Origin of the sequence: Streptomyces sp. LaBMicrA B280, assembly GCF_049222185.1 — a bacterium.
Classification (GTDB): Bacteria; Actinomycetota; Actinomycetes; order Streptomycetales; family Streptomycetaceae; genus Streptomyces; species Streptomyces murinus.
Genome location: NZ_JBMJCT010000058.1, coordinates 169,981 through 227,651, shown reverse-complemented (window position 1 = coordinate 227,651; position 57,671 = coordinate 169,981). Strand labels below are relative to the sequence as shown.

41 protein-coding genes and 4 pseudogenes (1 of these 45 running past the window's edge) are annotated in these 57,671 nt (G+C 71.9%); 19 read left to right on the top strand and 26 right to left on the bottom strand.

Annotated elements, in window-relative coordinates; all coding sequences use genetic code 11:
• The first annotated feature begins 286 nt into the window (after nucleotides 1-286).
• Both ACLF5H_RS32525 and ACLF5H_RS32520 read left to right on the top strand, forming a co-directional pair.
• Nucleotides 287-1,180 carry a hypothetical protein gene (locus ACLF5H_RS32525; protein ID WP_421679600.1) on the top strand — a complete coding sequence of 298 codons (894 nt, stop codon included), beginning with the start codon at nucleotides 287-289 and terminating at the stop codon, nucleotides 1,178-1,180.
• 201 nt (nucleotides 1,181-1,381) lie between these two features.
• Nucleotides 1,382-4,756, top strand: coding sequence for a pyruvate carboxylase (locus ACLF5H_RS32520; RefSeq protein ID WP_421679599.1), 3,375 nt, complete (start codon nucleotides 1,382-1,384; stop codon nucleotides 4,754-4,756).
• A 57-nt stretch (nucleotides 4,757-4,813) separates the two neighbouring features.
• On the opposite strand, the gene ACLF5H_RS32515 is transcribed toward ACLF5H_RS32520, so the two are convergent.
• The 4 genes from ACLF5H_RS32515 to ACLF5H_RS32500 all read right to left on the bottom strand — a co-directional run bounded on the left by ACLF5H_RS32515 (nucleotide 4,814) and on the right by ACLF5H_RS32500 (nucleotide 10,118).
• A complete protein-coding gene (locus ACLF5H_RS32515) occupies nucleotides 4,814-5,305 on the bottom strand; it encodes a hypothetical protein (protein ID WP_421679598.1) in 492 nt (163 codons plus the stop codon).
• 192 nt (nucleotides 5,306-5,497) lie between these two features.
• Nucleotides 5,498-6,712, bottom strand: coding sequence for a chitinase (locus ACLF5H_RS32510; protein ID WP_421679597.1), 1,215 nt, complete (start codon nucleotides 6,710-6,712; stop codon nucleotides 5,498-5,500).
• Nucleotides 6,713-6,840: 128 nt separating this feature from the next.
• Nucleotides 6,841-9,012 carry a TIM-barrel domain-containing protein gene (locus ACLF5H_RS32505; RefSeq protein WP_421679679.1) on the bottom strand — a complete coding sequence of 724 codons (2,172 nt, stop codon included), beginning with the start codon at nucleotides 9,010-9,012 and terminating at the stop codon, nucleotides 6,841-6,843.
• Between the two features lie 689 nt (nucleotides 9,013-9,701).
• Nucleotides 9,702-10,118 carry a PaaI family thioesterase gene (locus tag ACLF5H_RS32500; RefSeq protein WP_421679596.1) on the bottom strand — a complete coding sequence of 139 codons (417 nt, stop codon included), beginning with the start codon at nucleotides 10,116-10,118 and terminating at the stop codon, nucleotides 9,702-9,704.
• A 211-nt stretch (nucleotides 10,119-10,329) separates the two neighbouring features.
• Here ACLF5H_RS32500 and ACLF5H_RS32495 point away from each other — a divergent pair, with 211 nt between their 5' ends.
• Nucleotides 10,330-11,427 (top strand): GNAT family N-acetyltransferase, encoded by a 1,098-nt coding sequence (locus ACLF5H_RS32495; RefSeq protein WP_421679595.1) that lies wholly within the window; start codon nucleotides 10,330-10,332, stop codon nucleotides 11,425-11,427.
• Between the two features lie 66 nt (nucleotides 11,428-11,493).
• Here the strand turns inward: ACLF5H_RS32495 and ACLF5H_RS32490 are convergent.
• A pseudogene (locus ACLF5H_RS32490) lies at nucleotides 11,494-12,517 on the bottom strand (Ppx/GppA family phosphatase).
• A 219-nt stretch (nucleotides 12,518-12,736) separates the two neighbouring features.
• Here ACLF5H_RS32490 and ACLF5H_RS32485 point away from each other — a divergent pair.
• The 4 genes from ACLF5H_RS32485 to ACLF5H_RS32470 all read left to right on the top strand — a co-directional run bounded on the left by ACLF5H_RS32485 (nucleotide 12,737) and on the right by ACLF5H_RS32470 (nucleotide 19,368).
• The gene (locus ACLF5H_RS32485) at nucleotides 12,737-13,909 is read left to right on the top strand and encodes an FAD-dependent oxidoreductase (RefSeq protein WP_421679594.1); all 1,173 of its coding nucleotides are present in this window, start codon (nucleotides 12,737-12,739) and stop codon (nucleotides 13,907-13,909) included.
• A 161-nt stretch (nucleotides 13,910-14,070) separates the two neighbouring features.
• The gene (locus ACLF5H_RS32480) at nucleotides 14,071-15,849 is read left to right on the top strand and encodes an RICIN domain-containing protein (protein WP_421679593.1); all 1,779 of its coding nucleotides are present in this window, start codon (nucleotides 14,071-14,073) and stop codon (nucleotides 15,847-15,849) included.
• Nucleotides 15,850-16,110: 261 nt separating this feature from the next.
• Nucleotides 16,111-18,651 carry a discoidin domain-containing protein gene (locus tag ACLF5H_RS32475; RefSeq protein ID WP_421679592.1) on the top strand — a complete coding sequence of 847 codons (2,541 nt, stop codon included), beginning with the start codon at nucleotides 16,111-16,113 and terminating at the stop codon, nucleotides 18,649-18,651.
• 474 nt (nucleotides 18,652-19,125) lie between these two features.
• Nucleotides 19,126-19,368, top strand: coding sequence for a chaplin (locus ACLF5H_RS32470; RefSeq protein ID WP_421679591.1), 243 nt, complete (start codon nucleotides 19,126-19,128; stop codon nucleotides 19,366-19,368).
• Nucleotides 19,369-19,419: 51 nt separating this feature from the next.
• Here the strand turns inward: ACLF5H_RS32470 and ACLF5H_RS32465 are convergent.
• The 12 genes and pseudogenes from ACLF5H_RS32465 to ACLF5H_RS32410 form a co-directional block, all read right to left on the bottom strand.
• Nucleotides 19,420-20,361: pseudogene (locus ACLF5H_RS32465) on the bottom strand (PP2C family protein-serine/threonine phosphatase); the annotation flags it as partial.
• Nucleotides 20,247-21,212 carry a hypothetical protein gene (locus ACLF5H_RS32460; RefSeq protein WP_421679590.1) on the bottom strand — a complete coding sequence of 322 codons (966 nt, stop codon included), beginning with the start codon at nucleotides 21,210-21,212 and terminating at the stop codon, nucleotides 20,247-20,249. The gene ACLF5H_RS32460 and the pseudogene ACLF5H_RS32465, both read right to left, overlap by 115 nt.
• On the bottom strand, nucleotides 21,209-22,246 hold the full coding sequence (locus tag ACLF5H_RS32455) for a SpoIIE family protein phosphatase (protein WP_421679589.1): 1,038 nt from the start codon (nucleotides 22,244-22,246) through the stop codon (nucleotides 21,209-21,211). The genes ACLF5H_RS32460 and ACLF5H_RS32455 overlap by 4 nt, the downstream gene beginning before the upstream one ends.
• On the bottom strand, nucleotides 22,243-22,689 hold the full coding sequence (locus ACLF5H_RS32450) for an anti-sigma regulatory factor (protein WP_421679678.1): 447 nt from the start codon (nucleotides 22,687-22,689) through the stop codon (nucleotides 22,243-22,245). Before ACLF5H_RS32450 ends, ACLF5H_RS32455 begins: the two co-directional genes overlap by 4 nt.
• Nucleotides 22,689-23,069: an STAS domain-containing protein gene (locus ACLF5H_RS32445; protein WP_421679588.1), complete on the bottom strand. Its 381-nt coding sequence runs from the start codon at nucleotides 23,067-23,069 to the stop codon at nucleotides 22,689-22,691. The genes ACLF5H_RS32450 and ACLF5H_RS32445 overlap by 1 nt, the downstream gene beginning before the upstream one ends.
• Nucleotides 23,066-23,956, bottom strand: coding sequence for an STAS domain-containing protein (locus tag ACLF5H_RS32440; protein ID WP_421679677.1), 891 nt, complete (start codon nucleotides 23,954-23,956; stop codon nucleotides 23,066-23,068). The genes ACLF5H_RS32445 and ACLF5H_RS32440 overlap by 4 nt, the downstream gene beginning before the upstream one ends.
• Before the next feature lie 458 nt (nucleotides 23,957-24,414).
• Nucleotides 24,415-25,605, bottom strand: coding sequence for an acyltransferase family protein (locus ACLF5H_RS32435; protein ID WP_421679587.1), 1,191 nt, complete (start codon nucleotides 25,603-25,605; stop codon nucleotides 24,415-24,417).
• Between the two features lie 306 nt (nucleotides 25,606-25,911).
• A complete protein-coding gene (locus tag ACLF5H_RS32430; protein WP_421679586.1) occupies nucleotides 25,912-28,254 on the bottom strand; it encodes an MFS transporter in 2,343 nt (780 codons plus the stop codon).
• The gene (locus ACLF5H_RS32425; protein ID WP_421679585.1) at nucleotides 28,251-28,745 is read right to left on the bottom strand and encodes a MarR family winged helix-turn-helix transcriptional regulator; all 495 of its coding nucleotides are present in this window, start codon (nucleotides 28,743-28,745) and stop codon (nucleotides 28,251-28,253) included. Before ACLF5H_RS32425 ends, ACLF5H_RS32430 begins: the two co-directional genes overlap by 4 nt.
• 142 nt (nucleotides 28,746-28,887) lie before the next feature.
• On the bottom strand, nucleotides 28,888-29,307 hold the full coding sequence (locus tag ACLF5H_RS32420; protein ID WP_421679584.1) for a hypothetical protein: 420 nt from the start codon (nucleotides 29,305-29,307) through the stop codon (nucleotides 28,888-28,890).
• Nucleotides 29,308-29,467: 160 nt separating this feature from the next.
• A complete protein-coding gene (locus ACLF5H_RS32415) occupies nucleotides 29,468-29,689 on the bottom strand; it encodes a ferredoxin (RefSeq protein ID WP_421679583.1) in 222 nt (73 codons plus the stop codon).
• A 7-nt stretch (nucleotides 29,690-29,696) separates the two neighbouring features.
• On the bottom strand, nucleotides 29,697-30,887 hold the full coding sequence (locus ACLF5H_RS32410) for a cytochrome P450 (protein WP_421679582.1): 1,191 nt from the start codon (nucleotides 30,885-30,887) through the stop codon (nucleotides 29,697-29,699).
• A 135-nt stretch (nucleotides 30,888-31,022) separates the two neighbouring features.
• On the opposite strand from ACLF5H_RS32410, the gene ACLF5H_RS32405 reads away from it, so the two are divergent.
• Nucleotides 31,023-31,697, top strand: coding sequence for a TetR/AcrR family transcriptional regulator (locus tag ACLF5H_RS32405; protein ID WP_421679581.1), 675 nt, complete (start codon nucleotides 31,023-31,025; stop codon nucleotides 31,695-31,697).
• A gap of 77 nt (nucleotides 31,698-31,774) precedes the next feature.
• On the opposite strand, the gene ACLF5H_RS32400 is transcribed toward ACLF5H_RS32405, so the two are convergent.
• Nucleotides 31,775-32,512, bottom strand: a complete 738-nt coding sequence (locus ACLF5H_RS32400) for a dienelactone hydrolase family protein (protein WP_421679580.1) — start codon at nucleotides 32,510-32,512, stop codon at nucleotides 31,775-31,777.
• A 78-nt stretch (nucleotides 32,513-32,590) separates the two neighbouring features.
• Entirely contained in the window at nucleotides 32,591-33,259 is a 669-nt protein-coding gene (locus tag ACLF5H_RS32395) for a TetR/AcrR family transcriptional regulator (protein WP_421679579.1), read from the bottom strand.
• 69 nt (nucleotides 33,260-33,328) lie between these two features.
• On the opposite strand from ACLF5H_RS32395, the gene ACLF5H_RS32390 reads away from it, so the two are divergent.
• Entirely contained in the window at nucleotides 33,329-34,210 is an 882-nt protein-coding gene (locus ACLF5H_RS32390) for an SDR family NAD(P)-dependent oxidoreductase (protein ID WP_421679578.1), read from the top strand.
• A gap of 27 nt (nucleotides 34,211-34,237) precedes the next feature.
• Here the strand turns inward: ACLF5H_RS32390 and ACLF5H_RS32385 are convergent, their stop codons facing one another.
• Nucleotides 34,238-35,506 (bottom strand): DUF2993 domain-containing protein, encoded by a 1,269-nt coding sequence (locus ACLF5H_RS32385; RefSeq protein WP_421679577.1) that lies wholly within the window; start codon nucleotides 35,504-35,506, stop codon nucleotides 34,238-34,240.
• A 168-nt stretch (nucleotides 35,507-35,674) separates the two neighbouring features.
• On the opposite strand from ACLF5H_RS32385, the gene ACLF5H_RS32380 reads away from it, so the two are divergent.
• Nucleotides 35,675-36,460: an SDR family NAD(P)-dependent oxidoreductase gene (locus ACLF5H_RS32380; RefSeq protein ID WP_421679576.1), complete on the top strand. Its 786-nt coding sequence runs from the start codon at nucleotides 35,675-35,677 to the stop codon at nucleotides 36,458-36,460.
• A 334-nt stretch (nucleotides 36,461-36,794) separates the two neighbouring features.
• Here the strand turns inward: ACLF5H_RS32380 and ACLF5H_RS32375 are convergent, their stop codons facing one another.
• Nucleotides 36,795-38,312, bottom strand: a complete 1,518-nt coding sequence (locus tag ACLF5H_RS32375; RefSeq protein WP_421679575.1) for an MFS transporter — start codon at nucleotides 38,310-38,312, stop codon at nucleotides 36,795-36,797.
• A 172-nt stretch (nucleotides 38,313-38,484) separates the two neighbouring features.
• Between ACLF5H_RS32375 and ACLF5H_RS32370 the strand changes: the two genes are divergently transcribed.
• Nucleotides 38,485-38,757, top strand: a complete 273-nt coding sequence (locus tag ACLF5H_RS32370; protein ID WP_421679574.1) for a hypothetical protein — start codon at nucleotides 38,485-38,487, stop codon at nucleotides 38,755-38,757.
• Between the two features lie 129 nt (nucleotides 38,758-38,886).
• Nucleotides 38,887-40,392 carry a glycine betaine/L-proline transporter ProP gene (proP, locus tag ACLF5H_RS32365; RefSeq protein ID WP_421679573.1) on the top strand — a complete coding sequence of 502 codons (1,506 nt, stop codon included), beginning with the start codon at nucleotides 38,887-38,889 and terminating at the stop codon, nucleotides 40,390-40,392.
• A 39-nt stretch (nucleotides 40,393-40,431) separates the two neighbouring features.
• On the opposite strand, the gene ACLF5H_RS32360 is transcribed toward proP, so the two are convergent.
• Nucleotides 40,432-41,778, bottom strand: a complete 1,347-nt coding sequence (locus ACLF5H_RS32360) for a PP2C family protein-serine/threonine phosphatase (RefSeq protein ID WP_421679572.1) — start codon at nucleotides 41,776-41,778, stop codon at nucleotides 40,432-40,434.
• A 431-nt stretch (nucleotides 41,779-42,209) separates the two neighbouring features.
• On the opposite strand from ACLF5H_RS32360, the gene ACLF5H_RS32355 reads away from it, so the two are divergent.
• From ACLF5H_RS32355 to ACLF5H_RS32325, 7 genes and pseudogenes are all read left to right on the top strand, one after another.
• Complete coding sequence (locus ACLF5H_RS32355; protein WP_421679676.1) at nucleotides 42,210-43,238, top strand: LacI family DNA-binding transcriptional regulator; 1,029 nt, start codon at nucleotides 42,210-42,212, stop codon at nucleotides 43,236-43,238.
• Between the two features lie 995 nt (nucleotides 43,239-44,233).
• The gene (locus ACLF5H_RS32350; protein WP_421679571.1) at nucleotides 44,234-46,213 is read left to right on the top strand and encodes a cellulase family glycosylhydrolase; all 1,980 of its coding nucleotides are present in this window, start codon (nucleotides 44,234-44,236) and stop codon (nucleotides 46,211-46,213) included.
• 167 nt (nucleotides 46,214-46,380) lie between these two features.
• Nucleotides 46,381-48,444 carry a glycoside hydrolase family 6 protein gene (locus ACLF5H_RS32345; RefSeq protein WP_421679675.1) on the top strand — a complete coding sequence of 688 codons (2,064 nt, stop codon included), beginning with the start codon at nucleotides 46,381-46,383 and terminating at the stop codon, nucleotides 48,442-48,444.
• Between the two features lie 214 nt (nucleotides 48,445-48,658).
• Nucleotides 48,659-51,466: a glycoside hydrolase family 48 protein gene (locus ACLF5H_RS32340; RefSeq protein WP_421679570.1), complete on the top strand. Its 2,808-nt coding sequence runs from the start codon at nucleotides 48,659-48,661 to the stop codon at nucleotides 51,464-51,466.
• Nucleotides 51,467-51,495: 29 nt separating this feature from the next.
• Nucleotides 51,496-52,257, top strand: a pseudogene (locus ACLF5H_RS32335) (GH12 family glycosyl hydrolase domain-containing protein); the annotation flags it as partial.
• 30 nt (nucleotides 52,258-52,287) lie between these two features.
• A pseudogene (locus tag ACLF5H_RS32330) lies at nucleotides 52,288-53,073 on the top strand (cellulose binding domain-containing protein); the annotation flags it as partial.
• A 13-nt stretch (nucleotides 53,074-53,086) separates the two neighbouring features.
• Nucleotides 53,087-54,922, top strand: a complete 1,836-nt coding sequence (locus tag ACLF5H_RS32325) for an endo-1,4-beta-xylanase (RefSeq protein WP_421679569.1) — start codon at nucleotides 53,087-53,089, stop codon at nucleotides 54,920-54,922.
• 104 nt (nucleotides 54,923-55,026) lie between these two features.
• On the opposite strand, the gene ACLF5H_RS32320 is transcribed toward ACLF5H_RS32325, so the two are convergent.
• From ACLF5H_RS32320 to ACLF5H_RS32305, 4 genes are all read right to left on the bottom strand, one after another.
• Entirely contained in the window at nucleotides 55,027-55,605 is a 579-nt protein-coding gene (locus ACLF5H_RS32320) for a rhodanese-like domain-containing protein (protein WP_421679568.1), read from the bottom strand.
• Nucleotides 55,606-55,724: 119 nt separating this feature from the next.
• Nucleotides 55,725-56,474, bottom strand: coding sequence for a sulfite exporter TauE/SafE family protein (locus ACLF5H_RS32315; protein WP_421679567.1), 750 nt, complete (start codon nucleotides 56,472-56,474; stop codon nucleotides 55,725-55,727).
• The gene (locus tag ACLF5H_RS32310) at nucleotides 56,471-56,638 is read right to left on the bottom strand and encodes a hypothetical protein (RefSeq protein WP_421679566.1); all 168 of its coding nucleotides are present in this window, start codon (nucleotides 56,636-56,638) and stop codon (nucleotides 56,471-56,473) included. Before ACLF5H_RS32310 ends, ACLF5H_RS32315 begins: the two co-directional genes overlap by 4 nt.
• A gap of 79 nt (nucleotides 56,639-56,717) precedes the next feature.
• A protein-coding gene (locus ACLF5H_RS32305; protein ID WP_421679565.1) for an MBL fold metallo-hydrolase crosses the window boundary here: on the bottom strand, nucleotides 56,718-57,671 show its 3' portion. 405 nt of this gene lie beyond the right edge of the window; only the last 954 of its 1,359 coding nucleotides appear in the window; the start codon falls outside the window, past its right edge; it ends in the stop codon at nucleotides 56,718-56,720.

Below are 57,671 nucleotides of genomic sequence, written 5' to 3'. Positions count from 1 at the left end.
TGCCTTCCCTCCCCAGTTTTCCCTTCCGTCCGCCTGTGGGGCTTCCCACCCATTAAAGATCTTGACGACCGTCGCGCGGATCGCTGAACTGTCCCCCGGGCCGTGCGACCACACGACCCGGGGGAAATCCGCCGGCGTCCGGTCGGTGATGCCTGAAACGAGCGGGTACTGGGAAAAGCCTCGTACGGTCGATCACCGGACGCGGGCCGAAGGGGGCGATGTGCATGACAGGTGCGTCGAGAACGAGGAAGACGAAAAAGACGAAGGTGACGGGCTGTCCCGTCTCATGACCGCGGAAAGACATATCGACCGGCTCCGCCCGGCGGCGGCCCGCCTCGCCCGGTTCACCGGGCGCACCCTGCGCGGCGAGTGGCACGCCATCGTCGTCGAGCCGGTACGGCAACTCGCCCGGCGCGGACTGTCCGGGCTGCTGCTGGCCTTCGTCGCCGCGTTCGGCGTCATCTTCTTCCACGACATCGCCCAGCACCCCACCGGCGCGGTGTGGGTCACCCGGCTCGGCGGCGTCAAGGCCGACCTGCCGCTGTGGCTGTCCCTGCTGCGCACCCCGGTGTCGCTGTACGTCCCGGCGCTCGACCTGCCGGTCTGGGCCGGTATCACCCAGCTGTTCCTGGCCTTCGCGCTCGCCGAACTCACCCTCGGCCGCTCCCGCACCCTCGCGATCGCCTACGCCACCACGCTGGCCGGCACCCTGGTCGCTCGGCTGATGATCGCGGTCGGGCCCGGCTGGTCGGGCTTCGGCCTGCCGGCCGCGTGCGGGCAGGTCCTGGACACCGGGCCCTCGGCGGCGGTCGTCGGCCTGTTCACCTACCTCTCGGTCGTCAGGCGCGCGCCGGTGGTCTTCACCCTCACCGGCGGCTCCATGGTGTGGGAGTCGATCGCCGTCCCCAATCTCGCCGGCCGCGAGCATCTGATCGCGGTGGGCTCGGCCGTCGTCCTCGGCCTCCTGCACGGCCGCCGCGCCCGGCTGCGCGCCCTCGGCCGCTCCCTCCTCCCCACCCGCACCCCCACCCCCGGACCAGCCCCTACGGCCCCTACGGCCCCTAAGGCGTCCCCGGTCCTCCCCGTGACCGCCTCCGCCACCGCCTCCGCCACCGTCCCCGCCCCCACATCCCCCCACCCCGCCTCCGGCCGCACCCCGATGACCTCCCTCGAACGCTGACCGCGACACGTCCGCACCCCAGCCAGAAGTCCGTCCCGAACCGCCGCGCACACCTGTGGCGCCGCCCACACCACCGGTGTGATGGTTTTCGCATACGGCCCCGCACGGGCAGCCCCTAGGGTTGCGCGGGAAACGGCAGGGCAGGGCGTGTCTCAACCACCATGACGTTCGTCGCCGCCAGGCAGCTGAAGGGATTCCAGGATGTTCCGTAAGGTGCTGGTCGCCAACCGCGGAGAGATCGCGATCCGCGCGTTCCGGGCGGGCTACGAACTCGGCGCGCGCACCGTCGCCGTGTTCCCGCACGAGGACCGCAACTCGCTCCACCGGCTCAAGGCCGACGAGGCCTACGAGATCGGGGAGCCGGGGCACCCGGTGCGCGCCTACCTCTCCGTCGAGGAGATCGTGTCCGCCGCCCGCCGGGCCGGGGCGGACGCCGTCTACCCCGGTTACGGCTTCCTGTCCGAGAACCCGGAGCTGGCCCGCGCCTGCGAGGAGGCGGGCATCACCTTCGTCGGCCCCGGCACGGCCACGCTGGAGCTGACCGGCAACAAGGCCCGCGCGGTCGCCGCCGCCCGCGCCGCCGGGGTGCCGGTGCTCGGCTCCTCCCAGCCCTCCACCGACGTGGACGAACTGGTGCGGGCCGCCGAGGACATCGGCTTCCCCGTGTTCGTGAAGGCGGTCGCGGGCGGCGGCGGCCGCGGTATGCGCCGGGTCGAGGACCCCGCCCAGCTGCGCGAGTCCATCGAGGCCGCCTCCCGGGAGGCCGCGTCCGCGTTCGGCGACCCGACCGTGTTCCTGGAGAAGGCCGTCGTCGACCCGCGCCACATCGAGGTGCAGATCCTCGCCGACGGCGAGGGCAATGTCGTCCACCTCTTCGAGCGCGACTGCTCGCTCCAGCGCCGCCACCAGAAGGTGATCGAGCTGGCGCCCGCCCCGAACCTCGACCCCGCGCTCCGCGAGCGGATCTGCGCCGACGCCGTACGCTTCGCGCGCGAGATCGGCTACCGCAACGCGGGCACCGTGGAGTTCCTGCTCGACCGGGACGGCAACCACGTCTTCATCGAGATGAACCCGCGCATCCAGGTCGAGCACACCGTCACCGAGGAGGTCACGGACGTCGACCTGGTCCAGGCGCAGCTGCGGATCGCCGCCGGTGAGACCCTCGCCGACCTCGGCCTCGCCCAGGAGACCATCACCCTGCACGGGGCCGCGCTCCAGTGCCGTATCACCACCGAGGACCCCGCCAACGGCTTCCGCCCGGACACCGGCAGGATCAGCGCCTACCGCTCACCGGGCGGCTCCGGCATCCGGCTGGACGGCGGAACCACCCACGCCGGTACGGAGATCAGCGCCCACTTCGACTCGATGCTGGTGAAACTCACCTGCCGGGGCCGGGACTTCAGGGCCGCCATCGGCCGCGCCCGGCGTGCCGTCGCGGAGTTCCGCATCCGCGGTGTGTCCACCAACATCCCCTTCCTCCAGGCCGTGCTGGACGACCCGGACTTCCAGGCCGGGCGGATCACCACGTCGTTCATCGAGGAGCGCCCGCATCTGCTCACCGCCCGTTCCTCCGCGGACCGCGGCACCAAGCTGCTGACCTTCCTCGCCGATGTCACGGTGAACAAGCCGCACGGCGAACGGCCCGACCTGTTCGACCCGTTGACGAAGCTGCCGGTGCCGGCCGTCGCCGAGCCGCCCGCCGGATCGCGTCAACTCCTCGTGGAACTGGGCCCCGACGGCTTCGCCCGCCGGTTGCGCGAGTCGCCGACGATCGGTGTCACCGACACCACCTTCCGCGACGCCCACCAGTCGCTGCTCGCCACCCGGGTGCGCACCAAGGACCTGCTGGCCGTCGCCCCGGTCGTCGCCCGCACCCTGCCCGAGCTGCTGTCCCTGGAGTGCTGGGGCGGCGCCACCTACGACGTCGCCCTGCGCTTCCTCGCCGAGGACCCCTGGGAGCGGCTGGCCGCCCTGCGCGAGGCCGTGCCCAACATCTGCCTCCAGATGCTGCTGCGCGGCCGCAACACCGTCGGCTACACGCCGTACCCGACGGAGGTCACCGACGCCTTCGTGCAGGAGGCCGCCGCCACCGGCATCGACATCTTCCGCATCTTCGACGCCCTCAACGACGTCGGCCAGATGCGCCCCGCCATCGAGGCCGTGCGCGAGACCGGCACGGCCGTCGCCGAGGTCGCCCTGTGCTACACCGGCGACCTGAGCGACCCCGGTGAGCGGCTCTACACCCTCGACTACTACCTGCGGCTCGCCGAGCAGATCGTGGACGCGGGCGCCCATGTCCTCGCGATCAAGGACATGGCCGGACTGCTGCGCGCCCCGGCCGCCGCCACGCTGGTCTCGGCGCTGCGCCGCGAGTTCGACCTGCCCGTGCATCTGCACACCCACGACACCGCGGGCGGTCAGCTCGCCACCTATCTCGCCGCGATCCAGGCGGGCGCGGACGCGGTGGACGGCGCGGTCGCCTCCATGGCCGGGACGACCTCCCAGCCCTCGCTGTCCGCGATCGTGGCCGCCACCGACCACTCCGAGCGGCCCACCGGGCTCGACCTCCAGGCGGTCGGCGACCTGGAGCCGTACTGGGAGGGCGTGCGCCGGATCTACGCCCCCTTCGAGGCGGGCCTCGCCGCGCCGACCGGGCGGGTCTACCTCCATGAGATCCCCGGCGGCCAGCTGTCCAACCTGCGCACCCAGGCCGTCGCGCTCGGCCTCGGCGACCGCTTCGAGGACATCGAGGCGATGTACGCCGCCGCCGACCGGATCCTCGGCCGCCTGGTGAAGGTCACCCCGTCCTCCAAGGTGGTCGGCGATCTCGCCCTGCACCTGGTGGGCGCCGGGGTCTCCCCGGCGGACTTCGAACAGACCCCCGACCGGTTCGACATCCCGGACTCGGTGATCGGCTTCCTGCGCGGGGAGCTGGGCACCCCGCCCGGCGGCTGGCCGGAGCCGTTCCGCACCAAGGCGCTCCAGGGCCGCGCCGCCGCCAAGCCGGTGGCCGAGCTGTCCGCCGAGGACCGCGAGGGCCTGGCCAAGGACCGCAGGGCGACCCTGAACCGGCTGCTGTTCCCGGCGCCCACCAGGGAGTTCGAGGGCCACCGGCAGTCGTACGGCGACACCAGCGTCCTCGACAGCAAGGCGTTCTTCTACGGTCTGCGTCCGGGCAAGGAGTACGCCGTCGATCTGGAGCCCGGGGTGCGGCTGCTGATCGAGCTCCAGGCGATCGGCGAGGCCGACGAGCGCGGTATGCGCACGGTGATGTCCACGCTCAACGGCCAGTTGCGGCCCATCCAGGTCCGTGACCGGGCGGCCGCCTCGGACGTGCCGGTGACGGAGAAGGCCGACCGTTCGAACCCGAACCAGGTGGCCGCGCCGTTCGCCGGTGTGGTGACGCTCTCCGTGGCCGAGGGCGACGAGGTGGCGGCCGGTGTCACCGTCGCCACCATCGAGGCGATGAAGATGGAGGCCGCGATCACGGCTCCGAAGGCGGGCCGGGTGTCCCGGCTGGCCATCAACCGGATCCAGCAGGTGGAGGGCGGCGACCTGCTGATCGAGATCGGCTGAGGCCGAGCGCGCGCCCGAGCGGCCGGGTCCTCGCCGGACCCGGCCGCTCGGACGTGATCAGCCCTGTGGCGCCGTGGGGCCGTCCCAGAGCGGGTACGCCATCACGTGCTGGAAGCCCTGCGGCCGTGCGCCGCTGTAGGTCAGGGTCAGCTGGGTGAAGCGTTCGAAGGACGGGTGCTTCTTCCACTGGGTGTTGCCGCTGAGCCGGATGACCACCGGGTAGGGGTGGAAGGTGCCGGCCGCGCAGTACGGCTTGCAGTCGTTCACCCAGTTCGTGCCGGTGCCGGTGGCGCCGCCGGAACCCCAGGAGGTCCAGTGCAGCCCCTTGAGCCGGCTGTTGCCGTCACCGCAGGCCAGGATGAAGTCCGTGGGGCGCACATTGCGGTGGGAGAAGCAGTCCACCAGCACCCGGTCCCCGGCCCCGGACCGCGCCGTCGCGGTGGGCGACGCGGTCGTGGTCGGCGGACTGGCCGAAGCCGTCGTCGCCCCTGTCGTCAGCAGAGTCGCTGCCGCCAGGGTCACCGCCGTGCCCACCACTGATCCGCGCATGGCCGCTCCCACCGTTCGTGCCGTGTCCGAGCAGGTCACCTCGACGCTACGGCCACTTGGCGTATTCCACCAGTCGCGCAGGTCGCACCGTGTGTCATCCGGACGGACCGGTTCCGGGACACGCGTGCGGCCGGGGGCCCGTCCGGTGCGAGGAACACCGGACGGGCCCCCGGCCACGGGGCGGGCACGGGATCAGCAGGCGCCCTCGTCCTGCCAGGGGCCCCAGGTGGAGGCGCCGGGCACCTCGTTCTGGGTCCACCACTTGGCCTTCCAGTTGTGCTGCTGGTACGACACCTCGGTGCCGCCCGTGTACGCGGTGGCGGAGTTCCACGCGGGCTTGCACGAGGTCGGGGTCGGCGTCGGGGTGGGCGTGGGCGTGCCGGTCGGCGGGGTGACGCCCGCGAACTTCACCGAGTACTTCGCGAAGTCCCAGTCGCTCTGCGCCACGCTCGAACAAGTCCCGGACGTACGGCCCCCGTTGTCGGGCGGGCTGCACTGTCTGTCGCGGTTGATCGACCAGAAGGTGAAGCGGTCCATGTGGTGGCTGGTCGCGTAGTCCAGCACGGTCTGGAAGTCGCTCTGGGTGAAGATCTCGCCGGTGTCGCTGCGGCCGTTCATGCCGGAGAAGCCCTCGTGGGCGTAGGCGGTAGCCTCGTCCCAGCCGAAGGTGGACTGCAGGATCGAGTTGAAGTTGGTCAGCGCGCCGGTCTGGCTCGCCGCCCCGTTGAAGCCGCCGTCGAAGGGCATGATGGAGAAGTTGTTCGGGGTGAACCCCTGCGACTTCGCCTCCAGCAGCATCTGCTTGCCGAACCAGCCGGTGCCGTCCGCGGTGCCGGCCGTCGTCACGGAGACGTACAGGCCCGGGTTGTTCTGCTGGAGGATCTTCGCCGCGCCGATCTCGTTCTTGATGGCCGCGGTGTTCTCGTACTCCGGCTCCTCCAGGTCGAAGTCGATGGCGTGCAGGCCGTACTTGGTGATCACCTGCTGGTACGCCGCCGCCGTGGACGCCGGGTCCGCGCAGGCCTGGCCGAGCTTGGTGCCGCCGTAGCCGCCGATGGAGACGGACACATCGCCGCCCTTGGCGCGGATGACGTTGATCGTCGACTGCACGGCCGTGTCCGAGGAGACGGGTGCCGTACCGTCCCAAGTGGGCGAACAGCCGCCCCCGTTGGGGGCGAGCACGAAGGCCAGCTGGAACGCCTTGAGGCCGGTGGCGTCCATGATGGCGGCCGCGTCGGGCGGGTCGTTGTCCAGCGGCATCAGATAGGGGGCGGCCGCGTACCAGCGGTTGCTCAGGGCGTCCTGGGGCGTTGCGCCCGAGGCGTTGGCGGCGACCAGGGCGGTGGTGCCCGCGGCGGCGAGCACGACGGCGGCCGCCGCGCTCAGACAGGCGTGAAGACGTCTCACTGCGTGCCTCCAGAGGGTGGGGAGAGACCCGGGTGGGGGAGGAGCCCCCACCCTCCGGGAGCTGTTGCGGCCACGTCAATAAGTTGGCCTAGACCAACCTGCTCTTTGGACTAGACCATACGATCCCTTTACCGTTTGTCGACCAATCGCAGACCGAAGCCCCGGTCCAGCGGCAGGCTCGCCGTGGTGATCGTCGTGACCCGCGTGGCCGGGTCGAACGACCAGGCGGAGCGGGGAAGTTGACGCCCGTCCAGCAGCACCCGCGCGGGCGCGGAGCCGCCGTGCACGGTGAACCGGTACGTCCGGGCGGTCACCTTGCCCTGATAGGCGCCCTTGCTCGCGCCGACCGACACGGTCGTCCCGTGCGCGTCCCGGTGCAGGGCGACCCGCTGGGCCGCGGCCGCTCCCTTGGTGAAGTCACGGGTCACGCCGTCGTCCTCGTACAGCGTGTAGTGACTGGTGCCATGGGCCGACGGATACAGGTCCCAGTCCAGCTCGTGCCGGTCCCGGGTCTCCCAACTCGTCGTGCCCTTCGGCCACATGGGCACGATCGCGCCCTCGCGCACGAACAGCGGGAGGGTGTCCAGCGGCGCGTGGTAGCCGTTGACCGTGGTCGGGCCGTGGTAGGTGCGGCCGGTCCAGTAGTCCGTCCAGGTGCCCTTGGGCAGATAGATCCCGTCGCGGGTGTCGGAGTCCTGGTACACCGGCGCGACCAGGAAGTCCGGGCCGGACAGGAACTCGTATTTGGCGTTCGCGCCCAGGGTGCCCGGGTCGTCGGGGTACTCCAGCCACAGCGGACGCACCGCGCCCACACCGCTCCTGGCCGCGTCGGCGGAGAGGGTGTACATGTACGGCAGCAGCCGCTCCTTCAGCTGGAGGTACTTGCGGTTGACGGAGGTGTACGGCTCGCCGTCCAGCCACGGCTGCTGGTCGGCGGGCTTCTTGGTGGTCAGGTCGGTGGCCCAGCCGTCCATGGTCATGATGGCCGGCAGGAACGCCTTCCACTGGAGGTCGCGGGCGTACATCTCGGGGTCGTGGCGGTAGATGCTGCCCACGTCGCCGGTGTTGTACGCGATGCCGGACATCGTCGCCCCGGCGTACGTCGGGATCTGCCAGCGGATGTAGTCCCAGGACAGCTGCTGGTCGCCGCTCCACAGCACCCCGCAGCGCTGGGCGCCCGCCCAGGAGACGGGCAGCCACACGAAGCCGCGGGCGTCGCTGTTGTCCTCGATGCCCTTCTTCGCCGCGTCGCAGGCGTCCAGCGCGAACTGGTAGCCGTTGCCGACCCAGGCCACGTCCAGCTTGGCCACCCGCTGGCCCGCCTTGACCTGTTCGGCCAGCTTGTCGATGCCGTCCTGCGTCCACAGACCGAGCTGGGCGTGGTGGTCGTTCAGGCCCTGGGCGGTCTGCTGGAGGTCCTCGTAGCCGCAGCCGTAGCCGTCGTTGACCAGCATCCAGCCCAGCGGCATCTGGTGCTGGGTGTAGCCGTCGGCGACCTTCAGGGCGTCCAGGGTGTGCCGCTCGCCCCGGTTGGCGTTGTGCAGATAGCAGTCGGAGTCACCGGGCTCCAGGCCGTAGACCGGCGGCATGAACGGCTTGCCCACCAACTTCGTGTACTTGCCGATGACTTGCTTGGCGTCGCCGAGGAAGTAGTAGGCGTCCAGGCGCCGTTCCTGCTGCCCGGTGGTCACCGGTGAGTCGAAGGTGTACACGCCCGGCGCGAAGGTGTTGCGGAAGACGCCGTAGCCCGCGCTGGAGAGGTAGAACGGCTGGGAGTTGTTGTAGCCGCCCTCGTCCCAGTCGAAGCTGTTGGACACGTACATCGTCTGCCCGCGGTGCGAGAAGCTGCCGTTCTGCTCGCCGCCGCCGAAGAACTGCTCGTCGGCGCCCCGGTCCAGGCTCTGCCGCATCCCGCCGGTGGACCAGCGCAGCGGCTTGTCCTCCTGCCAGATCCGGGTGCGGTTGTCCGCCTTGTACAGCCCGAACCGCAGCGGCTTCTTGTACACGCGCAGCACGGCCCCGGGCGCGCGGATGCCGTAGTAGGCGCCCGCGTCGAAGGTGGAGGTGCGCCGGTCCGCAGCCGGTTCCTTGCGTACGATCTCGGTGCCGGCCGGGTCGCTCAGCGAGCCCGACGGGTCCGCCTGGAGCCGGAGTTGACCACCGGTCAGGAAATCGGCGCGCGCCGTGAGCTGCCCGGCCCGGATCGTGTAGCTGCCGTCGCCGCCCGAGAAGGACGTCAGATCACCGGCGTCCTCGGTCGCGGGCAGATACGCCGTGCCGGTGAAGGAGTTGTCGTGCACGTCGTACGGCACGACGACCACGTGGTACGTCCCCGACGCCCGCGGGATCACGGTGGCCTCGGGGTCGGCGGTGCCCGCGCTGGAGGCGACCTGGGTGCCGTGGTCGTCGTACACGTACAGGTCGAAGTCGTCGGTGGGGTGCTCCCACTTGACGGCCAGCGGGACGCCGCCCTCGGGGTTGTCGTTCCAGTAGTTGGCCGGTACCGAGACGGACAGGTCGAAGCGGTCGCAGACCTGGTCGTCGGGGTCGGCGCCGGGGGCCGGGCAGTCCTTCGGGTCGCCGACGGTGCCCTTGGGGTAGACGGGGCTCTGCCAGCTGACACTGCTGTGGGCGGGGTCCAGTACGGCGCCGGTGGCGGCGGCCGCGGCGGGCGCCGGGACGACCAGCGCGGTACCGGCCAGGGCGGTCACCAGCCCCAGCGGCACCCAGGCCGGCCAGGGCACCCGGTGTCGGAGTCTTCGCACGGCGGAACAGCTCCCCTCGCGTCGGTGCGGAATATCTGAGCGTGCGCGGAAGTGCTTGAAGATGCGCGAAATCAAGCAACTTCACGCACGAAGACTCGGAGGAAGCACAGGTTCATGTCAATACCGCGGGCGGATCCGGAACGCCTTACGGGGCGACGCGGGCGCACATGGCAAAGGGCCGGACCCCGCCCTCCGGCGCGGTCCGGCCCGTCGGCCGCGGTGTCTCAGTCGGCCTGTCTACGCAGCACGATCTGCGTCTGCGTGGTCTGCCCCACCAGCCGGTCCCGGTCGTCGCGCAGCTCCGTCTGCACCACGATGAGGGTGCCGCCGAGATGCAGCGGCCGGGCCGTGGCGTGGACGTGCCCCGAGGTGAGCGCGCGCAGGAAGTTGGTCTTGGACTCGACCGTCGAGGTGCCGGCCGCCCCCTCGGGCAGGTTGAGGTAGGCGCACACCGCGCCCACGCTGTCCGCCAGCGCCATCAGCGCCCCGCCGTGCAGCGCGCCACCGGCCGTGCACACCTCGGGCGACCAGGCGAGCGAGCCCACGGTGCGCTCGGCGGTGGCCTCCCGCAGCTCGATGCCGAGACCGGCCGCGAACGGCATGGTGGCCAGCAGCTCGGCGGGCTCGAAGTGGGACGTCATGACGTACCGCCTTTCATGAGGGCCAGGATGATCGGGAAGTCTGCCAGCCGGCGCCTTCCCCCGTGGCGGAACGGGGAGTTCACGAGGGAGCGGCCGCCCCCGCGTCGCCCTGCGCGCCCTTGACAGGGTCCGTCTGTTTCGCCAGTTTTGAGCAGCGGCGCACGGCGGGGGACCGGGCGCCCGTCGCGCGGCGGGAAGGCGGGGGAGCCGAGTGGAGATCACCGTCCACGGAACCGGCGAGCTGACGCCCGGACAACACCGGGCCTGGCACGAGGCGATGGACTCCTCGTTCGCCTTCGCCAACCCCTTCCTCGCCCCCGAGTTCGCCCTCGCCGTCGGCCGGCACCGGGGCGGGGCCCGGGTGGCGGTGCTGCGCGAGGGGGGCCGGGACGTGGGCTTCCTGCCGTACGAACGGGGGCCGTTCGGGACCGGCCGGGCGATCGGACTCGGGCTCTCCGACTGCCAGGCCCTGGTGCACCGGCCCGGAACCACCTGGGACACGGGCGAGTTGCTGCGGGCCTGCGACCTGAACAGCTTCGAGTTCGACCATCTGGCCGACGGACAGCGGCCGTTCGAGCCGTACGTCACCGGCACCTTCGCCTCGCCCGTCATCGATGTGCGGCCCGGCGACGGCGACTACGCCGCCTGGCTGCGCGGCACCTACCCCGGGCAGGCGAAGACGACCCTGAAGAAGGAGCGCCGCCTCGGCCGGGACGTCGGCGAGGTGCGCTTCGTGTTCGACGAGCGCGACCCCGAGGCGCTGCGCACCCTCATGCGCTGGAAGTCCGCGCAGTACCGCAGGACCGGCCGCATGGACCGGTTCGCCAGGCCTTGGATCGTCGCCCTGGTCGAGGAGTTGTCCCGGCTGCGCGCACCGCACTGCACCGGCGTGCTGTCCGTGCTCTACGCCGGGGACCGCCCGGTCGCCGCCCACTTCGGGCCCCGGTCGAGCACGGTGCTGGCGGCCTGGTTCACCGCGTACGACCCCGAACTGCACCGCTATTCACCGGGGTTGATGATGCATCTGCGGACCGCCGAGGCCGCCGCCCGGCACGGGGTCGCCATGGTGGACCTCGGACGCGGCGACAAGGAGTACAAGGACTGGCTGAAGACCCGCGAACTACGGGTCCAGGAGGGCTTCTTGACCCGGCCGCACCCGGTGGCGCTCGCCCACCGCCTGTGGCGCGGGCCCGCGCGTGGCCTGCGCAACACCGTGCTGGCCCACCCCCGGCTGCGCGAACCCGCCGACCGGCTGCTGCGGACGGCGGGCGCCCTGCGCACCCGAGGACAGGGCCCCGCCGGTCCGTGAGGGAACGAGGGCACGAAAGAGGCCGGGATCCCCGCGGGCACGCACGCGTCAGCAGGCCGTCGCGCGCTACGCGGAGGGCCCCACGACGCTCCGCAGCGACACCGTCGAGGACGGCGCCGCCGTGGGACAGGCTCCCGCGGCCCGTGTCCACCAGTCGGCGCCGTCCTCGATGTAGCGCAGCAGGATGCCCTCGCGGATCGCCCAGGGGCAGACCACGGCCCGGCGCAGCCCCATCAGCTTCAGCGCCGTGTGCCCGACGACGGCACCGGCCAGGCTCTGCGCGGCACGCGGCGCGGAGATGCCGGGCAACTGGGCCCGCTCGGCGGCGGGCAGCGTGGCCAGGGTGTGCGCCGCCGCGCGCAGGTCCCCGCCGCAGGTCCCCGCGCCGCAGCGCGCGCGGCTCGAACGGCCCGAACCGGCCCGGCGCGGCCCCGCACAGCCGCGCCAGCTGCTGGAACGTACGGGAACTGACCGCGGCGGTGCGCGGCGACTCCCACCGTATCCGCGCCGCCACGTCCCGCAGCTCGTGCCGGATCCGGCGGCGCAGCTCCTTCAACTCGCCCGCCCCGGGCGGGTCCTGGACCTCCAGGTACTCCCGGGTCAACCGGCTCGCGCCCAGCGGCAGCGAGGCCGCGAAGTCGGGCAGCCGGCCCCGCCCGAAGGCCACCTCCAGCGAGCCCCCGCCGATGTCGAGCAGCGCGAGCGGGCCCGCGTTCCAGCCGAGCCAGCGGCGGGCCGCCAGGAACGTCAGCTCGGCCTCGGTCTCGCCCGGCAGGGTGCACATCCGGATCCCGGTCCCGGCCGCCACCCGCTCCAGCACCTCCGCGCGGTTCGGCGCGCCCCGGACCACGGCGGTGGCGAACGCCAGCGGGCCCGCGGCCTTCCACCGCAGCGCCGTGTCGCCCGCCTCGGCCACCGCCTCGACCAGCCGCTCCACCGCCTCCTCGGCGATGGTGCCGTCCGGGCCGACCTGTTCGGACAGGCGCAGCTTCCATTTGACGGTGTGCACCGGCAGCGGAACACCCCCCTCCACATCCGCGATCACCAGTCGGACCGTGTTCGATCCCGCGTCCACCACACTCACCCGCATGGCGGGTCCGTACCCACTCCGTCGGCCGAAACGCCTCCGTCCGAGGGGCGGTCGTGCGCACACCACGCCCCGGCGGGCGGCGCCCGGGGCACGGACGGCACCCACCGGCGCGCGTCGGCCGAGGCGCCCGCCCCTGTCCGGATCCGTGCCCCACCCGGCGCCCCCGGCCCACGGCTGTACTTGGATGGTCATCACCACGGTCGGCATGGGGAGCGGCACATGACCGGTACGGCAGCGACCAGAGTCCTGGTGATCGGCGGCGGCATCGCGGGCGGCGCCGCCGCACTGGGGCTGCACCGCGCCGGCTTCGACGTGCGCGTGTACGAGGCGCACTCCGGCGCGGACCAGGACATCGGCGCCTTCCTCACCCTGGCGAGCACCGGCATGCGCGCCCTGGCCCAGCTGGACGCCACCCGGGCCGTGACGGCCATCGGTTTTCCGCTGACTTCGCTGCGCCTGCTGGACGCGGCGGGCGCCGAACTGGCCCATGTCCCGCTCGGCGAGGTCGCCGAACCCGATCTGCGCTACCGCTGCCTGCGCCGCGGCGAGCTGAACTCCGCGCTCCAGCGGGAGGTTTCGGCCCGCGGCATCCGCCTCACCCACGGCGCCCGGCTGACCTCGGTGACCGACGGACCCTACGGTGTCACCGCGCGCTTCGCGGACGGCACCACCGCCACCGGCGACCTGCTCATCGGCGCCGACGGCCTGAACTCCGCCGTCCGCCGCGCCCTCAGCCCCGGCATCCGGCCCCGCTACGCGGGACAGCGCGTCTTCTACGGCCGCACCCCCGGGGCCCCGGGCGCGGGCGGGGGCGGCGTCATCACCATGGTGCGCGGCAGCGAGAGCGCCTTCGGGTACGCCGCGGCGCCGACGGGGGAGACGTACTGGTTCGCCCGCGTCGGCGGCGACCCGCTGCCCGAACGGGGGCCGGGCGCGCGCAGCGCCGTACCGCGCGAGGACCTGCTGCCCCTGCTGCGCGCGGACACCACCCCCGCCGCCGCGCTCGTCGCCGCCTGCCCGGGCCCCGTCATGGTCACCAGCGCCACCGAGATGCCGCTCGGCGCCCGCTGGCACACCGGCAGGGTCCTGCTCATCGGCGACGCGGCCCACGCGGCCTCCCCGGCGACCGGGCAGGGCGCCGCCACGGCGCTGGAGGACGCGGTGGTCCTCGCCAAGGCGCTGCGCGATCTGCCGGACGCCGCACGGGCGTTCGCGGCGTACGAGCGGCACCGGCGCCCGCGCGTGGAGCACAACATCACCGTCAGCGGCGGCATCTCCCGCGGCACCCACGCCCCCGCCCGCCCCGCCGACCCGAACCACCGCCCCGACCACCGGGACGACGAACTGATCCGCCAACTGGCCTGGGACGCACCGCTGTCCGAGGAGGGCTGACCGGCCGGCCCGCGCGCGAAAGTGCAAGAGGCGGCGCACGGGAGTCCATTGCCGGGACACCGCCGGGGGTTGATCGTTCCGTGGGACCGGAGCTTCGGCATGACCTCCGGCATCACCTCCGGCATCACCTCCGGCACAACCTTCGGCAACGAGGAGCATCCGTGCGACTGTTGAGCAGAGCGGGCGGCGCCGTGGCCGCGGCCGTCGCCCTCGTCCTGGGCGCCGCCCCCGCGTCCCCGGCGTCCGCCGCCCCCGCCTACACCGTCACCGTGGGCAGCCCGGTGCCCTTCCCGTACCCCACGGACACCCCCGCGAGCCCCTTCCTCGACCGGGACGGCACCTTCCACTACCAGCAGTCCGCCGCCCTGTACGGCGCGAACGACCCCCGCAGCTGGGACTTCTACACCGGCACCGACTTCGACACCGCCGCCTTCGACAGCGCGCTGAGCACCGCGGTGAACCCGGCCGACCCCGCCGACCGCAACGACGACACCACCGCGCGCTGCGACAACAGCCCCACCGGCCGCGAGGCGAGCTACCCCCCGGCCGGATCGGGCTACTCCCAGAAGAACTACTGCGACCTGTCCGGGGTGTGGGTCGACCCCGACACCGGCGACTGGTACGGCCTGGTCCACAACGAGTTCACCCCTCAACCCTTCGGCGACGGGCTGCACTTCGACGCCATCGACTACGCCGTCTCCACCGACCGGGGCCGCACCTGGACCATCGAGGACCACGTCATCACCTCCCCGTTCAGCACCGTGCGCGGGGACACGGCCGCCTTCCCGAACCAGACGTACGACTACGGCGACGGCGATCAGCGCCTGTTCGTGGACACCGCCTCCGGCTACTTCTACGTCTATTACGGCTCCCGGATCGTGGACAAGAAGGGCGGCTGGAAGGCCTTCTACGAGCACGTCGCCCGTGCCCCGATCGCCGACAGGATGGCCCCCGGCTCCTGGCGCAAGTGGTACGACGGCGCCTGGTCCCAGCCCGGCACCGGCGGCAAGGAGAGCAACATCGTCCCCGTCGACGCCGACCACCCCACCGGGCACACCCCCGCGGCCGCCGAGTACGACCCGGCGAACACCGGCACCACGGCCGAGCAGATCGCCGCCGGAAAGACGCCCCCGACCTCCCCGCTGTTCGTGATGAACATCGCCTACGACGCCTACCTCGGGCTGTACATCGGCGAACCGCAGGGCGTCGACCAGAGCGGGAACGCGCCGCAGTACCTCTACGCCACCGACGACCTCGCCACCCAGAAATGGCACCTGATCGGCGACACCGGTAGCTACACGAACGCCTCCTGGTACCGCTGGTTCCTCGACGGCGCGAACCGCACCAGCTCCTCGATCGTGGGCAGGACCATGCGCTCGTACTGCTCCTTCGGCTGCGCGCACGGCGCCGACGGCGAGTACGTCGACCTCACCCTCGACTCCGGCGCGCCCGCGGCGCCGCCGGTGGCCGCCGGGCATCGCTACCGGATCGCCGCCGGCAGCGGCCGTGTCCTCGCCCAGAACCCCGGCGCCGCCACCACTGCGGCCCGGCCCACCCCGGCCGCCCGCGCCACCTGGACCTTCCGGCCCACCGGCGACGGCGCCTACACCGTGACCAACACCGCCACCGGCGCCCTGCTCGGCGTCGACTCCACCAGGACCCGGGACCGCGCCTGGGGCACCGTGCCGACCGTCACCCCGCGGCACGGGAAGAGCCCGGCCGTCGGACAGCAGTGGTTCCTGATCCCGGACGCCTCCCCGGCCCGTACCTTCCACCTCGTCAACCGCTACAGCGGCCTGGTCCTCGGACTGTCCGCCGATCCCGGCCGGGGCGCGGAGACCGTCCCGGTGCGCACCTGGACCGACACCACCCACAGCGCCGTCGGCCACGGCCGCACCGCCGCCGAGCAGACCCTCACACTCACCCCGGTACGGGACTGAACTCCGAGATCCCCGCGGCGAGTTGCGGAAATCCGACGCCCGCCCGGCCGTGACCGCGGCCCGGGCGGGCGCCCCCGCCGCACTCCCCGCGACGGCCGGGCGGCAGGCGCGAAAAGGGACTTGACGCGGCGCCCCGAGCGGCGCGGGTGGAAAGGTTCGGCTTCCGAAGGCTTGTGCGGCATCCGTCTCGCCACTTAAATCAAAACGTGAACTAAGTAGTGAGCGATCGATGTTCACCCACCGGTCTTCAGGGAGCCGCACATGAGATTCCGATCCGCGGGTGTCGCGCTGGCCGCCATGGCCGCGCTGATCACCCTGCCCCTCGGCCACGGCCGGGCCGTCGCGGCCGAGGCGCCGTTGTCCCAGGGGAAGACGGCCACCGCCTCCTCCGAGGAGAACTACGGCACCACCGCGGCCGACGCCGTCGACGGCGACACGGGGACCCGCTGGTCCTCCGCCACCACCGACGACCAGTGGCTCCAGGTCGACCTGGGCGCCACCGCCTCCGTCACCCGCGTCGTCCTCGACTGGGAGGCCGCGTACGCGAAGGACTACAAGGTCCAGATATCGAAGGACGCCGTCAACTGGACCGATCTGAAGTCGGTCACCGGCTCGGACGGCGGCGACGACACCCTCGACGTCTCGGGCCAGGGCCGCTACGTCCGCATGCTCGGCGTGCACCGCGCCACCCAATGGGGCTACTCCCTCTGGGAGTTCCAGGTGTACGGCAGCACCGACACCGCACAGCCCGCCTGCGGCACGGCGAACGCCGCCCAGGGCAGGCCCGCCACCGCCTCCTCCACCGAGAACGCCGGCACCCCCGCCTCCGCCGCCTTCGACGGCGACACCGGCACCCGCTGGTCCAGCCAGGCGTCCGACCCGCAGTGGGTCCAGGTCGACCTCGGCTCGGTGCAGGACCTGTGCAAGGTGGACCTGAACTGGGAGACCGCCTACGGCAAGAACTTCCAGATCCAGACCTCCACCGACGGCCAGAACTGGAGCACCCTCAAGAGCGTCACCGGCGCCACCGGCGGCAGCGCGTCCTACGACGTCAGCGGCTCCGGCCGGTACGTCCGCGTCTACGGCACCGCCCGCGGCACCGGCTACGGCTACTCCCTGTGGGAGGTCGCCGTGCACACCGGCACCACCGGCACCCCGCCCGTGCAGGGCGGCGGCGATCTCGGGCCGAACGTCATCGTCGTCGACCCCTCCACGCCGAACCTCCAGCAGAAGTTCGACACCGTCTTCGCCCAGCAGGAATCCGCCCAGTTCGGCAGCGGCCGCTACCAGTTCCTGCTCAAGCCCGGCACGTACAACAACATCAACGCCCAGATCGGCTTCTACACCTCGATCTCCGGGCTCGGCCTCAACCCCGACGACACCCAGATCAACGGTGATGTCACCGTGGACGCGGGCTGGTTCAACGGCAACGCCACCCAGAACTTCTGGCGTTCGGCCGAGAACCTCGCCATCAGGCCGTCGAACGGGGACGACCGCTGGGCCGTCGCCCAGGCCGCGCCCTTCCGCCGCATCCACGTCGAGGGCGGCCTCAACCTCGCCCCGAACGGCTACGGTTGGGCCTCCGGCGGCTACATCGCCGACTCGAAGATCGACGGCACCGTCGGCCCCTACTCCCAGCAGCAGTGGTACACCCGCGACAGCTCGGTCGGCGGCTGGACCAACGGCGTGTGGAACATGACCTTCTCCGGCGTCCAGGGCGCGCCCGCCACCAACTTCGACAGCGGCCCGTACACCACGCTGGACAACACACCCGTCTCCCGCGAGAAGCCGTTCCTGTACCTGGACGGCTCCACGTACAAGGTGTTCGTCCCGGCCAAGCGCACCAACGCCCGCGGTGTCTCCTGGCCGAACACGCCGGGCACCTCCCTCCCGCTCGACCAGTTCTACGTCGTCAAGCCGGGCGCGACCGCGGCCACCATCAACGCGGCCCTCGCCCAGGGCCTCAACCTCCTGTTCACCCCGGGCGTCTACCACCTCGACCGGACGATCAACGTGACCCGCGCGAACACCGTGGTCCTCGGCCTCGGGCTCGCCACCCTGGTCCCGGACAACGGCGTCGACGCCATGCACGTCTCCGACGTCGACGGCGTCAAGCTGGCCGGACTGCTGATCGACGCCGGATCCGTCAACTCCGACACCCTCCTGCGCATCGGCGACCCCGGTGCGAGCGCCGACCACTCCGCGAACCCCACCACGGTGCAGGACGTGTTCTTCCGCATCGGCGGCGCGGGCCCCGGCCTCGCCACCAACTCGCTGGTGGTCAACAGCGACGACACGATCATCGACCACACCTGGATCTGGCGCGCCGACCACGGCAGCGGCGTCGGCTGGACCACCAACCGCGCGGACTACGGCCTGCGGGTCAACGGCGACGACGTCCTCGCCACCGGTCTGTTCGTCGAGCACTTCAACAAGTACGACGTCTACTGGAGCGGAGAGCGCGGCCGGACCATCTTCTTCCAGAACGAGAAGGCGTACGACGCCCCGAACGCCGCCGCCGTCACCCATGACGGCATCACCGGCTACGCCGCCTACAAGGTCGACGACTCGGTCACCACGCACGAGGCGTGGGGCCTGGGCAGCTACTGCAACTACACCGCCGACCCCTCGATCGTGCAGGCCCACGGCTTCCAGGTGCCGACGGGATCCGGCATCAGACTGCACGACCTCCTGGTGATCTCCCTCGGCGGCAACGGCCAGTACGCCCATGTCGTCAACACCACCGGAGCCGCCACCTCGGGAACCAGCACCGTCCCCTCCAAGGTGACCTCCTTCCCGTAACCCCTCGCACCCCGGGACCGGCCCCCACCGGACCGGTCCCGGGACCCGCCACGACCGGCCCACCCGACCTGCGCAGACCCGGGGCGGCCCCTAGGGTGTCGTACACGGGCGGCCGGGTGCTGCCCCGTACCGGGTCAAGAAGCCGCCTCTCCTGGCGAACATGCCCCCGGCAAGGGGGACTTGACCCTGCCCGAGCGGTCCCCGGGCCCGGACCAGCGCGTCCGGCGGGCCAGCTGTCCCGGCAACTCGACGGGAGACGGTCCGACTTCACCCCGGCCGGTGATCCCCCGATTCCCGGCTTCGGGCGCCCCGGCCCGGGGACCTCGGCCCACGATCCGCTCGACCCGCCCCCACCTGCCCGGCCGGAATCATTCGGCCGACCGCGCCACCCCGTCGGCGTATCCGGAGAGGCGAGCCCCGCGGGAGCCGGGTGTGATGGTGCTGTCCCTACCGTTCGACCAGTAAGGCAGATTCATGCGCATCCGCAGCATCGCCACAACGGCCGTACTCGCAGGTGTCTTTGCGCTGGGCGGCACCGCCAGCGCCTTCGCGGCCGACCCCGACCCGACGACCGGCACGGCCGTGGGCAGCCCGGGTGTCCTGTCCGGGGACGTCATCCAGGTCCCGATCCACATCCCCGTCAACGTCTGCGGTGACAGCATCGACATCATCGGACTGCTGAACCCGGCCGCCGGGAACACCTGCGTCAACCAGTGACCGCACGCCCGTGCGCCGGTTCCCCGCCCAGGGGACCGGCGCACGAGCGCGTCAGGGGGCGGTGCGGCACAGCAACAGGCAGATGTCGTCGTCGTGTTCGGAGTCCCGCAGCATCGGCTTGAGCAGCGCGTCGGCCGCCGCGTCCAGCCGCTCCAGGTCCGCCGCGCCGAGCGTGCCCAGGGCGTCCGCCAGCCGCTCTATGCCCGCGTCGATCCCCGCGGACCGGCGCTCCACCAGCCCGTCCGTGTAGAGCGCGAGCGTGGCACCGGCCGGCAACTCCTCGTGGTGCTCCTCGTACTCGTAGGGCACCGGGACCCCGAGCATGATCCCCGGCTTGGCGTCCAGCACCCGCACCTCGCCCCCGGGGCCGCGCACCAGCGCGGGCGGATGCCCGGCCGCCGCCCACACCACACCCGGCTCACCCGGCGTGAACCGGGCGACGGCACAGGTCGCATACAGCTCCGGCTGCTGATGGCGCAGCATCCGGTGCAGCAGGGTGAGGATGCGGGCGGGCCCGTTGCCCTCGACCGCGTAGGCGCGCAGCGCGGTCCGCAACTGGCCCATCATCACCGCGGCCCGCAGCCCGTGCCCGGTGACGTCCCCGATCACCGCCAGCACACTGCCGTCGGGCCCGGGGAACGCGTCGTACCAGTCGCCGCCGATGTTCAGGCCGTGCGTGGCCGGCAGATAACGCGCCGCCAGCGCGAGCCCCGGGGTGTCCGGCAACTCGGTGAGCTGGGCGCGCTGAAGGGCCTCGGCGACGTCCCGGTGCTGCTCGTACTGGCGGGCGTTGTCCAGCGCGATGCCCGCCCGCCGGGCCAGCTCCAGCAGCATCACGGCGGTGTCCGGCGCGAACCGCTCACCGGGCGCCGACAGGGTCAGCACGCCCTGCACGGTGCGCGCGCCGAGCGGCAGGCACAGCAGCGGCCGGTCGGGGGAGAGCGCGGAGGCCGGCAGATCGTCCACGCCGGGGAGCCCGCCGGGCTGCGGCGCCGTAACCGAGCAGTCCGCTCATACCGACGTCGAACTTGTTGTCGTACTGGATGAACTCCTTGCCGCGCAGGGCGTGTCCCACCGGGGACTTGACCTTCTCGGCGAACTCCATGACCCTGCGGCGCCGCGTGCTGGGGGCGCCCGGTGCGGGCCGCCGTCACCGCCGCCGCGGCCCGTTCGGCGGGCGGGGTCCGCTCGTCGTCCACCAGCCATACGTCCACCTGCCGGGCGTGCTCGGGCACCAGCAGCTTGGGCAGCCGCCGCAGGATGTCCTCGTGATCCAGCGAGGCGTTGAGCGAGGCGCTGGCGTCGGCGAGGAAGGTCAGCAGCCGACGGGCGTTCTCCGCCTCCGCGCGCGCCGCCCGCTCGGCGTCCAGGAGTTCCCGCTGCGCCAGCGCGGCCGCCTCCAGCTCGGCGTGCAGCGCGAGCACGCCCTGGTTGGTCTGGTGCAGTTCCTCGCGGTGGAACCGCACCAGCTCCTCCGCCTCGTCCAGACCCGCCAGTACGACGGCGGTGTCCTCGCCCGCGCCGAGCAGCGCCTCGGCGAGGTCCGCCTCGGCCAGGTCGCCGGGCCGGGGCAGCGGCCGGGGCAGGGGAGAGGGGCAGGCCAGCGTGTGCCGCCAGGGCTCGGCGCCGTCCAGGGCGATGTGGAGGTCCTCGGCGGCGGTCACGGTCAGCCGCTGCCGCCGCCCCTCCCGGGAGGGCCGCAGCAGGGCGGTCAGTACGGCCAGGAAACGGGCGCGGTCCCGGGCCGGCACCCCCGCGTCCGCCGTGAGCCGCGCCAGCAGGGCACGGGCGCGGGCCGCGTCGACGGGGCCGGTCAGGGTCCAGGTGTCGCAGGTCGTGGTCATGGGCGGCGGTCCTGGGCCAGTACGGCGACGCTGGTGTCGTCGCGCGGGGGGCGGGCGGCGCTGCCCGCGTCCCGCAGGACGGTCGCGGCCAGCACCGACGGATCCTGGGCGAGCAGCCGGGGGTCCTCGGGCGGCGTCCAGCGGCTGGGCAGCCCGTCACTGTGCAGCACGAGCAGACTGTCGCGGTGCCACGGCGCCCGGCGCAAGGGGACGTGCGCCGGGAAGTACGCCCCGACGATCCCCGGATGCGACACCAGCGACGTCCACCCGTCCGCGGTACGCAGCCGGGCCCCGATGTTGCCGACCCCGGCGAAGCCGAGTTCGCCCTTCCCGGTGTCCACCTGGGCCACGGCGATCGCGGCCCCCCGGGTGGGGCGCAGGGCGGTGTGCAGCCGCCGCAGGATCTCCTGGGGCGGCGACTGCGCGGCCCGCCGCAGCTCCGTGACCGCCGCGCCGGACGCGTGCCCGGCCTTGGGTCCGTGCCCGAGCCCGTCCGCGAGCAGCAGGGTCACCAGCCCCTCGTGGCCTACGCAGGCCCAGGCGTCACCGGAGTGCTCGGCCCGGTCGAGCGAGGCGACGATGCCACCGGCCGTGGGTCCCTCGGATGCCCGGCCGCCCCGTGCGCGTTCCGGATCGATCCGCGCCGTCGCCACCGTGCCCCGGCCCGGGGCGCCGTACAGCTGGAAGGCGTCGGCGTTGCGCAGACAGCTGCCGAGGCCCGCGCCGAGGGAGGGCCCGGCGGTGGTGCAGCCGTCGCGCAGGGCCGCCGTGACATCGGCGATGCCCGGCCCGTGGTCCAGCGCGAACAGCCGTACCGAGGTCCCCGTGCCGGACGGCGGTGCCACCAGGTTGACCACCAGGGTGCCGCCGCCCGCGTGCCGGAGCAGATTGGTGGCCAGCTCGGTGGCCACCAGCTCCCCGGCCGCCGTACGCTCGGGCCCCAGGCCCGCCTGTCCGCACGCCTCGCGGACCGCCGTACGGGCGTCCCGGACACGCGTGGAGTCGTGCACCGGGACCTCCCAGACGCGGCTCATCCCAGCCCCGATCGCGAGGCGGGCACCTGGGTCACCCAGGCGACGGCCGTGACGGTGGTGCCCCGGCCCGGCGCGGTGTCCACGCTGAACTCCTGCACCAGCCGCTTGGCACCGCTGAGCCCGAGCCCGAGGCCGCCGCCCGAGGTGTAGCCGTCGGTCATGGCCAGCTCCAGATCGCGGATGCCGGGGCCGCTGTCGACGAAGCTCATCCGCAGGCCGCGGGCGCGGCCGTTGTCCAGCGGGGTGATCTCCGCGTGCCCGCCACCGCCGTGCACCAGGGTGTTGCGGGCCAGCTCGCTCGCGGCCGTGACCAGCTTCGTCTGCTGCACCAGACCGAATCCGAGGGCCGCCGCGCACTGCCGCACCTGCTGTCGCACCCAGGCCAGATCCGCGTCCGAACCGATGGGCACGGTGGTTGCGGACGCCTGGCCGGACGGATGCATCATCTCCCCCTCTGGGACAGCACTTCCATGGCCCGGTCGACGTCCAGCGCGGTGGTCAGACCGGGCAGCGCCAGCCCCAGTTCGACCAGGGTGATCGCGACGGCGGGCCGCATTCCGGCGAGGACCGTACGGGCGGCGAGCAGCCGGGCGGTGGACGCGATCTCCGCGAGCACCCGGCCGAGGAAGGAGTCGACGATGTCCACTCCGGAGATGTCGATGACCACCCCGGTCACGCCGGTGGTGGCGATGCGGTGGCTGAGGTCCTGCTGCAACTGCTCGGCGAGTCCGTCGTGCAGTTCGCCCTGGAGCGAGACGAGCAGTATGTCGCCCAGGGTCAGTACCGGCACCGGGGCCGGATGGACGGGGACGGGTTCGTTCACCGGGCGTTCGTACCCGTCTGCGCACGGGAGACCTCGATGCCCTGCCGGCTCAGCGCGTAGGCCAGCGCGTCGGCGAGCGAGGCCCGGGTGAGCACCGAACCCAGATCGATGCCGAGCTGCACGATGGTCTGGGCGATGGCCGGGCGGATACCGGAGACGATGCACTCGGCCCCCATCAGCCGCGCCGCGGCCACCGTCTTCATCAGGTGCTGCGCCACCAGCGAGTCCACGGTGGGCACACCGGTGATGTCCAGGATGGCGTACCGGGCGCGCTGCTCGACGATGGCCTCCAGCAGCGACTCCATCACGACCTGGCTGCGGGCGCTGTCCAGGGTCCCGATCAGCGGGACGGCGACGGTGTGCTCCCACAACTTGATGACGGGGGTGGCCACTTCGAGCAGCTGCTGGCGCTGCCGCTCGATCATCTCCGCGCCCGCGTCCAAAGTGGTCTCCAGGACGACCAGGCGCAGGGTGCCCAGCAGCAGGGTCAGGGTCAGCACGCATTCCTGGGCCTGCGGGGCGGTCGGGTCGGCGAACTCCTCGCGCAGCAGATCGACGGCGGGGGCGCGCAGCGCGGCCACCTCGTCGGCGATCCCGGCCGGCGTCGCACCGGCGCGGGCCCGGTTCTGGGTCATCCGGCCCAGCTGCTCGCGCACCGGTTCGTACCCGGGCGCGGTGGTGTCCTCCAGGCGCCCGCTGACGGCCACGTCGGACAGGGCGTCCACGACCGCCTTGCTGGCCTCGACCGCCTCGTCCCGGGAGACCGTGAAGACCGACCTGAACATGGGTGCGTCCGCCCATCGCTGGGCGATCTGCTCCTGGCGTCGCTCCAGGAACGAACCCACCAATTGCGGCGCCGACGCTGCCGCGTCCTGGTCCTGTGGCACTGTCACACTCTCCTCTCGCCCACCCGGGAGCCGCCGGCCGGCAGCTGATCTTCACCGTTCCGGCACCCTAGCCCCCGCCGCCCGGACGGGCCAACCCGAGCAGGCCGCTGACGTGCCAACTCTCCCTTTTTCACGGCGAGTTCACACCAGCAGCCGACCCGGCGACGACCGTCCCGACGGCGGCCCCGCGCCGGTTGCGGCGCGGGTGCCGGGTGGCCGTCTACCCCGGATCGCGCGAGAGTCCCCCGACTGTTGCGAACGTCACCCCCGCGGGTGCGCTTCCGGGTCGCCGTTGACCGGCCCGGCGAGGGCGAGAGGGCTGATCCGGCGGCGCGGCCGCGCCGGGGGGGGGAGGAGGCCAGGGCGAGCGCGGCGATCTCGGCGGACCGACGGCGGCCACCGCGAGGCCGCGCGTTACGGCCGAGCCCGCGGCCGAGGTCCCCCGCCCGCCCTCCTCCTCAGTCCGAAGGGGCGGCGGCGGGGGCCTCGCGCCGGGCCGGGACGGGGTCGGGCTGCGGCTGCTGCTTCGCCGCGGACCGCCGACGGCGCAGCAGCAGCCGTCTGGCCGGGCACTCGACCGCCTCGTACAGCACCCAGGACAGCCCGAGCGAGACGGCGAACGCGGTGGCGGTGACCGCGAGCCCGGCGAGAACGCCGAAGTGGGGCTTGGTGCCCAGGAGGTTGCTGCTGGCGCGCAGCACCAGCAGATGGATCATGTAGAAGGCGAACGACAGTTCCCCGAGCCGCACCAGGCGCCGGTGCCGCCACAGGGACGGCAGCCCGTTCAGGTCGGCGACGGCCGCCGCCGGGATGAGCAGGGCGAACCCGGTCAGGGTGCACACCGTGGCGGAGTAGCCAGGGGCGACCTGGGGTACCAGGAAGTAGCCGATGATCGCCAGCGCGAGGGACGCCTCAAGCCCCGGCCCGCGCCACCGGCCGAGCAGCACCAGCCGGGCGGTGACCGCGCCGAGCACGAACTCGGGCAGCCGGGCGGCGGGGAAGGAGTAGAGCGTGTACGTCCACCAGTGGTGCGCGTCCGACCAGGCCAGCACCAGCACCGAGGCCGCCGACAGGGCGCCCAGCGCGGCCGACGCGCGTGCGCCGAGGTGGCGCAGCAGCAGGATCAGCAGCGGGAAGGCGGCGTAGAAGAACGCCTCGCAGGCGAGCGACCAGCTGACCGGGTTGAGCGTCTGCCACCAGGGGTGCCACCAGGAGTGCAGCAGCAGGACGTTGGCGAGCGCGGGCTTCGGCGTGGGGTCGCCCTGGTGCGCCAGGGTGAGGGCCATCAGCAGGGCCACGGCGAGGGTGACGAGGTGCACCGGGTAGATCCGGGCGATGCGCCGCCGCCAGAAGGCGAGGGGTCTGTCTCCGGGCCGGGCCGACCAGGTCAGGACGAAACCCGACAGGACGAAGAAGAACGACACTCCGGTGGAACCGGCACCAAATCCCCAGTTGACCAGGTGGCCGCCGGTGCCGCCGAAGTAGCCGAAGTTGTTGACGTGCGTTCCGAACACCAGCAGTGCCGCCATCCACCGCAGCCCCGTCAGGGACGGCAGGGAGGGATTGGCGGCGGGTGGGACCCGGGCGTTCGTCGTGCCGGTCGGAGCGAGCGGCGTCGTCCGGAGCGCCCGGGTCGTCGCCGTGGTCATCGAATCACCTGCCGCAGAGGGTGGTTGGCGTGGGTAATGAAGGAGACTGCTGCCCGCTTCTGCCCGTTCCATCAGGTCACATGTCGAACATCACACAGATGCCGAACGAGGCAACCCCCGCCGCGCCACGGAGAGCACGCCCCGCTACACCCGTACGAGCGACATGGTCTCCACCGCTTGGCTGTGTGCGGGGGTGGCCGAAAACCGCTCGCCCAACTCGTCCTCGGCGAGGCCGACATGCCGGGCGGGCGCAGGCGAAGGGGGCGCGGTCCGAAGAACCGCGCCCCCTTCCTCCGGCACCGCACGTCAGTCGGTGTCGTGCTGTGCCACGTCGAGGTCCACCTCGCAGGAGTTGCCCTCGTCCAGGGTCACGTCCGCGAGGACGGGGCCGTAGCCGGAGGTGACGACGGTGTAGGTGCCCGGGGCCAGGTTCTGCAGGGTGTAGGTGCCGTCGGGGTTCGTCGAGGCGGAGGCGACCACCTCGCCCGCGGAGCTGAGCAGGGTGATCTGCGCGTCCGGGACCGGCCGGCCGGTGTGTTCGTGGCGCACCGTGCCGTGCACGCTGCCCAGGCCCGCCAGGGTGACGTCCGGTACGACGGGACCGGCCTCGGCGTCCAGGTGCACCGCCCGCGGGTGGTGCCCGGTGGCCGAGACGACCAGGGTGTACGACGAGGGCTCCCGCGGCGTCAGCTCGTACGTGCCGTCCGCACCGGTGCTGGCGAGCGCGCGCTGCCGTCCGGAGCGGTCGACCAGGGTGAGGGTCGCCCGCGCGATGGGCCGTCCGGCGCCGTCGTGGACCCGCCCGCGCAGCACTCCGGCGGAGGGCGCGGTGCCGGTCGGCTCGGCGGCTTCCTGGACGGCCGCGGTGGCCGGGGGTGACTCCGGCGCCGTCACCGGTGCCGGAGAGGGGGAGGCCGCCGCCACCGTCTCCGTACGGTGGCCGCGGATCAGCGACGCGCCCGCCGCGGCCAGCGACATCGCGATGGCCAGGGAGAAGACCACGACCAGGCCGTCGTGGAACGGCTGGGAGATCAGGTGGGGGAAGAACTCGCGGCCGGTGAGATGCGCCGCGGCGGACGGGGACAGATGGCTCAGGATGTCCGGGCCGAGCAGGTGCTGGATGGGGTTGTAGCCGAGGAACGCGGCGAACAGGACGCCGACCGGCGGGAGTTGGGACACCGTGTGCGCGGCGCCCGCGGGCACGCCCTGGGCGGTCAGACCGGTGGTGAGGGTGTCGGGGAGGGTACCGGCGAGACCCGCGACCATGAGCGAGAAGAACACGCCCATGGACAGCACCATGCCCGCGTTCTGGAAGGTGGCGCGCATGCCGGAGGCCGCGCCGCGGGCGTCGGCCGGCACGCTGGACATGATGATCGCCGTGTTGGGGGCGGCGAACAGACCGCCGCCGAGCCCGTTGAGGAAGATCAGCGCGGCGAACACCCAGTACGAGAAGTCGCTCGGCAGGACCAGCAGCCCGGCGAAGGACACCGCCATCACCAGGAAGCCGCACGCCGCGAACAGCCGCGCCCCGAACTTGTCCGACAGCGCGCCCGACAGCGGCCCGGCGAGCAGGAAGCCGATGGTCAGCGGGAGCATGTAGATGCCCGCCCACAGGGGGGTGTCGGCGTAGTCGTAGCCGTGCAGCGGCAGCCAGATGCCCTGGAGCCAGATGATCAGCATGAACTGGAGCCCGCCGCGGGCGATCGCGCCGAGCAGGGTCGCGGCGTTGCCCCCGGCGAAGGCCGCGTCGCGGAACAGCCGCAGCGGGAACATCGGTTCGGCGACCTTGGCCTCCACGAGGCAGAACACCGCGAGCATCACGGCGCCGCCGATCAGGCCCGCGAGCACCCAGGGGTTGGACCAGCCCATGGTGTGACCGCCGTACGGCTGGATGCCGTAGGTGATCCCGGCGAGCAGCGCGGTCAGGCCGATGGCGAAGGTGATGTTGCCCCACCAGTCCATCCGCCCCGGCCTGCGAATGCCGGTCTCGTGCAGCGACTTGTACGCCCACACCGTGCCGATCAGGCCGATGGGCACGTTGACCCAGAAGATGGAGCGCCAGTTCCAGGTGACCAGCACACCGCCGAGCACCAGGCCGAGGAACGAACCGGCGATACCGGCCACCATGTTGACGCCGAGCGCCATGCCGCGCTGGCGCGCCGGGAAGGCGTCGGTGAGGATCGCCGCCGAGTTGGCCATCAGCATCGAACCGCCGATGGCCTGCACGATGCGCCAGCCGATCAGCCACAGCGCGCCGCTGCCGCCGTGGAAGGGGTCGAGCGAGAGGATCACCGAGGTGATCGTGAAGATCAGGAAGCCCGCGTTGTAGATGCGGACCCGGCCCATCATGTCGCCGAGCCTGCCGAGCGCCACGACCAGCACCGCGGTGACGAGCATGTAGCCCATCAGCATCCACAGCAGATAGCTGACGTTGGCGGGCTCCAGCGGGTCCAGGCGGATGCCGGTGAAGATGCCGGGCAGCGAGATCAGCACGATCGAGCTGTTGATCGTGGCGATCAGCATGCCCACCGTGGTGTTGGTCAGCGCCACCCACTTGTAGCCGGGGTGGTCCGCGCCGATCCACCGGCGTCCGCGGTGCTGCCCGGTCCCGGAGGCGCCGGGTATGCGGTCGGTCTCCTTGGTCGTCATCGGTTGCTCCCGGTGTCAGGCCGTTCGGGCTGGAGGGCGGGCTGGGCGGGCTGCGCGGGCCGGGCGCTCTTGGCGGCGTCGGTGAGCATGCGCCGCACGAGCGGGGCCACGACGCGCATGGCCTCGGCGAGCGCGCGCCGGTCGTCGTCCGGAAGGGTGGCCATCAGGTCGGCCAGGCGGGCGTCCCGCGACCGCCGACGGGCCGCGAGCACCTCCCGCCCGGCGTCCGTGACCGCGATCAGCGTCACCCGGCCGTCCACCGCGTCATCGACGCGCATGACCAGGTCCTGGCGTTCCAGCCGCTGCACCAACTGGGTCATGGACGGCTGGGCCACGCCCTCCGCCGCCGCGAGGAGCGTGAGCCGGACCGGCCCTTCGCGTTCCAGCCGCGCCAGGGTGGAGGCCGCGGTGAAACTGAGGTCCCGGTGATCCGTCACGACCCTGATCACGGCAGATGCCGTCTCCGCCAGTGACTGTGCGGTCTGCTGCACGTCCGCATCTCTGTGAGAGTGATCCACACTCTTTAAGTATCACCCGCCTATATAGGAACCCTATGAAAATCTTCGTAAGAACTTCCGAACATGCGAGTGCCGGGACGGCGAGGCCGTCCCGGCACGGGTGAAAAGCGGTCGCTCAGCTGACGGTGACGTCGAAGACCGGGGACGCCGTGCTGCCGCTGACCATGCGCAGATCGTTCTTGCCCTTCAGGCCCAGCTCGACGCGCAGCGCGTAGGAGCCGCCGCTGTTGACGGGAGTGGACGCGGGCAGGGCGACCCACTTGCCGTGCTGCTTCTGCTGGAGGGTCACCTTGCTGCCCGCCTTGATGCCGGTGGTCTTGCCGGTGATCCGGAACAGCGTCCAGGCGCGCACCGAGGACACCGACGGCGTGGCCGTGATGGTGGGCTTCGCGGTCGCGGCCGTACGGGCACCGGCGACCGTCGCGGTGTGGACGGCCGGGGTGGCGGCCATCGCCGTGCCCGCGAGGGCGAGAGAGGTCGCGCCCAGGACGCCGACGACGGCAACGCGCAGGGAACGCCGCTTCGTGACCATCATGAATCTGTCCTTTTCTGTGGTGAGTTCAACTGTTCACGCCAAAGGAGAGGAACATGCCGATTGGCGCGGTCACTTGGAACGACGTCACCACGAGCGCGGGCGTTCACTCACGGTTTGTCCCCGTCTTGTAACAGCCGGTCCGGTAGCGGCCGGTCCGGCGCTACTCGCGGGGCCCGATCTCCTTCCCCTCGGCGTCCCGGACGGTGATGGCCTGCATCGGGCAGATGTCGGCCGCGTCCAGGGCGGCCTCGTCGCCCTCCGGGATCTGCTCGCGCACCGGACGCGCGTGGTCGCCGTCGAGGACGAACAGGTCCGGCGCGGTCCCGGCGCACATGCCCGAGCCCATGCACTGGCCCCGGTCCACGCTCAGTCGCCAGCTCATCGCCGCCTCACCAGCCCACCGGCATCACGCGGGGCCCGCGCACCAGCATCTCGGTCTTCCAGGTGATGTCGCCCGCGAGGTGCAGCCGGGGGAAGCGGGCCACCAGCGCCCCGATGGCCTCCTGGAGTTCGAGCCGGGCGAGGGGAGCGCCCAGGCAGTGGTGCACGCCGTGGCCGAAGCCGAGGTGCGCGTTGCCGCCGCGGGTGATGTCGAGCGCCCCGGCCTCGGTGAAGCGCAGCGCGTCCCGGTTCGCCGCCCCGATGGCGACCAGCACCGGCTCCCCGGCCCGCACCAGGGTGCCGCCGACCTCGATGTCCTCCTTGGCGTACCGGGCCTGTCCGGCTCCGCTGCCCAGCGGGACGAACCGCAGCAGCTCCTCGATCGCCTGCGTGATCAGCGAGGGGTCGGCGCGCAGCCGGGCCAGCGCCTGCGGGTGATCCAGCAGGGTGAGCACGAAGTTGGGGATCTGGGTGGCGGTGGTCTCGTGACCGGCCACGAGGATGCCGACGCACAGGTCGACCAGCTCCAGCTCCGACAGCCGGTCGCCGTGGTCGCGCGCCTCGATCAGCGCCGTCATCAGGTCGTCCCGGGGATCGGCGCGATGCGCGGCGATCAACTCGGCCATGTAGGCGCGCAGTTCCTCGCGGTTGCGGTCGAACTCGGCCGCCGTGAGCGAGCTGGTGGACAGCGCCGCGTCGCTCCACACCCGGAACTGGGGGCGGTCCCGCTCCGGCACCCCGAGCAGTCGGCAGATCACCGCCACCGGGATGGGCAGCGCATAGCGGTCGACCAGGTCGACGGGCGGGCCCACCGCCTCCATCGCGTCCAGCAGGGACGCGGTCAGCTCGCGCACCTGCGGCCGGAGTTTCTCCACCTGGCGCACGGTGAACGCCTTCGCCACCAGCGAGCGCAGCCGGGTGTGGTCGGGCGGGTCCATGCTGAGGATCCCGCTGTCCCGGCGCCCCTCGGAGGCCCGCGGCTCGTCGTGGTCGAGGCTCAGCGCACGGCTGAAACGCTGGTCGCCGAGGACCAGCCGGGCGTCCGCGTACCGGGTGGCGAGCCAGGCCGGCTCGCCGTACGGCATCCGCACGCGCAGCAGCCCGGGGGTGTCACGGGCGCGCTCGTACGCCTCGGACAGATCCAGGTCCTGGCCGGAGTTGAAGGGGTAGGCGAGGGGTGCGTGGTCGGTTGCCGTCACAGCTGTCTCCCTTGTGTAAGCACACGCTTACAACGCTAGGAGCTGGGCCCGGGGCGCGCAACGACGCGAATCGGCCGTTACTCTGCGGGGCCTCGGCAGACGCGCGTCGGGCGCGGGACGGCGAAGGAGCAGCGGGTGGACGGCGGCGAGTACACGCGGGACCAGCACCGGAGCGCCGGGGGCGCCCCGGACGGGGAGCCGCCGGGGCGTCCGCGCGATGCCCGGGAGACCCGCGCGCGCATTCTGCGGGCGGCCGGCGCGGTCTTCGCGGAGCGCGGTTACGAAGCGGCCACCGTCCGGGACATCGCCGCCCGCGCCGGGGTGAACCAGGCGCTCATATTCCGCTACTTCGGCTCGAAGCAGGCCCTGCTCACCGAGGTGATGGCGCAGGACGGCAAGGAGCAGGTGAGCAGCACGCCCCCCGAGCTGCTGTTCGAGACCGCGCTGCGCGGTGTCCTCGCGGAGAGCGGCGGCGCCGACGCGGACCGGCTGGCCGTCTACCTTCGCTCCATCGGCAGCGCCGACGCCGCCCCGGAGACGGTCCGCGCCCTGGGCGAGGAGTACGCCACCGCGCTCGCCGCCCTCTCCGAGGCCGAGGACGGCACCCTGCGCGCCCAGCTCGCCATGGCCTGGCTGCTCGGCATCGGCCTGATGCGGGTCGTCGTACGCCAGGAACCGCTCGCGACCGCCGAACCGGACGCGATCTGCGCACATGTCCTCACCGCGCTGAACCGTCTCCTCCCGGCACTCCCGGGCGCCGAGCCGGGTTCCGGGACGGAGGGCCCGGGCGTCGGTCGCGGGCCGCGTTGAACGGGGCGACGGGAGGATCTTGGCACCCTGACGCGCTCGGACTCACCCGCGACGGCGGGCGGCGGGGTTCGCCCGGGTCACCTACCCGCGTCCCGCGTCAGGGGCAGGCACTCGGCGAGCAGGTCGAGGACATCGTGCCAGGCTCGCTGCGCGTGCCGTGGGTGGTAGCCGACGCCGGGGCGCACGATGTGGTCGACCGTCGGGTGGTGGAAGGCGTGCAGGGCGCCGCCGTAGACCACGAGGCGCCAGTCGACGCCCGCGGCCTGCATCTCTTCGGTGAACGCGCTCCGTTGCGCGGGCGACATGATCGGGTCCTCCGAGCCGACCCCGGCCCACACCGGGCAGCGGATGCGCGCCGCCTCGCCCGGCCGGCCCGTGATCAGTCCGTTGACCGTCCCGATCGCGCGGAGGTCGACGCCGTCGCGGCCGAGTTCCAGCCCGACGGCGCCCCCGGTGCCGTAGCCGACGGCGGCGATCCGGTCGGGGTGGGTCCGCGGTTCGGCGCGCAACACGTCGAGCGCCGCGTGGCCGATGTCCCGCATCCGGTCGGGATCGGCGAGCAGCGGGGTGCAGCGGGCCAGCATGTCCTCGGGGTCACCCAAGTAGCGCCCGCCGTGCAGGTCGAAGGCCAGCGCCACATATCCCAGCTCGGCGAGGGCATCGGCCCTGCGGCGCTCGACGTCGCTGAGCCCCATGCCCTCCGGTCCGAGCAGCACCGCGGGCCGCCGGTCGGCACCGGCCGGGAGCGCGAGGTGCCCGATCATCGTCAAACCGTCGGCCCGATATTCGACCGTACGTGTCGTCATCGTTGTCATGGGTCTGGACCGTAGTGCCCGTCGAGCGCGGTACGGCCGGTGTTCTGCCACCGGCGGACAGGGGCGTCACCAGCCCCCTCAGGCCGTCGCCGTCGACCCCGCCCCGAGTCCCGCGAGATACGCGCCGAGCACCCGGTTCAGTCGCGGTTCCACCTCCACCACCGCGTGGCCGAGCCGGGGGTCGCTCGTGTACAGCTCGCGCAGGCGCGGGCCGGGCGTGGCCATCTGCCACAGGGCCCCGGCGAGGCTGGTCGCCGCGGCGATCATGTCGACGCCCTGCGACTCGTCGAGGCCGAGCAGCCGGTCCAGTTCGCCGCCGATCAGCTCGACCTCCTTCAGCGTGACGAGCTTGAAGGAGCGCACCGACTCGATCGACACGTTCCGCTCCAGGTTCAGCGGCGCCTGCGCGAGCAGGTCGCAGAACATGGGCCGCGCCGCCAGCGTGCCCGCGAAGACGGCCGCCACCTCGGCGGGCGTCGCCTCGGACCGTCGTCCCAGGTCGGCGCGGAGCTCGGCGGACCACTCCCGCCAGCCCTCGGCGGTCAGCGCGAGGAAGATCTGCTCCCGCGTCTCGAAATAGCGCAGCAGCGCGGACTTGTGCATGCCCACGGCCGCGGCGATGTCCGTCAGGGTGACGTCCCGCACCCCCCGCACCCGGCCGAGCGTCCGGGCGGCGTCCAGGATCGCCGCTTCCCGCGCCTGTTTGGCCTCGGCACTGCGCGCACGCTGAAAGGCAGGCTCACTCATGCAGGACATCATAGGAAGAGGTAAGGCAACGGCGTTGCGTTAATAAGAGAACGGTGTTTCACTAACGGTATGAGTACACAGGATCCCCAGGTCTGGTTCATCACCGGTTCGTCGCGCGGCTTCGGTCGCGCCCTGGTCGACGCCGTGCTGGCGGCCGGCGATCTGGTCGTCGCCACCGCACGCCGCCCCGAGGCCCTCGCGGCGGACCTCGCCGAGTACGGCGACCGCGTACTGACCCTCACCCTGGACGTCACCAGCCCAAAGGCGGCACGCGCGGCCGTCGAGGCGGCCGTCGCCCGCTTCGGCCGCCTCGACGTGCTCGTGAACAACGCGGGGTACGCGAACGTGTCGCCCATCGAGACGACCGACGACGCCGACTTCCGCGCCCAGTTCGAGACCAACTTCTGGGGCGTCTACCACGTCACCAGGGCCGCGCTCCCCGTCCTGCGCCGACAGGGAGCGGGCACCGTCGTGCAGTTCTCCTCGATCGGCGGCCGGGTCGGCGGCTCGCCGGGCATCGCGTCGTACCAGGCGGCCAAGTTCGCCGTGGACGGCTTCAGCCGGGTGCTGGCCACGGAGACCGCGCCGTTCGGGGTGCGGGTCATGGTGGTCGAGCCGAGCGGCTTCGCCACCGACTGGGCCGGCTCCTCGATGACCGTCCATGACGTGCCCGAGGCCTACGACGCGACCGTGGGCGCGATGAACCGGCTGATGCGGCAGAACACCGCGGGCGCGGCCGGTGACCCGCGCCGCGCCGCTGAGATCATCGTCCGCACGGTGCGGCGCGGCGAGGTCCCGGGCCACCTGCTGCTCGGGGTGAACGCCGCGACCATGGCCCTGGACCACGCGCACCGGCAGCTCGCCGAGGCCGGCGCCTGGGAGCGGGTGAGCCGCTCGGCCGACTTCGGCGAGCCCCACCCCGTGCCGCTCCCGTCGGAAGAGACCGCGTGAAGCCGGGCAACTCCCGCCGGGGAAGGGTCACTTGCCCAGGAGCAGCCCCGCCCCGCTGACGTAGACATGGATCCCGTCCTTGTCCACCGCGACGCGCTGGAGCCGCAGGCGGCCCGAGGGCGGGTTCGGGATCCGGAAGGCGAAGTCGAAGCGGTCGGCGATCTGCGGGCGGGTCAGCTTGGTCAGGGAGGTCAGCAGGGAGAGGTCGACACCGAGCCGCTTGAGCACCTCGGGGTGGGCGAGCGCCACGTCCACGAGGTTCACCCGGATCAGCTGGTGCAGGAAGCGCGGCGCGCCGGTGAGCCGGTGGAGCTTGTCCTCGTCGTGCAGGGCGGCGTGCACCGCGCTGTCCGGCACGCCCATGCGGTGCACGATCTCCGGGACGCCCAGCAGCGCCTTGATCTTGTCCGCCTCCTCGGTGACCCGGCGCGCGGCGGTCCGGGTGAGGTGCAGCCCCTCGCCACGCCCGGTGCCGGGCCGGTAGGTCGCGAGGTCGCCGATGTCCAGTCGCATCCCGTCCACCGAGGTGCTGATGCCGCGGTCCCCGTCGCGCTGGACGTGGGCGTAGGCGCGCACCCGCACATCGTGTCCCGCCAGGCGCAAGGAGCCGAGCGCCCGGATCCGGCCCGGACCATGGGCGCTGAACGACACCTGGGAGGCGCCCAGTTCGCGGTTCATGTCGGCGAAGGACAGCAGCACCTGGCCGTGCATCCGCTGAACGAGGGCCCCGCGTACGGCGGTCGGGCCGTCGCCGTCGATGCGTATGTCGCGCGCGGTCGCGGTGACCTGGGTCAGGGTGACCCGTTCGGCGGGCACGTCCGGGACGGTGACCTGCACCGAGTCCAGCCGCTGGTCGAGCAGTTGGGTCAGGAACGGGAAGCCGCCGATCCGCACCTCGGGCGCGGCGGTCAGATGCAGCCGGTCCTTGAGCCGGTCGGCGGCCTGGCGCTCGGCGTAGAGCAGCGCCCAGCGGTCGGCCAGGGTGACCAGGCAGGCGAAGGTGAGCACCCAGACGGTCAGCCTGAGCAGGGTGGGCAGCCCGGTGGCCCGGTTGCGGCGGCGGCCCCCGCGCCTGTGGTTGGGTGGTGCCCAGGAGTCGTCGATGTCGTCGTCCCGCTGGTCAGGGGCGTCGTCCACGCGGAGGAAGTCGTCCAGCGGGCCGTCCTTCGGGCCGCCCGGAGGATCCTCCGCGAGCGCGGCCAGTTCGTCGTAGGGACTTCGCGGGGGCGGAACCCGGTCGGGGCCGGGTCCGTCGGAGTGAGCGAGGTGATGCGTCGGTGTGTGGGGGGTACGCATCGGCAGATTTGATCACATAACCCTACCGGGCTCGCAACTCTGACGAGACGCCGGCCGGGGAATGGCCCGATTCGCACGCGTTATCGAGCCATGCGTAACTCGCCTGTGCGCGGCCGTCGTTGGACACTGGCGGCGACGGCTCCGTGAAGGACGGAAAGGATGACTTCCATGACGGCAAGGGACACCGGGCGTTTCGTGGACAGGGTCGCGGTGGTGACCGGTGGCAGCCGGGGGATCGGGGCGGCGGTGGCCAGGCGCCTGGCGGCCGAGGGGGCGGCCGTCGTCATCGGCTACCGGAGCAACCGGGCGGCGGCCGACGCGCTGGTCTCCGCGATCGAGGCGGACGGCGGCAAGGCCCTGGCCCATGGCGCGGACGTGGTCGATCCCGGCCAGAGCGAGGCGCTGATCGAGCGCGCGGTCACGGAGTTCGGCCGACTGGACGTGCTGGCCTCCTGCGCGGGCATCGAGCACTTCGGGGCCCTGGCGGATCTCACCCCGGCCGACTTCGACCGCGTCTTCGCCGTGAACACCCGCGGCCAGCTGTTCGCGGCCCAGCACGCGGCCGCCCGGATGGGGGAGGGCGGCAGGATCGTGCTCACCTCCTCGGTCAGCGCGTCCCGCGCGGTCTTCGAGCACACCCTGTACGCCGCGTCCAAGGCCGCCGTGGAGTCCATGGTCCTCAACCTCTCCGCCGAGCTGGGCCGGCGCGGCATCACCATCAACGCCATCGCCCCCGGCGGCACCGACACCGACATGGCCACCGAGAACTCGGCCGGATACCAGCACCCCCTGCTGCGCGGCGAGATGCCGCTCGGCCAGTGGCTGTCGGTGCACGGCGCGCTCGGCCGCCTGGCCACACCCGAGGAGATCGCCGCGGGCTACGCCTACCTGGCCAGCGACGACGCCGCGTACATGACCGGCCGTACGCTCCGTGTGGACGGCGGCTTCTTCTGAGCCGCCGGGTGAGCCGCTTCCGACCTGCCGGTCCGCCCCGCGCGGGCGAGCCGTTTCCGACGCGCCGGTCTGAGTCGCCGGGCGCGCCGCTTCCGACCGCCGAGTCCGTCCCGTCGGGGGAGTCGCTTCCGACGTGCCGGGCGAGCCGCATCCCGACCTGTTGGGTGAGCCGTTTCCGACGCGCCGCTCCGATCTGTTGGGGGAGCCGTTTCTGACCGCCGATCCGTCCCGCCGGGCGAGCCGCCTCCGTCCCGTCGGGCGAGCCGCCTCCGTCCCGCTGGGCGAGCTGCCTCCGGCCCGCCGGGCGCCCCCCCGACCCGCCGCCGGATGCCCGTCAGGACTGCCCCGAGCGCACCGGATCGTCCGCCACCTCCTGCGGACGCTTCCCGCCCCCGGACCGTGCCCGCCGGTCCCGCTGCCAGTCGAACGTGGCGAGCGCCAGGGACGCCACCATGCCGATGAGCGCGGCGCCCAGCGCGATGACGACGGCGGCGCGGTAGTCCTGGTGCCGGCCGAGCACCAGGTAGTAGAGGCCGGGCAGCGCGGCCGTACCCACCGCCGCGCCGAGCCGCTGCCCGGTCTGGAGCGCGCCGCCCGCCGCGCCCGCCATGCGGACCGGCACGTCCCGCAGCGTCATCGTGAAGTTGGGCGAGACCACGAAGCCACCGCCGATCCCGCCGAGGAACAGCACCGGGGCGGCGACCCAGGGGGCGGTGCCGAGATCCGCGTAGTGCAGCAGCAGCGCGGTGCCGCCCAGGCCGAGGATCACGCCCACCAGACCGCACACGGTGAGCAGCCGCCCCAGCCGCTCGACCATCCGCCCCGCCACCACGGCGGCGAACGCCGAGCCCACCGCGAAGGGGGTCACGGCGAGTCCGGAGCGCAGCGGGGAGAAGCCCAGTCCGTGCTGGTAGAAGAGCGCGAAGACCAGCCACACCCCGCTGAAACCGATGAAGTACAGCGTGCCGACGCCCGCGCCGACCGCGTAGCCGCGCACGGTGCTGAACAGCCGCGGATCCAGCAGCGGCTGATCGCCCCTGGCCACCAGACGCCGCTGCCACTGGGCGAAGGCGAGGAGCACGACGACACCGACCGGGAACAGCCACCACAGCCGCTCGATCCCGCCGGAGTCCGCCTGGACCAGCGGGTACATCAGCGCGAGCACCCCGAGGCCGAGGAGCAGGACACCGGTGGCGTCCACATGGCCCCGCCCGGAGCCCTGGACGCGGGGCAGCAGCCGGCGGCCGAGCAGCACGGCTAGAATGCCGATGGGCACATTGACGTAGAAGATCCACCGCCAGCCGTCGGCACCGGAGGCCAGTGCCAGGATGGCGCCGCCGGTGATGGGCCCGACGGCGGAGGAGATGCCGACGGTCGCGCCGAAGAAGCCGAAGGCCCGGCCGCGTTCCGCGCCCCGGAACAGCTGCTGGATGAGCGCGGAGTTCTGGGGCGCCATGAAGCCGGCCGCGAGGCCCTGCGCGAGGCGGGCCACCACCAGCAGCGTGATGTTCGGGGCCGCCCCGCAGGCCGCGCTGAACAGCACGAAGGCGCTGAGCGCGCACAGGAATATGCGGCGCCGGTCCAGGGCGTCGCCGAGCCGCCCGGCGGTCACGAGGGCGAGGGCGAAGGTGAGCGCGTATCCGGACACCACCCACTGCACCTGGGCGGGGGAGGCCCCGAGATCGCGCTGGACGGTGGGCAGGGCGACCGCCACGATCGTGACGTCCAGCAGGCTCATGAAACCGGCCACCAGCGTCACCCACAGGGCTCGCCACCGGCGCGGATCCGGCTGGTAGCCGGTGTCCTGAGCCCCCTGGCCGCGGCCGCCTGCCGCTGACGTCGACGTAGTCACCTGGGCTCCTCTCCGCTGGCGCCCCGCCTGAAGGATTCAGGTTCCCCGACCGGGGCACGTGCACACACCTCTAGCTGCAACCGCAAAGGACGGGAAGAAAGTCCGCCCGGGCGTACCTGCGCGACGGCGTAGCCAAGATCCCGTTGTCAGTGCCGGCTGCGAGGCTTGGACCATGAACGGCGACGACGAGCAGCTGCTGCGCGGCCGGGTCTACGGCCACGACCACGACGACCCCGGCCCACGCCCCGACCGCAGATACGCCCAACTGGTCGGCGGCCCCCTGGACGGCCTGCTCCTGGACATCACCGACCGGGCCGGTGAGGCCCCCGCCGCGGGCGTCCCGCTGCGCACCGAGCTGGGCCGGTACGGCATCGGCGGCCGGGCGATATACACCCCGCGCCCCGGTGACCGCACCCGTCTCGACTGGAGCGGCGACATCCCCTGAGGACCACCGGACCGGAGCGTCATCCACTCAGAGTAGCCGAGTGGGCGCCGTACGGAGCGGTTGGTTTGAGCGCGCGAGATCTGTGCAGGCGTTGGCTTGTGCAATGTGACCGGCGAAAGGAACACCGTGATGACGGCGACTGACCATGAGAACCCGGTGGATCCGGTGGATCCCGCCGCGGTCAGGCGCCATCGGATGCTCTTTCGCGCCATCGAGAAGCGACGCCACCCGAAGCTGCGCCGCAGCGACATCACGGTGACCGACGAACCGGCCGTCAAACGCGCCACCAAGGCGGCCGCCCTCGGTAACGCGATGGAGTGGTACGACTTCGGTATCTACAGCTATCTGGCCGCGACCCTGGGCAAGGTCTTCTTCCCCTCGGACAATCACACCGCCCAGCTGCTGAGCACCTTCGCGACCTTCGCGGTCGCCTTCCTGGTGCGGCCCATCGGCGGCATGGTCCTCGGGCCGCTCGGCGACAAGATCGGCCGCAAGACGATCCTCGCCCTCACCATGATCATGATGGCCATCGGCACCTTCGCCATCGGCCTGATCCCCTCGCACGGCACGATCGGCATATGGGCCCCGGCCCTGCTGATCTTCTTCCGGCTGGTGCAGGGCTTCTCGACCGGCGGTGAGTACGGCGGCGCCTCCACCTTCATCGCGGAGTACGCGCCCGACAAACGGCGCGGTTACTTCGGCAGCTTCCTGGAGTTCGGCACGCTCGCCGGGTACGTCGGGGCGTCCGGCCTCGTCGTCGCCCTGACCAGCCTGCTCAGCGACGACCAGATGCTGCACTGGGGCTGGCGCATCCCCTTCCTGGTCGCGGCCCCGCTCGGCTTCATCGGTCTGTATCTGCGGCTCAAGCTGGACGAGACGCCCGCCTTCCAGAAGCTGGAGGGCGGCCAGGCCAGGGCCACCGAGGCCGCCGACGCGGTGGAGACCTCGGCCGCCGCCGACCTCGGCAAGATCTTCACCCGCTACTGGCGGCCGCTGCTGCTGTGCGTCGCCCTCGTGGCCGCGTACAACATCACCGACTACATGCTGCTGTCGTACATGCCGACCTATCTGTCCGACGAGCTCGGCTACGACACCAACCACGGGCTGCTGATCCTGCTGATCGTGATGGTCCTCCAGATGTGCGTCATCAACCAGGTCGGCCGCCTCTCCGACCGTTTCGGCCGTAAACCGCTGCTGATGACGGGAATGCTCGGCTTCCTGGTCCTGTCCGTGCCGTCGTTCCTGCTCATCCGGCAGGGCGACATCGTCCTGATCACCCTGGGCCTGCTGCTGATGGGCCTGTCCCTGGTGGCGATGCTCGGCACGATGTCGGCCGCCCTCCCGGCGATCTTCCCGACGCATGTCCGCTACGGCTCCCTCTCGGTCGCCTACAACTTCTCCGCCTCGCTCTTCGGCGGCACCACCCCGCTGGTGATCACGGCCCTGATCGGCGTCTTCCACACCAATCTGATGCCGGCGTTCTACGCCATGGGCGCGGCGGCCGTGGGCGTCATCGCGGTGCTGGCCATGAAGGAGACGGCGAACCAGCCGCTGGAGGGTTCCCCGCCCTCCGTGGAGTCGGAGGCCGAGGCAGTCGAACTGGTCAGGGCCCAGTCACCCGATCCCAAGTTCTGACCGGCCCGCCAGCCCTGGAGGACCGGACCACCGGGCGTCTCAGCGCGCCCGGTGGTCCGGCACGCGCAGGGCGAGCAGGGTGACATCGTCGTCGAACAGCTGGCCGCGCCCTGTGACCAGCTCCGCGCACAGCCGCTCCAGCGGGCCGTCGAGCAGGCCCATGGCCTGATCCGCCAGCGCCGCCATGCTCGCGTCGATGTCCTCGTCCCGGCGCTCCACCAGTCCGTCGGTGAACAGCAGCAGGGTGCTGCCCGCGGGAAGCCGCTGTGCGTGGTCGTACCGGGGGACGGCCGGGTCGACGCCCACCGGGATGCCGTGGCGGGCCGGCGAGAGGAAGCGGGCGCCGCGATCGGGGTGCAGCAGCAGCGGCGGGGGATGCCCCGCGTTGCTCCAGCGCAGGACGTACTCGTCGGCGACGCGCTCCAGCTGGGTGAGCACCAGGGTGGCGGTGGGCGGCTCGGCGAACATCGTCAGGGCGCGGTCCAGCTTCGAGACGACCAGGCTGGGCGGCCCGCGGTGGTCGAAGACCAGCGCGCGCAGCATGTTGCGGATCTGCGCCATGATCGGGGCGGCCGCCACGGCGTGGCCGGTGACATCGCCGATCACGACGCAGACGCCGCCGTCCGGCAGGAGCACGGCGTCGCACCAGTCCCCGCCGAGGCGGGGCAGGTCGGAGGCCGGTTCGTAGCGCAGCGCGCACCCGAGCGGGCTCAGGTCCGGCAGGTCGGGCAGCATGCGCAGCTGGAAGTGCATCGCCGCCCGCTTGAGGTCCTGGTAGAGCCGGGCGTTCTCGATGCTGACGCTCGCGGCGCTGGCCAGCGCGGTCAGGATGGCCTCGTCGTCGTCCGTGAACGGTGTGCCGTCCTCCTTGTCCGCCAGGTAGAGATTGCCGTACACCGTCTCCCGCACGGTCAGCGGAACACCCAGCAGGGTGGTCATCCTCGGATGGCAGGGCGGGAAGCCGACCGAGCGGGGATCGGCCTGGATGTCGTCGACCCGCAGGGGCTCGCGGTCGGTGATCAGCCCGATCAGCAGCCCGTGCCCCTGGGGCAGCCCCTCGGCCGCCAGCATCCGCTCCTCGTCCACCCCCACGGTGACCAGATCGACGAAGTCCCCCCGCGGGCCGAGGACGCCCAGCGCGCCGTACCGCGCGCCGACCAGGTCGGCGGCCGCCGCCACGATGTGCTCCAGTACGGCACGGGGCTCCATGTCCGCGCTGATCGCCACCACCGCGTCCAGCAGCCGCCGCAACCGGCGCTGCCCGAGGGCCAGCTGCCGCACCCGGGCACCCAGTTTTTCGGACGTCATCGCGTCCGGCAGTCCCTCGATCGCCTCCGGTCCGGCGAACCGGCTCCCGGCCGACGACCGCCGCGGATCCTCCGGCATGAGCACCTCCCGGCACCTCGGGAGCCGGCATCCGCTGTCCGTCTTCCCTCTGATTGTGCCTTTACGCGAGGGTTCGGTCCCGGCCGGGCGCCCCGCGACGCGCCCGGCCGCCGGGAGCCGGTGTCCGTTTTATTTCTCCCCTTGGGTTTTGCCTTTCAGCGGTTTTTCGTCCCCGGCCGGACCCCCCTCCCCCCCCCTGCCCGCCGCGCCGTCCCGCGTCGCGCCCGTGCCTCCTGCGGAACCCCGCGTTCACCCGCCGCGCCGCGGGCTGCGGCTCGATCGAACCGGCTTTTATCTGGGAGCGCTCCCGTGGGAGCGCTCCCAGATTGGCATAATGAAGGTCCACCGTTCCCGCGGGCGTGTCAAGGGAACGAACACTTCGAGTCGGTGCGACTGACGGGTTGTCATCCATGGTGACGGGCAAGGGCGCGATGACTGCGGGCGAGGGGCGGGGCGGCCGGCCGACGCTGGAGATGGTCGCCGCGCGGGCCGGTGTCGGGCGGGGCACGGTCTCGCGGGTGGTCAACGGCTCCCCGCATGTGAGCGCCCAGGCGCGGGCGGCGGTGGAGGCGGCGATCGCCGAGCTGGGCTACGTGCCCAATCGTGCCGCCCGCGCGCTGGCCGCCGACCGCACGGACGCGGTCGCCCTGGTCATCCCCGAGTCGGAGACCAGGCTGGGCGCCGAGCCGTACTTCCTGGACATCGTGCGCGGTGTGAGCACCGAACTCGCCGACACGGACATGCAGTTGCTGCTCACCCTGATCCGCACCCCGCGCGAACGCCAGCGCCTGGGCCAGCACCTGGCGGCCCGCCGCGTCGACGGCGTCCTGCTGGTCTCCGTGCACGAGAACGACCCGCTGCCCAGCCTGCTGGAGCGGCTGCGGGTGCCCACCGTGCTCAACGGCCGCCGCTCGGAGCGGGAATGGATGTCGTACGTCGACGCCGACAACGTCGGGGGCGCGCGGTCGGCCGCCGAGCATCTGCTCGGACTGGGCCGGCGCACCGTCGCCACCATCACCGGCCCCCTGGACATGTACGTCGCCCGCTGCCGGCTCGACGGCTACACCCAGGCGATGAACTCCGCGGGCCTCGGCGGCGACACCTCGCTGGTGGCCCACGGCGACTTCACCGAGGAGGGCGGCCGCGCCGCCATGCGCGCCCTGCTGGAGCGGCACCCCCGCCTCGGCGCCGTCTTCGCCGCCTCCGACGTCATGGCGAGCGGCGCCCTGCACGTCCTGCGCCAGTCGGGGCGGCGGGTGCCCGAGGACGTGGCGCTGATCGGCTTCGACGACTCCGCGGTCGCCCGGCACGCCGACCCGCCGCTCACCAGCGTGCGCCAGCCGACCGAGGAGATGGGCCGCACCATGGCCCGGGTGCTGCTGGAGGAGATCGAGTCCCGCAACGGCATCCGGCGCCATGTGGTGCTCTCCACCGACCTGGTGGTGCGCGAGTCCGCCTGAGCGCGGCGCGGGGCCCCGGTAGCGGGGTCCTTCCCGGTATCGATGCGCGGCTGGGGACGCGGATGTTCGGCGGCGCGGCGGCGCGGTGGTGCATGGTGACCGTGCGGCGGGCGGGTGGGCGGGCGTGTCCGGGGCGGGCAGCGGTCGTGACGGCGACCCGCGCGCCGGTCGCCGTCACGACGGCGCGTCGGCGGTCGCGTACGACCCGTCATGAACGCGCCCCGGTCGGCGAGTCCTGACCCGGGCGTGCCGGGCCGCACGGTCCCCCGGACAGGGCCGCGACCGACACGCCGGTGACGGGACGGCCCGGCACGCCGGACTCCGGCAGTCTCGGGCCCCGGCCGCGCGGCAGTGCGCCACGCCGGGACCGCCCCGGCATCCGGCCGCGCGGCAGTGCGCCACGCCGGGACCGCCCCGGCATCCGTGTGCACGCCACGCCGGGGCGGCCCCGGTGCCTGGGCGCGGCACCCGGGGGAGCGCACCGCGCGGCGCGGACCCGACGCCGCCCGTGCACGTGTCGAATGGCTGTTTCTCCGCCTTGCTTTCGGCCCCGCGCGCCGACCGGCCCCCGACGGCCCGTCGCCGCTACCCGACGGTAGGCGCCGCCCCCGTCGCGCATCGCCGCCGGATGCGGCGAGTTCACCGTGGTCCCGGGCGGTGCCGCCCCGCCACCCTCGGCCGCGCCGGGTCCCGCGCGGAGGGGGCGCGTGAACGCGCCATTGCGCCGAGGTTTCGCCCGGCCCCTTCACAGCGCTGTTTCGAGTTGTTACTTTCCTCACTTGCTGGGAGCGCTCCCACGCTCAACGCCCTTGGAAACAACCCGGAGTTGGCGACGGCCCGGGCGGCGGCGCTCCCCGGCACGGCATCACCGCGTACGCACCGCACACGAACCGCATGTGAACCGCGTTCGAACCGCGCCGCCGCCCGCCAGGGCCACGGTGCGGCAGCGATGTAAGTCAGCACGGGGGCACGCCATACAAGAGGAGTTGGCTGCTATGAGACCTGCGGACTTGGGGCCGCCTCGGCGGTGGACGGCCATGGGCGTCGTGGCCGCGATCCTGCTCGCCCTGCTGGTCGCCGTGACCGGTGCGGCGCCCGCGCGGGCGGCGGGTACGGCGGGAGCGGGCTACTGGCACACCAGCGGCCGTCAGATCCTGGACGCGAACGGCAACTCGGTGCGTATCGCCGGGATCAACTGGTTCGGGTTCGAGACCGACAACCACGTGGTCCACGGCCTGTGGTCCCGGGATTACAAGAACATGCTCGACCAGATCGCCGCGACCGGATACAACACGCTGCGCATTCCCTATTCCGACGACATCTTCAAGTCCGGCACGGTGCCGTCCAGCATCGACTTCTCCAGCGGCAAGAACGCCGACCTCCAGGGGCTCGACTCCCTTCAGGTCCTGGACAAGATCGTGGACTACTCGGGGCAGATCGGCCTGAAGGTCATCCTCGACCGGCACCGCCCGGACTCCAGCGGCCAGAGCGCCCTGTGGTACACGAGCAGCGTCCCGGAGTCGACCTGGCTCGCCAACCTCAAGTCGCTGGCGAGCCGTTACGCGAACAATCCCACGGTCGTCGGCATCGACCTGCACAACGAGCCGCACGATCCGGCCTGTTGGGGCTGCGGTGACACGACCGTCGACTGGCGGCTCGCGGCCCAGCGCGGCGGCAACGCGGTGCTGTCGGTCAACCCCAACCTGCTGATCTTCGTGGAGGGCGTCCAGACCTACAACGGCGACTCCACCTGGTGGGGCGGCAACCTGGAGGGCGCCGGCACCTACCCGGTCCAGCTCGACGTCGCCAACCGCGTGGTCTACTCGGCCCACGACTACGCCACCAGCGTCTCCAACCAGCCCTGGTTCAGCGACCCGTCCTTCCCGAGCAACATGCCCGGCGTCTGGGACAAGTACTGGGGCTACCTCTTCAAGAACAACATCGCCCCCGTCTGGGTCGGCGAGTTCGGTTCGACGCTCCAGTCGACCACCGACCAGACCTGGCTGAAGGCCCTGGTCGCCTACCTCCGCCCGACCTCGCAGTACGGCGGCGACAGCTTCCAGTGGACCTTCTGGTGCTGGAACCCCGACTCCGGTGACACCGGCGGCATCCTCAAGGACGACTGGCAGACCGTCGACACCGCCAAGGACGGCTATCTGGCATCCGTCAAGGCCCCCGGATTCGGATCCGGCGGCGGGGGCGGTGGCGGCGGTACGACGGATACGACCGCGCCGTCCGCGCCGACGGGTCTTGCGGTGTCGGGGACGACCAGTTCGAGTGTGTCGCTGAAGTGGACCGCCTCGACGGACAACGTGGGGGTGACCGGGTACGACGTGTACCGGGGGTCCACGAAGGTGGGCAGCACGACGTCGACGTCGTACACGGACAGCGGCCTCACCGCGTCCACCGCGTACTCGTACACGGTGAAGGCGAAGGACGCGGCGGGCAATGTCTCAGCGGCCTCCGGTGCGATCACGGCGACCACGGCCGCGAGCGGTGGTGGCGGTACGCCGGGCACGGGTGCGGTGAAGGTGCAGTACAAGAACAACGACGGTGCGCCGACCGACAATCAGATCAAGCCGGGTCTGCGGGTCGTCAATACCGGGAGTTCCGCGGTGGATCTGTCGAAGGTGACGATCCGCTACTACTTCACCGGTGACGGTGGTGCGTCTACGTTCACGGCGTCGTGCGATTACGCGGCCGTCGGGTGTTCGAACCTCACGCAGAAGGTCGTGGCGCTGTCGTCGCCGAAGTCGGGTGCGGACCACTACGTCGAGATCGGGTTCACCTCCGGTGCCGGTTCTCTCGCGGCGGGTGCGAACACCGGTGACATCCAGAGCCGGATCAACAAGAGCGACTGGTCCAACTTCAGCGAGAGCGACGACTACAGCTACGCGACCAACACCGCCTATGCGGATGCCTCCAAGGTGACCGTCTACGTCGACGGCACCCTCGCGAACGGCATCGAACCCTGAGTTCTCCCTCCCCCCGAGCGGCGCGTGGCCTGCCGTACGGCGGTACCGCGCGCCACCACACCCCACGGAAGGAACCCTTGGTGAAGAAGTCACTCCCTCCCCCGAGATCAAGGCTCACCCGCGGCTTCGCGGTGCTGTCGGCGCTCGCGCTCGGCTCCGCGCTGGCCATGACGCTCAACGCGCCGACCGCCTCGGCCGCCACCGCCCGGGTCGACAACCCCTATGTGGGCGCGACGGGTTATGTGAACCCGGAGTGGTCCGCGAACGCCGCCGCCGAGCCCGGCGGCAGCGCGGTCGCCAACACGCCGACCGCGGTATGGCTGGACAGCATCTCGACCATCCAGGGCGCCAGCGGCCGGATGGGCCTGCGCGCCCACCTCGACAAGGCCGTGGCCCAGGGCGCCAACCTGATCACGCTGGTCATCTACGACCTGCCGGGCCGGGACTGCGCCGCGCTCGCCTCCAACGGTGAGCTGGGCCCGACCGACATCGGCCGGTACGAGACCGACTACATCGACCCGATCGCCAAGATCCTCGCCGACCCGGCCTACGCCAATCTGCGGATCGTCAACATCGTCGAGCCCGACTCGCTGCCGAACCTGGTCACCAACGCGGGCGGCACCGACGGCTCGACCTCGCAGTGCGAGACGATGAAGTCGAACGGCAACTACGAGACCGGCGTCGGCTACGCGCTGAACCACCTGGGCGCGATACCCAACGTGTACAACTACATCGACGCCGGCCACCACGGCTGGCTGGGCTGGGACACCAACCTCGGCCCGGCCGCGGACGAGTTCTACAAGGCCGCCACCACCGCCGGTGCCACCGTCAACGACGTGCAGGGCTTCATCGTCAACACGGCCAACTACTCGGCGACCGTGGAGCCCAACTTCAAGGTGACCGACTCCGTCAACGGTACGACGGTGCGCCAGTCGAAGTGGGTGGACTGGAACCAGTACGTCGACGAGCAGTCCTACGCCCAGGCGCTGCGCACCACGCTGGTGTCGAAGGGCTTCAGCTCCGGCATCGGGATGCTGATCGACACCTCCCGCAACGGCTGGGGCGGCTCCGCCCGGCCGACCGGCCCCGGCCCGACGACGTCCGTGGACGACTACGTCAACGGCGCCCGGATCGACCGCCGGATCCACGCGGGCAACTGGTGCAACCAGAGCGGTGCCGGCCTCGGCGAGCGGCCGACCGCGGCCCCGGCCTCCGGGATCGACGCCTATGTGTGGGTCAAGCCCCCGGGTGAGTCGGACGGCGCGAGCCAGCCCATCGACAACAGTGAGGGCAAGGGCTTCGACCAGATGTGCGACCCGACCTACACGGGCAACGCGCGCAACGGCAACAACCCGACCGGTGCCCTGCCGAACGCCCCGCTGGCCGGCCACTGGTTCTCCGCCCAGTTCCAGCAGCTGCTCCAGAACGCCTACCCGCCCATCTCCGGCGGCGGGGGCGGTGGCGGCGGTACGGACACGACCGCGCCCACCGCGCCGACGGGTCTTGCGGTGTCCGCGACGACCAGTTCGAGTGTGTCGCTGAAGTGGACCGCCTCGACGGACAACGTGGGGGTGACCGGGTACGACGTGTACCGGGGGTCCACGAAGGTGGGCAGCACGACCTCGACGTCGTACACGGACAGCGGCCTCACCGCGTCAACGGCGTACTCGTACACCGTGAAGGCGAAGGACGCGGCGGGCAATGTCTCGGCGGCGTCGGGTGCGGTGACGGCGACCACGGCCGCGTCCGGTGGCGGCGGTGGCAACCCGGGCACGGGTGCGGTGAAGGTGCAGTACAAGAACAACGACGGCTCGCCGACCGACAACCAGATCAAGCCGGGTCTGCGCGTCGTCAACGCCGGGAGTTCCGCGGTGGATCTGTCGAAGGTGACGATCCGCTACTACTTCACCGGTGACGGCGGTTCCTCCACCTTCACCACGTCGTGCGACTACGCGGCCGTCGGCTGCTCGAACGTCACGCAGAAGGTCGTGGCGCTCTCCTCGCCGAAGTCCGGCGCGGACCACTACGTGGAGATCAGTTTCGCCTCCGGCGCGGGCTCCCTCGCGGCGGGTGCGAACTCCGGTGACATCCAGAGCCGGATCAACAAGAGCGACTGGTCCAACTTCAGCGAGAGCGACGACTACAGCTACGCGACCAACACCGCGTACGCCGATGTCTCCAAGGTGACCGTGTACGTGGGCGGCACCCTCGCGGGTGGCGTCGAGCCGTAAGCCGAGGCTCTTCCCGCAGCAACCCGGCCGCCCCGCCACGCCCGCCCCGCTCCGGGCCGCGGCCGGGTCTCCGGAGCATGGCGCCCATCAGGGGTGGCGCCATGCTCCGGCTCCTCCCCCCGATCCGCCGGGTTTCCCCTGATCTCCCTGATCTCCCAGGATCCCCCCGATCCCCCCGATCTCCCCGATCCCCCCATTTCCCCCAGGAGAAGCCATGTCCGCCCCCGGTTTTTCCCGCAGACGCTTCGCCGCCGCGGTCGGCGGAGCCCTGTTCGCGGCGGCCGTCACGCCCACGCTCGCCAACGCGGCGCCGACGGCCAGGAAACCCGCGACGTCCCCCGCGGCGACCGCCGACGACCCGTACACCACGGCCTTCCTCACCCAGTACAACAAGATCAAGGACTCGGCGAACGGCTACTTCAGCGACGAGGGCATCCCCTACCACTGCGTGGAGACGCTGATCGTCGAGGCGCCCGACCACGGCCACCAGACCACATCGGAGGCATTCAGCTTCTGGTTCTGGCTGGAGGCCACCTACGGCCGGGTGACCGGCAACTGGACGCCGTTCAACAACGCGTGGGCCACCGCCGAGAAGTACATCATCCCCAACCACACCGACCAGCCGAGCAACAGCTCCTACAACGCGAGCAGCCCGGCGACTTACATCCCCGAGTGGCCCGACGTCAACAAGTACCCCTCCGCACTGGACAGTTCGGTCTCCTCCGGTCAGGACCCGATCGCGAGCGAGCTGAACTCGGCCTACGGCACCCCGGACATCTACGGGATGCACTGGCTGATGGACGTGGACAACATCTACGGGTACGGCAACACGCCGGGCACCGGCGCCGAGAACGGGCCCACCGCGTCCGGACCGTCGTACATCAACAGCTACCAGCGCGGCGCCCAGGAGTCGGTGTGGGAGACGATCCCGCAGCCGACCACCGATCTGTTCAAGTACGGCGGCACCAACGGGTATCTCGACCTGTTCGTCAAGGACAGCAGTTACTCCCAGCAGTGGAAGTACACCAACGCCCCCGACGCCGACGCCCGCGCGGTGCAGGCGGCGTACTGGGCGTACCGGTGGGCCACCGCCCAGGGCAACGCGTCCGCGATCTCCGCCTCCGTGGCGAAGGCCGCCAAGATGGGCGACTACCTGCGCTACTCCCTGTTCGACAAGTACTTCAAGAAGATCGGCAACTGCACCGATCCGAAGAGCTGCGCCGCCGGTTCCGGGCGGGACTCCGAGCACTACCTGCTGGCCTGGTACTACGCCTGGGGCGGCGCGGAGAACGGCGGCGGCTGGGCCTGGCGGATCGGCGACGGCACCGCCCACCAGGGCTACCAGAACCCGCTGGCCGCCTGGGCGCTGGCCAATGTGCCGAGCCTGACCCCGAAGTCGCCCACCGCCCAGAGCGACTGGTCCGCGAGCCTCCAGCGGCAGCTGGAGTTCTACCAGTGGCTCCAGTCCGCCGAGGGCGCCATCGCGGGCGGCGCCACCAACAGCTGGAACGGGCAGTACGGCGCCCCGCCGGCCGGTGATCCGACGTTCTACGGCATGGCCTACGACTGGCAGCCGGTCTACCACGACCCGCCGAGCAACAACTGGTTCGGCTTCCAGTGCTGGTCGCTGGAGCGGGTCGCCGAGTACTACTACGTGAGCGGGAACGCCACCGCCAAGTCGATCCTCGCCAAGTGGGTCGCCTGGGCCTCCTCCGAGACCACCGTCTCGGCCACCGACTTCCGGATCCCGGGCAACCTGAGCTGGACCGGGCAGCCCGAGACCTGGAACCCGGGCAGCCCGGCCGCCAACACCGGCCTGCATGTGTCGGTCGTGGACCACGGCAACGACACCGGGGTGGCCGCCGCCTACGTCAAGACGCTCACCTACTACGCCGCCAAGTCCGGTGACACCGCCGCCGCGACCCTCGCCAAGAACCTGCTGGACGCGATGGCGCAGTTCGCCGACGCCAAGGGCATCACCACCCCGGAGACCCGCACCGACTACAGCCGGTTCGCCGACCCGGTCTACGTGCCGTCGGGCTGGACCGGCAAGATGCCCAACGGCGATGTGATCAACTCCAGTTCGACCTTCCTCTCGATCCGCTCCTGGTACAAGAAGGACCCGGACTGGCCCAAGGTCCAGGCGTATCTGAACGGCGGCTCCGCGCCCACCTTCAGCTACCACCGCTTCTGGGCGCAGGCCGACATCGCCATGGCCTACGCCGTCTACGCCGAGCTGATCGTCGGCGCAGGCTCCGGCGGCGGCACCGGTGACACCACACCGCCGACCGTGCCGACGAACCTCGCGGTGTCGGCGACCACGGACACCAGCGTCTCGCTGACCTGGACCGCGTCGACCGACGACGTGGGCGTGGCCGGGTACGACATCTACCGGGGCGGCACCCTGGCGGGCAGCGCGGCCACCACGTCCTTCACCGACTCGGGCCTCAAGGCGTCGACGGCGTACTCGTACACGGTCAAGGCGAAGGACGCGGCCGGAAACGTCTCGGCGGCCTCCGGCGCGGTCACCGCCACCACCAAGGCCGGCTCCGGCGGCGGCAGCACCGGCGCGCTCAAGGTGCAGTACAAGAACAACGACAGCGCGGCGACGGACAACGCGATCAAGCCCGGCCTGCGCGTGGTCAACACCGGCAGCGCCGCGCTGGCCCTGTCGACCGTCACCCTGCGGTACTGGTTCACCGGCGACGGCGGTGCGAGCACCTACGGCACCTGGTGCGACTACGCGGCGGTCGGCGCCTCGAACGTCACACAGAAGGTGGTCGCCGTGTCCTCTCCGAAGTCGGGCGCCGACCACTATCTGGAGGTCGGGTTCACCTCCGGCGCGGGCTCGCTCGCGGCGGGCGCGAACTCCGGTGACATCCAGAGCCGGCTCAGCAAGAGCGACTGGTCGAACTTCAGCGAGAGCGACGACTACAGCTACGGCGCCAACACGGCCTACAGCGACGCCACCAAGGTCACCGCGTACGTCAACGGCACCCTCGCCTGGGGCATCGAGCCCTGATCCGCCAAGGAACGAAGGAGACCTCACACATGCTGTCATCGTGGAGACGGCTGCGCACGGCCGCGTGGGCGGGCACCGTGGCCGCCCTGCTGCTCGGTGCGCTCATGGTCGTCACGCAGCCGGCGTCCGCCGGTACGGCGACGGACTGCACCCAGTACGGGACGACCTCCCTCCAAGGCGGGGAGTACACCTATCAGCAGAACGAATGGAACTCGTCGGACACGCAGTGCGTGAGCATCGACAACAGCTCGGGCGCGTGGTCGCTCACCCAGGCGAACTTCAACACGGCCACCAACGGCGCCCCGGCGACCTACCCCTCGGTCTACAAGGGCTGCCACTGGGGTGCCTGCACCACGGGCAGCGGACTGCCCATCCAGGTCAGCCAGTTGGGCAGCGCGACCTCCTCCTGGTCGACCACGCAGCCGGCGTCGGGCGCCTATGACGTCGCGTACGACCTCTGGTTCAACTCGACGCCGACCACGGACGGTCAGCCCGACGGCACGGAGGTGATGATCTGGCTCAACCACAAGGGCAGCGTCCAGCCGTTCGGCAGCCAGACCGCCACCGCGAACGTCGCCGGGCACGGCTGGGACGTGTGGACCGGGCAGCAGACCTCCTGGAAGATCATCTCCTATGTCCTCCAGGGCGGCGGCACCTCGTTCAGCAATCTCGACGTCAAGGCCCTGATCGACGACGCGGTCTCGCGCGGCTCCATCAACTCCGCGCACTACCTGATCGACGCCGAGGCCGGCTTCGAGATCTGGCAGGGCGGCCAGGGCCTGGCCAGCAACAGCTTCTCCTTCAACGCGACCAAGGGCTCCGGTGGTGGCGGTGGCGGTACGACGGATACGACCGCGCCGTCCGCGCCGACGGGTCTTGCGGTGTCCGCGACGACCAGTTCGAGTGTGTCGCTGAAGTGGAGTGCCTCGACGGACAACGTGGGGGTGACCGGGTACGACGTGTACCGGGGGTCCACGAAGGTGGGCAGCACGACCTCGACGTCGTACACGGACAGTGGTCTGACCGCGTCCACGGCGTACTCGTACACGGTGAAGGCGAAGGATGCGGCGGGTAACGTCTCGGCGGCGTCGGGTGCGGTGACGGCGACCACGGCCGCGTCCGGTGGCGGCGGTGGCAACCCGGGCACGGGTGCGGTGAAGGTGCAGTACAAGAACAACGACGGTGCGCCGACCGACAATCAGATCAAGCCGGGTCTGCGGGTCGTGAACACGGGGAGTTCCGCGGTGGATCTGTCGAAGGTGACGATCCGCTACTACTTCACCGGTGACGGTGGTGCGTCCACGTTCACGGCGTCGTGCGACTACGCGGCCGTCGGGTGTTCGAACGTCACGCAGAAGGTCGTGGCGCTGTCGTCGCCGAAGTCGGGTGCGGACCACTACGTGGAGATCGGGTTCACCTCCGGTGCCGGTTCTCTCGCGGCGGGTGCGAGCACCGGTGACATCCAGAGCCGGATCAACAAGAGCGACTGGTCCAACTTCAGCGAGAGCGACGACTACAGCTACGCGACCAACACCGCCTATGCGGATGCCTCCAAGGTGACCGTCTACGTCGACGGCACCCTCGCGGGCGGCACCGAGCCCAACTGACAAGGAGACAGTGGTGAGATCCCTTCTGCACCCCTTGCGCGGCGGGGGGCTCGCGGTCGCGCTGGCCACGCTGGTGACCACCGGATGCGGTCTGCTCGCCGCCGGTGCCGCCCCGGCCACCGCCCAGGGCGGCACCCTGGGCCAGCTCGCCCAGGCGAGCGGCCGGTACTTCGGCTCCGCCACCGACAACCCGGAACTCAACGACTCGGCCTACACCGCCGTCCTGGGCAGCGAGTTCGGCTCGATCACGCCCGGCAACTCGATGAAGTGGGACACCACGGAGCCCTCGCAGGGCCAGTTCAACTTCAGCGGCGGCGACGCGATCGTCCAGTTCGCACAGGCCCACAACCAGCAGGTGCGCGGCCACAACCTGGTCTGGCACAGCCAGCTGCCCAGCTGGGTGAGCAATCTCCCCGCCGCCCAGGTCCAGGGCGCCATGGAGAACCACATCACCAAGGAGGCCACCCACTACAAGGGCGAGGTCTACTCCTGGGACGTGGTCAACGAGCCGTTCAACGACGACGGCACGTACCGGACCGACGCCTTCTACAACGCCATGGGGAAGGACTACATCGCGGACGCGCTGCGCACCGCGCACGCCGCCGACCCCAGCGCCAAGCTGTACATCAACGACTACAACATCGACGGCACCGGCGCCAAGGCCGACGCCATGTACCAGCTGGCCAGTGACCTGAAGAAGGCGGGCGTGCCGCTGGACGGCATCGGCTTCCAGGGGCACCTGGCGATCCAGTACTCGTTCCCCTCGAACATGCGGCAGAACCTCCAGCGCTTCGCCGACCTCGGGCTCGACGTCGCCTTCACGGAGCTGGACGTGCGCATGGAGATGCCGTCGGACAGCACCAAGCTGGCCACCCAGGCCGACTACTACCGCCAGGTCACCAGCGCCTGCCTCGCGGTCACCCGCTGCGTCGGCATCACGGTCTGGGACTTCGACGACAAGTACTCCTGGGTGCCGAGCACCTTCTCGGGTCAGGGCGCCGCCGACCTCTACGACGAGAACCTCCAGACCAAACCCGCGTACACGGCGGTGCAGACCGCCCTCGGCGGCGGGGGCGGTGGCGGCGGCACGGACACGACCGCGCCCACCGCGCCGACGGGTCTTGCGGTGTCGGGGACGACGGCTTCGAGTGTGTCGCTGAAGTGGTCGGCGTCGTCGGACAACGTGGGGGTGACCGGGTACGACGTGTACCGGGGGCCCACGAAGGTGGGTAGCAGCACCTCGACGTCGTACACGGACAGTGGTCTGTCGGCGTCGACGGCGTACTCGTACACGGTGAGGGCGAAGGACGCGGCGGGCAATGTCTCGGCGGCCTCCGGCGCGGTGACGGCGACCACGGCCGCGTCCGGTGGCGGCGGTGGCAATCCGGGCACGGGCGCGGTGAAGGCGCAGTACAAGAACAACGACAGCGCGCCGACGGACAACGCCATCAAGCCGGGGCTGCGCCTGGTCAACACCGGGAGTTCCGCGGTGGATCTGTCGAAGGTGACGATCCGCTACTACTTCACCGGTGACGGCGGCGCTGCCACCTTCAGCGCGTGGTGCGACTATGCGGCCGTCGGCTGTGCGAACGTCACGCAGAAGGTCGTGGCGCTGTCCTCGCCGAAGTCCGGCGCGGACCACTACCTGGAGATCGGGTTCACCACCGGCGCGGGCTCCCTCGCGGCGGGTGCGGACACCGGGGACATCCAGAGCCGGGTGAGCAAGACGGACTGGTCGAACTTCAGTGAGAGCGACGACTACAGCTACGCGACCAACACCGCGTACGCCGATGCGACGAAGGTGACCGCGTACGTCAGCGGCACCCTCGCCGGTGGCGTCGAACCGTAAGCCGGGAACATCCGAAGGCTTCGCCCAGTACGCCGATGCCCGCCCCGGGCGGCGGCGTACTGGGCGGCGGCGTACTGGGCGAACGTGCCGTACGAACCGTGCGGTCACAGGCCGCGCAGGCGCGCGAGCGTGGCGTCCAGGTCGGCCGCGGCGGGCCGGTTGTGGGGCAGCTTGGCGAGCAGGGCGGCCATGCCGCAGGTGTTGCTCACGGCGGAGAACACCAGACCGCCCGCCACACCGGCGGACAGCAGCCGGAAGGCCGGGTGGACGAACTCGCCCAGGGCCAGGCCGAGCAGGACGAGGGAGCCGGCGGTGAGCCGGACCTGCCGGTCCATGTTCCAGACCGCCTTGACGTCACAGGCCACGGGGTGGTCCAGCCGCTGCCCCTGGGCGGCCCAGGCGCCGGTGCCGCCCGCGAGGGTCGCCGCGTGGACGCCCTGCTCGGCGAGCTTCCGGCAGGCGTTCTCGGAGCGGGCACCCGAGGCGCACACCACGAGGACCTCGCCGCGCTCGGCGGCGCCGCGGATCTCGGGCAGCGCCCGGTCGAGCTGGTCCAGCGGGATGTTCAGGGCGCCGGGTATGTGACCACCGGCGTACTCGCCCGGGGTGCGGACATCGATCACGATGAGCTGGTGCAGACGCTCCTTGGCCTGATAGGGAGCGAGCGTGGTGAGGGTCGTCATGACAGGTGTCGTCCTTGTGCGGTCGAGGGCGTCCCGGAACGGGGAGTGACCCAGGGGAGTGGGGAGGGTGCGGGGACGCCCGGCGTCCCCCACTGTGCCAGGGCTCTGTGACGGCGATGTCACACGAGTACGTCGGCGAACATGAAGAGTGCGACGGCGAGCAGCACGCAGCCGAAGACACGTTGCAGGGTCCCGCCCCGGACCTTCCTGGCCAGGCGTTTTCCGTCCCAGGCGCCGAGCATGGCGGCCGCGGTGAACGGCGCGACGACCGCCCAGTCCAGATGTGTCCCGGTGCCGGCGCGGGCGCCGAGCGCGGCCAGCGAGTTGATCGTGATGACCAGCAGGCTGGTGCCGACCGCCGTGCGCATGGGCAGCCGGAGCACACCCACCAGCGCCGGTACGGCGAGGAAGCCGCCGCCCACGCCCAGGAATCCGGTCACCGTCCCGAGACCGGCCCCCACCGCACCGGCCTTGCCGGGGTTGATCCGGGTGCCGGAGCCGGGGGCGGTGCGGGCGGGGCGCAGCATACGCAGCGCGGCGAGTGCCGCGATGACCGAGAACGCGATGGTCAGCAGGGCCTGGGGCAGATGGCTTGCGGCGGCCCCGGCGGCCATCGCGGGCACGATGCCCGCCGCGGCGAACAGCAGCCCGGTGCGCCAGGCGACATGGCCGTCCCGGGCGTGCCCGGTCAGCGCCGTGACCGAGGTGAGGGTGACGATGACCAGGCTGGCCGTCGTCGCCTCGGCCGTGGTGAAACCGAGGAGGTAGATCAGGGCGGGTACGGCGAGGACGCTGCCGCCCCCGCCGAGACCGCCCAGGGCCAGGCCGATCACGGCACCGGCGACGAGCGCGAGTATCAGGGCGGTCATGCTATGGAACCGCTGTTCCCGTGCCCGTCGACGACCGGGTGCCCGGCGGCCCGCTCGTGCCGCTCGCGTGCGTCCGGCGGCACGGCCGGGGCGGCGGCGCCCCGGGTGTGCCGTACGGCCTCGGCGGCGCTGACGCGGTCCTCGGCACGGGGGAGGAGGGACATCACTCGACCTCTCGGGAAGGCGGATGGATCGGAACGGACGGATCGGAATGGGTGGGGCGCGGGTGGGGGAGTGGGTCGGTCACCCGGTGACCACGGTCAGTCCCGCGGTCGCGGCGGCGTCGAAACCGTCGTCCACGGCCACCACGTCCCGGCCGGACGCGTGCAGCAGCGAGGCGGCGATGGCGGCCCGCATGCCACCGGCGCAGTGCACCCAGACGGTGCCCGCCGGTACCTCACCGAGCCGCTTGTGCAGCTGGTGGACCGGGATGTGGACGGAGTCCTCGATGTGCCCGGCGGCGCGTTCGGAGTCGCGGCGCACGTCCAGGACGACGACGCCGTCCGTGCCGCGCTCGGCCAGCGCGGCGAAGGTGGCGCGGGGGAAGGAGACGAGGTCCTCGCCTTCGGGCACCCATTCCGTCGGCGCGCCGGTGGCGGCGGCGGCCGGCCGGTCGATGCCGACCCGGACCAACTCGCGCTGGGCTGAGGCCAGTTGCTCGGGGGACTCGGCGAGCAGCGTGACCGGCTTGCCCCACGGGATCAGCCACGCCAGATATGTGGCGATCTTGCCGTCGGCCTCGAAGTTGAAGGATCCGGCGACATGGCCCTCGGCGAACGCGACCCGGTTGCGCAGGTCCACGACCCACTCGCCGGCCGCGAGCCGGGCCGCGATCTGCCGGGCGTCCGCGACGGCCGGTGCGGTGAGGTCCACCGGCGCGGGGCCCGCCGCGTTGGCCGGGCCCATGTGGGTGTAGTAGGCGGGGATGTCGTCGAGCTCGGCGAGCAGCCGGGCGACGAAGGAGTCGACGTCCGTGGTGAGCGCGGCGTTGGCCGACTTCTCCTTGCCGATGGTGGTGGTGTCGCCCTCGGCCTGCGCGGAGGAGCAGAAGCTGCCGAAGCCGTGCGTGGGCAGCACGGATGTCTCGTCCGGCAGCTCGGCGGCCAGCCGGTGGGCGGAGGCGTGCTGGGCACGGGCCAGCCGCTCGGTCAGCCGGGGCTCGACCAGATCGGGCCGGCCCACCGTGCCGATCAGCAG

Bases quoted from the DNA above. Each gene is read 5' to 3' on its own strand.
- ACLF5H_RS32475 (WP_421679592.1), top strand. From the start codon at position 16,111: ATGAGATTCCGATCCGCGGGTGTCGCGCTGGCCGCCATGGCCGCGCTG.
- ACLF5H_RS32485 (WP_421679594.1), top strand. From the start codon at position 12,737: ATGACCGGTACGGCAGCGACCAGAGTCCTGGTGATCGGCGGCGGCATC.
- ACLF5H_RS32515 (WP_421679598.1), bottom strand. From the start codon at position 5,305: ATGCGCGGATCAGTGGTGGGCACGGCGGTGACCCTGGCGGCAGCGACT.
- ACLF5H_RS32320 (WP_421679568.1), bottom strand. From the start codon at position 55,605: ATGACGACCCTCACCACGCTCGCTCCCTATCAGGCCAAGGAGCGTCTG.
- ACLF5H_RS32380 (WP_421679576.1), top strand. From the start codon at position 35,675: ATGACGGCAAGGGACACCGGGCGTTTCGTGGACAGGGTCGCGGTGGTG.
- ACLF5H_RS32435 (WP_421679587.1), bottom strand. From the start codon at position 25,605: ATGACCACGGCGACGACCCGGGCGCTCCGGACGACGCCGCTCGCTCCG.
- ACLF5H_RS32340 (WP_421679570.1), top strand. From the start codon at position 48,659: ATGTCCGCCCCCGGTTTTTCCCGCAGACGCTTCGCCGCCGCGGTCGGC.
- ACLF5H_RS32390 (WP_421679578.1), top strand. From the start codon at position 33,329: ATGAGTACACAGGATCCCCAGGTCTGGTTCATCACCGGTTCGTCGCGC.
- ACLF5H_RS32450 (WP_421679678.1), bottom strand. From the start codon at position 22,689: ATGCATCCGTCCGGCCAGGCGTCCGCAACCACCGTGCCCATCGGTTCG.
- ACLF5H_RS32415 (WP_421679583.1), bottom strand. From the start codon at position 29,689: ATGAGCTGGCGACTGAGCGTGGACCGGGGCCAGTGCATGGGCTCGGGC.
- ACLF5H_RS32525 (WP_421679600.1), top strand. From the start codon at position 287: ATGACCGCGGAAAGACATATCGACCGGCTCCGCCCGGCGGCGGCCCGC.
- ACLF5H_RS32370 (WP_421679574.1), top strand. From the start codon at position 38,485: ATGAACGGCGACGACGAGCAGCTGCTGCGCGGCCGGGTCTACGGCCAC.
- ACLF5H_RS32520 (WP_421679599.1), top strand. From the start codon at position 1,382: ATGTTCCGTAAGGTGCTGGTCGCCAACCGCGGAGAGATCGCGATCCGC.
- ACLF5H_RS32385 (WP_421679577.1), bottom strand. From the start codon at position 35,506: ATGCGTACCCCCCACACACCGACGCATCACCTCGCTCACTCCGACGGA.
- proP (WP_421679573.1), top strand. From the start codon at position 38,887: ATGACGGCGACTGACCATGAGAACCCGGTGGATCCGGTGGATCCCGCC.
- ACLF5H_RS32420 (WP_421679584.1), bottom strand. From the start codon at position 29,307: ATGATGGTCACGAAGCGGCGTTCCCTGCGCGTTGCCGTCGTCGGCGTC.
- ACLF5H_RS32350 (WP_421679571.1), top strand. From the start codon at position 44,234: ATGAGACCTGCGGACTTGGGGCCGCCTCGGCGGTGGACGGCCATGGGC.
- ACLF5H_RS32455 (WP_421679589.1), bottom strand. From the start codon at position 22,246: ATGAGCCGCGTCTGGGAGGTCCCGGTGCACGACTCCACGCGTGTCCGG.
- ACLF5H_RS32430 (WP_421679586.1), bottom strand. From the start codon at position 28,254: ATGACGACCAAGGAGACCGACCGCATACCCGGCGCCTCCGGGACCGGG.
- ACLF5H_RS32310 (WP_421679566.1), bottom strand. From the start codon at position 56,638: ATGTCCCTCCTCCCCCGTGCCGAGGACCGCGTCAGCGCCGCCGAGGCC.
- ACLF5H_RS32360 (WP_421679572.1), bottom strand. From the start codon at position 41,778: ATGCCGGAGGATCCGCGGCGGTCGTCGGCCGGGAGCCGGTTCGCCGGA.
- ACLF5H_RS32400 (WP_421679580.1), bottom strand. From the start codon at position 32,512: ATGACAACGATGACGACACGTACGGTCGAATATCGGGCCGACGGTTTG.
- ACLF5H_RS32500 (WP_421679596.1), bottom strand. From the start codon at position 10,118: ATGACGTCCCACTTCGAGCCCGCCGAGCTGCTGGCCACCATGCCGTTC.
- ACLF5H_RS32460 (WP_421679590.1), bottom strand. From the start codon at position 21,212: ATGACCACGACCTGCGACACCTGGACCCTGACCGGCCCCGTCGACGCG.
- ACLF5H_RS32470 (WP_421679591.1), top strand. From the start codon at position 19,126: ATGCGCATCCGCAGCATCGCCACAACGGCCGTACTCGCAGGTGTCTTT.
- ACLF5H_RS32315 (WP_421679567.1), bottom strand. From the start codon at position 56,474: ATGACCGCCCTGATACTCGCGCTCGTCGCCGGTGCCGTGATCGGCCTG.
- ACLF5H_RS32345 (WP_421679675.1), top strand. From the start codon at position 46,381: ATGACGCTCAACGCGCCGACCGCCTCGGCCGCCACCGCCCGGGTCGAC.
- ACLF5H_RS32395 (WP_421679579.1), bottom strand. From the start codon at position 33,259: ATGAGTGAGCCTGCCTTTCAGCGTGCGCGCAGTGCCGAGGCCAAACAG.
- ACLF5H_RS32355 (WP_421679676.1), top strand. From the start codon at position 42,210: ATGACTGCGGGCGAGGGGCGGGGCGGCCGGCCGACGCTGGAGATGGTC.